Below are 57,671 nucleotides of genomic sequence, written 5' to 3'. Positions count from 1 at the left end.
CCGGCGCCGCCGGGGTGGCCGTCGTAGACGAAGACCGTGGGCAGGAGGGTGTCGGGGTGCAGGGGCACGGACACGCCGCCGATGTCCCAGCGGTCGCAGGTCGCGAAGAGGGGCAGCATGCCGATGGAGGCGTGTTCGGCGGCGTGCAGGGAGCCGCCGAGGATCTCCGGGGTGATGCGGGCCGCGTCCAGCTGGTCCTCGGTGACCGTCCACCACACCGCGCGCGTGCGGAGGGTACGGGGAGGGAGGTCGAGTTTGGTCTCGCCCAGCACTTCGCCGGTGATGAGGCGGCGGCGGAGGTAGGAGACCACCTGGTTGGTGACCTCGACCGAGCCGTAGCACAGGCGGCCGGCGCCCCACGGGATCTCGGTGTCCGTCTCCAGGATGGAGATGGACGTGGTGTCGCGGGCGACCGTCGAGTACGGCGGGTCGGCCTGCTCGACCAGGGCGACGGAGTCCTCCAGGTCCAGGGAGCGCACCAGATAGGTGCGGCCCTGGTGCAGGTGGACGGCGCCCTCGTGGACCGTGGAGTGCGCGGCGCCCGCGTCGACCGTGCCCAGCAGGCGTCCCGTGCCGGCCTCGACGACCTGCACCGGACGGCCGCCGGCGCCGCGGATGTCGGTGAGGTCGGCGGCCCGCTCCCGGCGGGTCCAGTGCCAGGCCTTGGTGCGCCGGCGGAGCAGCTTCGCGGCCTCCAGCTGCGGCAGCACGTCCGCGCAGGCGGGACCGAAGAGGTCCAGGTCCTCCTCGGTCAGCGGCAGCTCCGCGGCGGCGGCGCACAGGTGCGGGGCGAGGACGTAGGGGTTGTCGGGGTCGAGGACCGTGGATTCCACCGGTTGGTCGAACAGGGCCTCGGGGTGGTGGACGAGGAAGGTGTCCAGCGGGTCGTCGCGGGCGACGAGGACCGCGAGGGCGCCCTGGCCGGACCGGCCCGCGCGGCCCGCCTGCTGCCACAGGGACGCGCGCGTGCCCGGGTAGCCGGAGATCACCACCGCGTCCAGGCCGGAGACGTCCACGCCCAGCTCCAGGGCCGTCGTCGCGGCGAGGCCGAGGAGTTCACCGGAGTGCAGGGCGCGTTCCAGGGCGCGGCGCTCCTCGGGGAGGTAGCCGCCGCGGTAGGCCGCGACACGCCGGGCCAGGGAGCGGTCGACCTCGGCGAGTCTCTCCTGGGCGATGACCGAGATGAGCTCGGCGCCGCGCCGGGAGCGGACGAAGGCGACCGAGCGCACGCCCTGGACGGTGAGGTCGGTCAGCAGGTCGGCGGTCTCGGCGGTGGCGGTGCGTCGTACGGGTGCGCCCTTCTCGCCACGCAGTTCGGTGAGCGGGGGCTCCCAGAGGGCGAACACCAGCTCTCCGCGCGGGGAGGCGTCGTCGGCGACCTCCACGACCGGCAGGCCGGTCAGCCGGCGGGCGGCGACCGCGGGTTCGGCGGCGGTCGCCGAGGCCAGCAGGAACACCGGGAAGGCGCCGTAGCGGGCGCACAGGCGGCGCAGCCGGCGCAGCACCTGGGCGACGTGCGAGCCGAAGACGCCCCGGTAGGTGTGGCACTCGTCGATGACGACGTACTTGAGCGATCTCAGGAAGGAGGACCAGCGCGGGTGGGAGGGGAGTATCCCGCGGTGCAGCATGTCCGGGTTGGTGAGGACGTAGTTGGCGTACTGGCGGATCCACTCGCGTTCCTCGAACGGGGTGTCGCCGTCGTACACGGCCGGCCGTACGGAGGTGCCGAGAGGTTGTGAAAGTTCCTTCACCGACCGGCACTGGTCCGCCGCGAGCGCCTTGGTGGGGGACAGGTAGAGAGCGGTGGCACCGCGGCCGTTGGGCTGCTCGGCGCCGCTGAGGAGGGCCGACAGGACGGGCACGAGGTAGGCGAGGGACTTGCCGGAGGCGGTGCCGGTGGCGACCACCACCGAGTCGCCGTCCAGGGCGTGCTCGGCGGCCAGCGCCTGGTGCGCCCAGGGGTGCTCGATGCCGCAGGCCTGGACGGCCGCGATCACCTCGGGCCGAATCCGGTCAGGCCAGACGGCATGGCGGCCCGCGCGCGGGGGCAAGTGCTCCGTATGAGTGATGCGCGCAGCCCGGCTCGGCCCGGAGGCGAGCCGGTCCAGGACCGTGCCCGGAGACGGGCGGGAGGCCGGGCGGGCCTGGGGTCGATCGGATCGGTGATTCTTGGCCATCGGCACCGAGTGTGTCACTGGCGTGACGGACAATGGAGCCAAGGCGTCGTGCACGCCTGCCGGTAAGTGATTGAATGCCATCGCGGCTGGCGAAACGTCCCGGGGGCCGCAAGCTGGGTGCCCGAGGGGCGACCGCTCGATAGCAAGGTGCTGGAGGATCCGTGGACCTGTCCCTGTCGACCCGTACCGTCGGCGATCGTACGGTCGTCGAGGTCGGTGGCGAAATCGACGTATATACCGCGCCCAAGCTGCGCGAGCAGCTGGTCGAGCTGGTGAACGACGGGAATTTCCACCTCGTCGTCGACATGGAAGGTGTGGACTTCCTCGACTCCACCGGGCTCGGCGTGCTGGTCGGCGGCCTGAAGCGGGTTCGTGCCCACGAGGGCTCGCTGCGCCTGGTCTGCAACCAGGAGCGCATTCTCAAGATCTTCCGCATCACCGGCCTCACCAAGGTGTTCCCGATCCACACCACGGTCGAGGAAGCGGTGGCGGCCACCGACTGATCGACGACCGACCGACACCGGACCGGTCACCGGCGCCGGGCTCCTCCCGGGGCCCGGTGGCCGGCCGGTCCTGTCCTGGGCCGAGCCCGTCTCGGTGGCCCGGGACACAGAAGTACACCAGGGGGTGTGGGCGCTCGTCGGCCCCGCCCCCGACCGCACGCCCGTAGTCGCGAGGGGGATGCATGGCCACCGTCGAACTCCGCTTCAGCGCGCTGCCCGAGCACGTCAGGACCGCCCGGCTGGTGGCGGCAGCGGTGGCGCGCAGGGCCGGAGTGGACGAGGCCGTCCTGGACGAGGTGCGGCTCGCCGTGGGCGAGGCCTGCTCCCGCGCTGTCGGACTCCACCAGAGCAGTGGCGTCTCGGCACCGGTGAAGGTGGCGCTGATCGAAGAGGAGAAACAGTTCTCCATCGAGGTCGGTGACGAGGCGCCGCACGCCGCTCCGGGCGGCGGCACGCCCGGTGACGGGCAGGGGGCCGAGGCCGAGGTCGAGGAGGACGAGATGGGCCTCGCGGTCATCAGCGGCCTCGTCGACGACGTGGAGGTCACCACGGGGCAGAACGGCGGCCTGATCCGCATGACCTGGCCGACCGCGCCGCCGGCCGCCGCCCTCGCCTGAGTTCACCGGCCGGTCCGGCCGACCGGTCTCACTCGACTGGCCGTAGCCGCCACAACCACCCGACAAGCCCACAGGGGCCCTGCCTGGCAGGGCCCCTGTCGCGTTTTACCGGGCACCACCGGAATTCGTGAACGAATTCACGATCAAAACCGTGGTAATTTGATCAAGCACCCAGATGGCCGACAATGGCTTTGAGGCATTACGTCGTTTGGGTTTGCTGTATGTACATGCAGACCAATTCCGTTTACCGTCCCCTGTTTAGACTCACTCGGCGGTACCTACAATCCGTCCACATCTTGAGCTCAGCCCAAGCGTCAAGGAGGACGAATGGCGGGGCTTTCCACTCCTCAGTTGGGTCATCCCACGTCCCTCGCAGCCGCGGTCCTGACCGACGACAACCGGATCATCGTGGCCGTCATCGCGGCGGTCGCCCTGGCCGCGCTGGTGGTCGCGGGGATCCTGGTGCGCCAGGTGCTGGCGGCCGGCGAGGGCACCGACAGCATGAAGCGGATCGCGGAGGCGGTCCAGGAAGGTGCCAAGGCGTATCTCGCCCGGCAGTTGCGCACGCTCGGCGTATTCGCCGTCGTCGTCTTCTTCCTGCTCATGCTGCTGCCCGCGGACGACTGGAATCAGCGGGCCGGCCGCTCGGTGTTCTTCCTGATCGGAGCGGCGTTCTCGGCGGCCACCGGCTATATCGGCATGTGGCTCGCCGTGCGCAGCAATGTGCGGGTCGCCGCGGCGGCCCGTGAAGCCACTCCGGCGGAAGGCGAGCCGGAAAAGGATCTCACCACCGTCTCGCACACGGCGATGAAGATCGCATTTCGCACGGGCGGCGTCGTCGGCATGTTCACGGTGGGGCTCGGCCTGCTGGGCGCCTCCTGTGTGGTGCTGGTGTACGCCGCCGACGCGCCGAAGGTGCTGGAGGGCTTCGGCCTCGGTGCCGCCCTGATCGCGATGTTCATGCGGGTGGGCGGTGGCATCTTCACCAAGGCCGCCGACGTCGGCGCCGACCTGGTCGGCAAGGTCGAGCAGGGCATTCCGGAGGACGACCCGCGCAATGCCGCGACCATCGCCGACAACGTGGGCGACAACGTCGGCGACTGTGCGGGCATGGCTGCCGACCTGTTCGAGTCGTACGCCGTGACCCTGGTGGCCGCCCTGATCCTCGGCAAGGCCGCCTTCGGCGACTCCGGGCTGGCGTTCCCGCTGCTGGTGCCCGCCATCGGTGTGATCACGGCGATGATCGGCATCTTCGCGGTCGCTCCGCGCCGCGCCGACCGCAGCGGCATGTCCGCGATCAACCGGGGCTTCTTCATCTCCGCGGTGATCTCGCTGGCACTGGTCGCGATCGCGGTGTTCGTCTATCTGCCGTCGACGTACTCCGCCCTGGACGGCGTCACCGACGCCGCGATCAAGGGCAAGAACGGCGATCCGCGCGTCCTCGCGCTGGTGGCGGTGGCCATCGGCATCCTGCTCGCGGCGGTCATCCAGCAGCTGACCGGCTACTTCACCGAGACCAACCGCCGTCCGGTGCGGGACATCGGCAAGACCTCCCTCACGGGTCCGGCCACCGTCGTCCTGTCCGGCATCTCGGTGGGCCTGGAGTCCGCCGTCTACACCGCGCTGCTCATCGGGCTCGGGGTGTACGGCGCGTTCCTGCTCGGCGGTACGTCGATCATGCTGGCGCTGTTCGCGGTCGCGCTGGCCGGCACCGGGTTGCTCACCACGGTCGGCGTGATCGTCGCCATGGACACCTTCGGGCCGGTCTCCGACAACGCGCAGGGCATCGCGGAGATGTCCGGCGACGTCGAGGGCGCGGGCGCGCAGGTGCTCACCAACCTGGACGCGGTCGGCAACACCACCAAGGCCATCACCAAGGGCATCGCCATCGCCACCGCCGTCCTCGCCGCGTCGGCGCTGTTCGGGTCGTACCGCGACGCGATCACCACCAACGTGCAGGACGTCGGCGCGAAGCTCACCGGGCCGGGGTCGCCGCTCAGCCTGTCCCTGGACATCTCGCAGCCCAACAACCTCGTCGGTCTCGTCGCGGGCGCCGCGGTCGTCTTCCTCTTCTCCGGACTGGCCATCAACGCGGTGTCGCGGTCGGCGGGTTCGGTGGTGTTCGAGGTGCGGCGGCAGTTCCGTGAGAAGCCCGGGATCATGGACTTCAGCGAGAAGCCCGAGTACGGCAAGGTCGTCGACATCTGCACCAAGGACGCCCTGCGTGAGCTGGCCACGCCCGGTCTGCTCGCCGTCATGGCGCCGATCTTCATCGGGTTCACCCTCGGTGTCGGCGCGCTCGGCGCCTACCTCGCCGGCGCGATCGGCGCGGGCACGCTGATGGCGGTGTTCCTCGCCAACTCCGGCAGCGCCTGGGACAACGCCAAGAAGCTGGTGGAGGACGGCCACCACGGTGGCAAGGGCAGCGAGGCCCACGCGGCCACGGTGATCGGGGACACGGTCGGCGACCCGTTCAAGGACACCGCCGGTCCCGCGATCAACCCGCTGCTGAAGGTCATGAACCTGGTCTCGCTGCTCATCGCACCGGCCGTGATCAAGTTCTCCTACGGCGACGACAAGAACCTCGGGGTGCGGATCGGGGTCGCGATCCTCGCGCTGCTGGTGATCGTCGTGGCCGTGTACATCTCCAAGCGGCGCGGGATCGCCGTCGGTGACGACGAGAGCGCCGGACGGGTCGCCAACCCGCCGGACGCCGCGGTGGTTTCGTAGGCCGGGACGGGCTTGGGACCGGACCGAGACGGGAAGGCCCTGCTCGACGAGCGGGCGGGCGGCGTCAGCACACGCCGCCCGCCCGCTCGTCGTCTGTGGGCTCGCCCACGTCGTGAGCCTTCTCTCCCATGGCGCGAAAGATCACAAAACCTGACTTATGCCTCACCCGGCAAGGGGAGGGAGTGCGTCCGCCGTGTAGATTCCGGGGGCCGAGAGCCATGGAAGGGACCAATCCGGTGAACAAGAAGCTCGCGGCCGCACTGTCCGGCGGTGCGGTACTGGTGGTGGCGGTGTCCGGGTGCAGCGGCAGCGGTGACAAGGGGCCCGACCCCAAGCTGGTGTCCTGGGCCAAGACGGTGTGCGACGCGGTGCCCGCACAGGACGCGAAGATCAGGTCGGCCAACGCTTCGATCGCGGCCATCGCCACGGACACCAACCTCCCGCCCAAGGACGCCCAGAAGACGTACGCGCAGGCCTTCCAGGACATGGCCGAGGGCTACAAGGCGCTCGCCGACGCCCTCGACAGCGCCGGAGCGCCCCCCGGGATCGACGGCGGTGCCAGGCTCCAGCAGGACGCGGCCAAGAACCTCGCCGGCCTGTCCACGTCGTACGCCGACCTGAAGAAGAAGGTCGACGGCCTCAACACCAAGGACCAGGGGAAGTTCGCCAAGGGCCTGAAGGAGGTCGCCCTGCAGACCAAGGAGGTCGGCAAGCAGAGCGACAGCGGCACGGAGGCGCTGAAGCGACTGGAGAAGGGCGACGTCAAGGAGGCGATGGCCGAACAGCCCAGCTGCAAGGTCACCGCGTCCGGCTCCGCACAGCCGACGGCGTCGACGACGGCAGGCTGACGTGCGGCGGTGGCCGGCCGACGTGCGGGAGGGCCTGCTGACGCCGCTGAGGCGCGCCGGCTGACCTGCGGATGCAGAGCTGACGTCGGCCTACGACCGGCGCGAGGTCGGCTCTGGCAGTCGCCCCGAGCCGATCGGGGCAGCCTCCGCCAGCCGAACCGGTCAGTCGCCCCGAGCCGATCCGGGGCAGCCCCCGCCAGCCGAACCGCTCAGTCGCCCGAACCGCCGTCGGCAGTCGCCGCGAGTCGGTCCAGGGCGGCTGTCGCGGGCCACAATGGGGGCGTGACTGACTCCGGACCCGCTCCCCTGCCCGCTTCCGACCGGCCCGACATCGCCGCGCGCCTGAGGGACGCGCTGCTGGCCGCCTCCTTCACCGCCGACGGGCTGCTCGACCTGCTCGGCGCGCCCGCCTACGCGGCGCTGGCCCGCAGCGAGACCGTGCCCGCTCTCCGCGCGACCCGTGGCGACACGCCGCTGGAGACGCTCGTACGGCTGTTCCTGCTCCAGCAACCGGTGCCCCACGCGCGTGTGGCGGCCGTTCTGCCGGTCGAGGAGGCGCTGGAGGCCGGCTGGCTCAGGCGCGTGGGCGGCGACGAGGTGGCCGCGACCGTGGACGTGCGGCCGTACGGCGGCCCCGGCGGCGAGGACTGGTTCATCGTCTCCGACCTCGGCTGCGCGGTCGGCGGGGCCGGCGGCATCGGACAGCGTGACGAGGGCGTCGTCCTGGGCGTCGGCGGAGCCTCGACGACCCTCGCCGGCATCACCGTGCGCACCCCCGTCGCCGCCGCCCTGGACCTCGGCACCGGGTCCGGCATCCAGGCGCTGCACGCCGCGCAGCACGCCACGCGCGTGACGGCGACCGACCTCAACCCGCGCGCGCTGCACATCACGGCGCTCACGCTGGCACTCTCCGGGGCGCCCGCCGCGGACCTGCGCGAGGGCTCGCTGTTCGAACCGGTCCGGGACGACGAGACCTTCGACCTGATCGTCTCCAACCCGCCGTTCGTGATCTCCCCGCGCGCCCGGCTGACGTACCGGGACGGTGGCATGGGCGGGGACGATCTGTGCCGCTCGCTCGTTCAGGAGGCGGGGGAACGGCTGAACGAGGGCGGGTTCGCGCAGTTCCTCGCCAACTGGCAGCACGTCGCGGGGGAGGACTGGCAGGACAGACTCAGGTCGTGGGTGCCGCGCGGGTGCGACGCCTGGATCGTGCAGCGCGAGGTGCAGGACGTCACGCAGTACGCCGAGCTGTGGCTGAGGGACGCCGGTGACCACCGCGGTGACCCGGCGGAGTACCAGGCGCGGTACGACGCCTGGCTCGACGAGTTCGAGGCGCGCAAGGTCAGGGCGGTCGGCTTCGGCTGGATCACCCTGCGCAGGACGGGGTCCGCCGAGCCCGTCGTCACCGTGGAGGAGTGGCCGCACCCGGTCGAGCAGCCGCTCGGGGAGACGATCCGGGCGCACTTCGAACGGCTCGACTACCTCCGGCAGCATGACGACGCGGCGCTGCTGGACAGCCGTTTCAAGCTCGTCCCCGAGGTGGTCCAGGAGCAGGTCGGGCTGCCCGGCGCCGAGGACCCGGAGCATGTGGTGCTGCGCCAGCACCGCGGGATGCGCCGGGCGACGAAGGTGGACACGGTGGGCGCCGGGTTCGCGGGGGTGTGCGACGGCACGCTGAGCGCGGGCCGCATCCTGGACGCCATCGCGCAGCTCGTCGGCGAGGACCCGGTGGTGCTCCGCGACCGCACGCCCGCGCAGATCCGCCTGCTGGTGGAGCAGGGCTTCCTGGAGCCGGCGGACTGAGCCGGCGCGTGCGGGGCCGGCGCGTGCGGGGCGAGAGCGGCCCCGGGAGCGGGCCCGCGGCGCCGGGGGAGGGGCCGGGCGAGGAGCGGTGCCGGGCAGGTGCCGTACGCCGGGTGCCCGTGCCGTCGTAGGCGCGGTCGGATCATCTTCACGATCGCCGCGCGCCCATCGACGTATGCCGGGGGCACGGGCCCGGCGAGATTGCCCGCCGGGGCGGGCGGCGAGCCGTTTCCGGAAAAACGGCCGGAAAAATATCGGCGCGGGGTTCGACCGCCTCGAATCGAGTGTGCGTTCGAATGTGTCGAGGCCTTCCGTTCACGCCGATGTCGCCCGCCCGCCTCCCGCGCGTGCCACCCTCCCGGCGCTGGGCACGGCTGATGGCGGGGAAGGGGCGAGCGGGTGATGGAGCGAGGGCCGGCGATCTTCGCGGGAGTGGTGTTCGCCCTGTTCGGAGCCGGTCTGCTGGCGTGGACCGGCGCCCGCGTCCGGCGCCGGGAAGCGGTGGCCCTCGGTGTGAGTCGGGTCGCATCCGCCGCCGTCGCGAGCGTGGCCGGGGCGGCCGCGCTGACCCTCGGCGTGTACTGCCTGACCCGGCTCTGAGACGGGTCCGGACCCTGTCCGCGGCGTAAGGGGAGCGTCACGCTCCGGACAGGGTCGCCGGGGTGACCGGGCAGTCCGGGCGGCAGGAATGGCGGTAGTCGGGTTACCGTTCGAGTGGCCGTTGTGGGCTTTTCCCGTTTGACACGGGGGCGGGATGTAGCGTCACACTCCGCAGCGTCACACGAGCCAGCAGTACGCCGCGACCCCGGGACCAAGGCCTGGGGAGGCCCCAGCGTCGACCGGAGAGAAGAGCGAAGTTGTCCCCGACCAGCGAGACCGCACAGGGCGGTCGCCGACTCGTCATCGTCGAGTCGCCTGCCAAGGCGAAGACGATCAAGGGCTACCTCGGCCCCGGTTACATCGTCGAGGCGAGCGTCGGGCACATCCGCGACCTTCCCAACGGCGCCGCGGAGGTGCCCGAGAAGTACACCGGCGAGGTCCGTCGCCTCGGTGTGGACGTAGACCATGACTTCCAGCCGATCTATGTGATCAACGCGGACAAGAAGGCCCAGGTCAAGAAGCTCAAGGACCTCCTGAAGGAGTCCGACGAGCTGTTCCTCGCCACTGACGAGGACCGGGAGGGCGAGGCGATCGCCTGGCACCTCCAGGAGGTCCTGAAGCCGAAGATCCCGGTCAAGCGCATGGTGTTCCACGAGATCACCAAGGACGCGATCCGCGAGGCCGTCGCCAACCCGCGCCAGCTCAACCAGAAGCTGGTCGACGCCCAGGAGACCCGCCGCATCCTCGACCGCCTCTACGGCTACGAGGTCTCGCCGGTGCTGTGGAAGAAGGTCATGCCCCGGCTGTCGGCCGGCCGCGTGCAGTCCGTCGCCACGCGACTCGTCGTCGAGCGGGAACGCGAGCGCATCGCTTTCCGTTCCGCCGAGTACTGGGACCTGACGGGCACCTTCGCGACCGGCCGCGCGGGGGATCCGTCGGACCCGTCGTCGCTGGTCGCCCGACTCCAGACCGTCGACGGCCGGCGGGTGGCGCAGGGCCGCGACTTCGACTCCCTGGGACAGCTCAAGAGCGAGAACACCCTTCACCTGGACGAGGCGACCGCCCGTGCCCTCGCCGCCGCCCTGGAGAACACCCGCTTCTCCGTGCGGTCCGTCGAGTCCAAGCCGTACCGCCGCTCGCCGTACGCCCCGTTCCGTACGACGACGCTGCAGCAGGAGGCCAGCCGCAAGCTCGGCTTCGGCGCGAAGGCGACCATGCAGATCGCGCAGAAGCTGTACGAGAACGGCTACATCACGTACATGCGTACGGACTCCACGACGCTGAGCGACACGGCGATCAACGCGGCCCGCGCCCAGGTCACGCAGCTGTACGGCGCCGACTACCTGCCGCCGCAGCCGCGCACGTACGCCGCCAAGGTCAAGAACGCCCAGGAGGCGCACGAGGCGATCCGCCCGTCGGGTGATCGTTTCCGCACGCCCGCGGAGACCGGCCTGACCGGCGACCAGTTCAAGCTGTACGAGCTGATCTGGAAGCGGACCGTCGCCTCCCAGATGAAGGACGCGACCGGCAACAGCGTGACCGTGAAGATCGGCGGCACCGCCGCCGACGGGCGGGACGTCGAGTTCAGCGCCTCCGGCAAGACGATCACCTTCCACGGCTTCCTGAAGGCCTACGTCGAGGGTGCCGACGACCCCAACGCCGAGCTGGACGACCGCGAGCGCCGGCTGCCGCAGGTCGCCGAGGGCGACGCGCTGTCCGCCGAGGAGATCACGGTCGATGGGCACGCCACCAAGCCCCCGGCCCGCTACACCGAGGCCTCCCTGGTCAAGGAGCTGGAAGAGCGCGAGATCGGCCGCCCGTCGACGTACGCGTCGATCATCGGCACGATCCTGGACCGCGGCTACGTCTTCAAGAAGGGCACGGCCCTCGTGCCGTCCTTCCTGTCGTTCGCCGTGGTGAACCTGCTGGAGAAGCACTTCGGGCGGCTCGTCGACTACGACTTCACGGCCAAGATGGAGGACGACCTCGACCGCATCGCGGCGGGTGAGGCCAAGGCCGTGCCGTGGCTGAAGCGCTTCTACTTCGGCGAGACCCTGTCCGACAGCGGCTCCGCCGCGGCGGGCCACGGCAGCGCGGCCGACGCCGGCAACGGCGACGGCGACCACCTCGGGGGCCTCAAGGAGCTGGTGACCGACCTGGGCGCCATCGACGCGCGCGAGGTGTCGTCGTTCCCGGTGGGCAACGGCATCGTGCTCCGCGTCGGACGCTACGGCCCGTACATCGAGCGCGGCGAGAAGGACACCGAGCAGCACCAGCGCGCCGACATCCCGGACGACCTGGCACCCGACGAGCTGACCGTCGAGCTGGCCGAGGAGCTGCTGGCCAAGCCCAGCGGCGACTTCGAGCTGGGCACCGACCCGGCCACCGGCCACACGATCGTCGCCAAGGCCGGCCGCTACGGCCCGTACGTCACGGAGGTCCTCCCCGAGGGCACCCCGAAGACCGGCAAGAACGCGGTCAAGCCGCGTACGGCCTCGCTCTTCAAGTCCATGTCACTCGACACGGTGACGCTGGAGGACGCGCTGAAGCTGATGTCGCTGCCGCGCGTCGTCGGCACCGACGCGGACGGCCAGGAGATCACCGCGCAGAACGGCCGCTACGGCCCGTACCTGAAGAAGGGCACGGACTCGCGCTCGCTGCAGTCCGAGGACCAGATCTTCACGATCACGCTGGAGGAGGCGCAGGCGATCTACGCCCAGCCGAAGCAGCGTGGCCGGGCCGCCGCCAAGCCGCCGCTGAAGGAGCTGGGCGAGGACCCGGTCTCCGGCAAGCCGGTCGTGGTCAAGGACGGCCGCTTCGGCCCGTACGTCACCGACGGCGAGACCAACGCGACCCTGCGCTCCGGCGACAGTGTCGAAACGATCACTCCTGAGCGTGGTTTCGAGCTGCTCGCCGAGAAGCGCGCGAAGGGGCCCGCCAAGAAGACCGCGAAGAAGGCGGCGGCGAAGAAGACCGCCCCGGCGAAGAAGACCGCCGCCAAGAAGACGGCCGCGAAGAAGACGACGGCCGCCGCGAAGAAGACGACCGCGAAGAAGGCCACCGCCAAGAAGGCCACGGCCTCCAAGGCGACGGCTTCCGGCGCGGAGGACTGACACCCCGTCGGATCGGCGGCTTCCGCTCCCGGTTCGCGAAACGAACGCCCCGGCACCCCTTCGGTGCCGGGGCGCGCGCGTCCCCGGACACGCGAGGTGTGGTGTCGGCGGCTGCGGATAGGCTGAACGCATGACGCGAGCCGAGCAGCCGACGGCCCACCCCACAGCACCGGACGACGCCCTGGTCGCGGACTCCCGCGAGCGCGCCGTCCGTTCCCTGCTGCGCCGACCGCAGCTGAGGCGCCTGTGGAGCGCGCAGCTGGTGAGCGGTGTCGGCGATACCCTGTCCCTCCTCGTCCTCGTCCTCCTGGTCCTCCAGTCGGCGATCGCCGAGGGAGCCTTCGGCGGCGGCTACCGAGGCGTGGCGTTCGCAGTGGCGACGGTCTTCGCCGCACGCGTCCTCGCCGCGCTGCTCTTCGGCGCCGTGCTCCTCGGTCCGCTGACCTCGCTCACCGCCCAGGAGGGCCCGCTCGACCGCCGCTGGACCATGGTCGGCGCCGACGGCGTGCGTGCGGCGCTGCTGATCGTCGCGCCCCTGTGGATCGACTGGACGCCGGACAACGCGCTGGCCGCCCTGCTGGTCACCGCCTTCGTCACCGGCGTCGCCGAGCGGCTGTGGACGGTGTGCCGGGAGAGCGCCGCCCCCGCCCTGCTGCCGGCCCCGCCGCCGGAGGGCGCGACGGTACGACCGCTGCCGGACCACCTGGACGCCCTGCGCCGCCTGTCGCTGCGGACGACGTTCCTGGGCGTCCCGCTGGCCGCCGCCGCCCTGGTCGTCGCCGCGCTGCTGAACAACCTGCTGGGCACCGGCGTCGCCTGGTTCGACCAGCACCAGGCGGCCCTCGGGTCGTACGTGGCGGCGGGCCTGTTCGCCGCCTCGCTGTCCGTGCTGACCTATCTGGAGCTGTCCGACACGCGCACCCCCCGCGCGCGGTCCCCGCTGGAGGGCCTGCGCCGCCCGCGCACCGGCACCGGCGTCGACAAGGGCCGCACGGGCGCCATTCCGCTGCTCGTCCCGGCCTGTGCCGGAGTCGCCGGCGCCATCGCGGCGGCCGTCGCGGTGTGCGTGCTGCACGCCAAGGACCTCGGCGGCGGCCCCGTGCTGTACGGCCTGCTGGTCCTGGGCCTGACCGGCGGTGTCGCCGTCGGCATCCGCACCGCCCCGGCGCTGCTGCCCTCGCTCTCCCGCCGCCGTCTGCTGGCCCTGGCCATCGCCGTCACCGGCATCGCGCTGCTGGCCGCCGGGCTGGTCCCGGACGTCACCACGGTCCTGCTGATCGTCACGCTGGCCGGCGTCGGCGCGGGCGTGGCCGCCAACACCGGGCACACCCTGCTCGACCAGGAGACCGAGGACTCCCGCCGGGCGCGCACCACCGAGCACCTGCACGCCGTGGTCCGCGTCTTCATAGCGCTCGGCGCCGTGATCGCGCCCCTGGTCGCGGCCCTGATCGGCCCGCACCGGCTGGAGAACGGCAAGTTCGTCTTCGCGCACGGCGGCGCCGCCTTCACCCTGATGCTGGTCGGCGCGCTGCTGCTGCCGGTGGCCGCGCTCGTGCTCGCCAAGGTCGACGACCGCTCCGGTGTGCCGCTGCGCCAGGACCTCAAGGACGCTCTGCTGGGCGGCGACGACCCGGTCACCGCCCCGGCGGCCAACGGCTTCTTCATCGCCCTGGAGGGCGGCGACGGCGCCGGCAAGTCCACCCAGGCCGAGGCGCTCGCCGAGTGGATCCGCGCCAAGGGCCACGAGGTGGTGCTCACCCGCGAGCCCGGTGCCACCCCGGTGGGCAAGCGGCTGCGCTCCATCCTGCTGGACGTCTCCTCGGCGGGCCTGTCCCACCGCGCGGAGGCGCTGCTGTACGCCGCCGACCGCGCCGAGCACGTCGACACGGTCGTGCGTCCCGCCCTGGAGCGTGGCGCGGTGGTGATCACCGACCGCTACATCGACTCCTCCGTCGCCTACCAGGGCGCCGGCCGCGACCTGTCCCCGACCGAGATCGCCCGCATCAACCGCTGGGCCACCAACGGTCTCGTCCCGCACCTCACCGTCCTGCTGGACGTCTCCCCGGAGACCGCCCGCGAGCGGTTCACCGAGGCGCCGGACCGGCTGGAGTCGGAGCCGGCGGAGTTCCACGCGCGCGTGCGGGCCGGATTCCTCACGCTGGCCGCCTCCGACCCCGGCCGCTACCTGGTCGTGGACGCCGGCCAGGAGCCCGAGGCCGTCACCACCGTGATCCGGCACCGGCTGGACATGGTGCTGCCGCTGTCCGAGGCCGAGATCAAGGCCCAGGAGGAGGCCCGCAGGAAGGCCGAGGAGGAAGCCCGCCGCAAGGCCGAGGAAGAGGCCGCCCGCAAGGCCGAGGAGGAGCGCCTGGAGCGCGAGCGCCAGGAGCAGCTGGCCAAGCTGCGCGCCGAGGAGGAGGAGCGCAAGCGGCGCGAGCTGGAGGAGGCGCAGCGGCGCGAGGCCGAACGGCAGGCGGAGGAGGCCCGGCAGCGGGCCGAGGAGGCCCGCCGGCGCGCGGAGGAGGAGCGGCAGCGGCTGCTCGCCGAGGAGAAGGCGCGCGCCGAGGAGGAGGCCCGCCGCAGGGCCGAGGAGGAGCGGCGCCGCAAGCAGGCCGAGGAGGAGGCCCGTCGGCGCGCCGAGGAAGAGGCCCGGCAGGCCCGGCTGCGTGCCGAGGAGGAGGCCCGGCGCCTGGAGGCGCAGCGCAAGGCCGAGGAGGCGCTGCTGCGCGCGGAGGAGGCCCGCCGGCAGGCCGCCGAGGCCGCTGCGGCGGCCGACGCGGCGGCCCGCAGGCCCAGCACTCCCCTGCCCACGGCGCCGGGGGTGGTCCCGGACGCGGCCACGGTCCCGACGCCGGTGGTGCCGTCGTCACCGGCAGCGCCCCGGGGCGTTGAGGAGACCGTCCCCACGCCGGTGGTGTCGCCGGAGGCGGCCGCGCGCGGGACGGACACGCGGGGCACGGACGACGAGACGACGGTGCTGCGTCCGGTGCGTGAGGAGGGTGCCGCCCGCGACAGCCGGGGTGCCCACCCCGACTCCGAGGTGACCGCCGAGCTGCCGCAGCCGCCGGCGGCCACCGGGCCGGCCGACGAGACCGCGGTGCTGCCGCGGGTGACGCCGGGCGCGGCGGACGAGACGGCCGAACTGCCGTCGGTGGCTCCGGGTGCGGCGGACGAGACCGCGGTGCTGCCGCCCGTGCGGGACAGCGACCCGGCGGACCGGGTGCCGCCCGGCTTCTTCCGGGACGAGCGGTCCGTCGCCGGCCCCGACGGCTCCGAGCCGCGCACGCGGGAGATGCCTCGGATCGACGCCGACGCCGACGGCACGCCTCGTCGCCGTCCGCGCCCCGACTGGGCCGAGGAGACCCCGCTGGACGACCTGCCCTCGCTCGCCGACGAGCTGCTGGGTTCGTACGAGGAGGGGCAGTACGGCGACCGGGGCGACGGCGAGGACCAGGGCCGCAAGGGACGCGGCCGGGGCCGGCGCGGCTGACGGCACGCGGGGTCACCCCGCCGTGCCGTCGGCCGGCCCCGGCGGGGCTCCGCCCGCTCCCGTTGTCAGTGCCCACCCGCACAATGGATCCCGGAACGCGGAGTGTGACGGAAGGGCGGCGTGACCCATGACCGTGTGGGACGACCTCGTCGGGCAGGAGAAGGTGAGCGCGGTGCTCGACGCCGCCGCGCGGGACGCCGACGCCCTCGTCACGGCCGCCGCGGCGGACCAGCCGCTGCCCGAGGCGTCGAAGATGACCCACGCCTGGCTCTTCACCGGCCCGCCCGGCGCGGGCCGTAACCAGGTGGCCAGGGCCTTCGCCGCCGCGCTGCAGTGCGTGAGCCCCGACCGCGCGCTCGGCGGCGCCCCCGGCTGCGGCTTCTGCGACGGCTGCCACACCGCGCTGCTCGGCACCCACGCGGACGTCACGACGGTCGCCGCGGTCGGCTCCGAGATCCTGGTGAAGGACATGCGGGACACGGTCCGCAAGTCGTTCACCTCCCCGGCGAACGGCCGCTGGCAGATCATCCTGGTCGAGGACGCCGAGCGGCTGAACGAGAAGTCGGCCAACGCGGTCCTCAAGGCGGTGGAGGAGCCCGCCCCGCGCACCGTCTGGCTGCTGTGCGCCCCCTCCATCGAGGACGTCCTGCCGACCATCCGCTCCCGCTGCCGCCACCTGAACCTGCGCACGCCGTCCGTCGAGGCGGTCGCCGACATGCTCATGCGGCGCGACGGCATCGAGCCCGAGGTCGCCGCGTCCGTCGCCCGCGCCACCCAGGGGCACGTCGACCGGGCCCGCCGCCTGGCCACCGACCCGGCGGCCCGCGAGCGCCGGGCCGCCGTGCTGAAGCTCCCGCTGCGGCTGGACGAGGTCGGCGCCTGCCTCAGGGCCGCCCAGGAACTGGTCGACGCGGCCGCCGAGGACGCCAAGCAGCTCGCCGAGGAGATGGACGGCAAGGAGACCGAGGAGCTGAAGGCGGCCCTCGGCGCGGCCCAGGGCGGCCGGATGCCGCGCGGCACGGCGGGGGTGATGAAGGACCTGGAGGACATGCAGAAGCGCCGCAGAACCCGGACGCAGCGCGACAGCCTCGACGTCGCCCTCGGCGACCTCACCGCCTTCTACCGCGACGTGCTCGCCCTCCAGCTCGGCACGCGCGTGGCGCTCGCCAACGCCGACGCCGAGGACGCCCTGGAGCGGCTGGCCCGGGCCGGCAGCCCGGAGTCCACTCTCCGCCGCATCGAGGCGATCGCCGCGTGCCGCGAGGCGCTGGACCGCAACGTGGCTCCGCTGCTGGCGGTGGAGGCGATGACGATGGCGCTGCGCGCGGGCTGAGGCCGTGGGCCCGTAAGAGCGCCGGGCCGCGCTCGGAAGGAGGCCGTAACCGGCGGCCGGGCAGGGAAGCACGGCGGCCTGCCGGCACAGCAGGACGTCGCTACGGTGAGAAGGCCGCCGTGTCCCTCGTAAGGGCCACAAACGACACGCACCGCACACATCCCGTCGCACACGGTTAGGCTCGCCGGATGTACACCAGGCCATCCCCCCGCACCCGCCGGACCCGGGGCGCCCCCGCCCGGACGACGGCCCGCCTCACAGCCACCCTCCTCACGGCCGCCGCACTGCTCGTGTCCGCCTGTTCCTCCGGTAGCCCGGCCACGTCACCGGCGGGCGGGACGGTTCAGGCGGCGCTGGCCGCGCTGCCGCGTGCGACGCCGTCGGCGCTGACCCCGTACTACGGCCAACGGCTGAGCTGGCGCGACTGCGGTGTGCCCGGATTCCAGTGCGCGACGATGAAGGCCCCGCTGGACTACGCGCGGCCCGACGCGGGCACCGTCCGGCTCGCCGTCGCCCGCAAGAAGGCCACCGGGAAGGGCAGGCCGCTCGGTTCGCTGCTGGTCAACCCGGGAGGGCCGGGCGGTTCGGCGATCGGCTACCTCCAGCAGTACGCGGGCATCGGCTACCCGGCCCAGGTGCGGGCCCGCTACGACATGGTCGCGATGGACCCGCGGGGCGTCGCCCGCAGCGAGCCCGTCGAATGCCTCGACGGGCGCCAGATGGACGCGTACACGCAGACGGACCTCACCCCCGACGACCAGCGGGAACGGGACGCGCTGGTCGCGGCGGACCGGAAGTTCGCGGAGAGCTGCGGGGCCCGCTCGGCACGGCTGCTGCGGCACGTCTCCACCGTCGAGGCGGCCCGGGACATGGACATCCTGCGGGCGGTGCTCGGGGACCGGAAGCTCACCTACGTCGGGGCGTCGTACGGCACGTTCCTCGGGGCGACGTACGCCGGGCTGTTCCCCCGGCGGGTCGGCCGGATGGTCCTGGACGGCGCGATGGACCCGACCCTGAACGCCCGCAGGCTGAACCTGGACCAGACGGCGGGCTTCGAGACGGCGTTCCAGGCGTTCGCGAAGGACTGCGTGCGGCACTCCGACTGCCCGCTCGGCGGGAGGGGCACGACGCCCGCGCGGGTCGGCGCCAACCTCCAGGCGTTCTTCCGCAAGCTGGACGCCCACCCCATCCCGGCGGGCGACGCGGACGGCCGCAAGCTGGGGGAGTCGCTGGCCACGACCGGGGTGATCGCCTCGATGTACGACGAGGCGTCCTGGGAGCAGCTGCGCGAGTCGCTGACCTCGGCGATGAGGGAGAACGACGGCGCCGGACTGCTGTCCCTCGCCGACAGCTACTACGAGCGGGACGCGAACGGCCACTACAGCAACCTGATGATGGCCAACGCCGCCGTGAACTGCCTGGACCTGCCGCCGGCCTTCTCCGGCCCGGGGGACGTCGAGAAGGCGCTGCCCGCGTTCCAGAAGGCGTCCCCGGTCTTCGGCCCCGGCCTGGCCTGGGCCTCGCTGAACTGCGCGTACTGGCCGGTGCGGGCGACGGGTGAGCCGCACCGCATCGAGGCGAAGGGGGCGGCGCCGATCGTGGTGGTCGGCACGGTCCGCGACCCGGCGACGCCGTACCGCTGGGCCCGGTCCCTGGCCGGCCAGCTCTCCTCGGCCCGCCTGCTGACGTACGACGGCGACGGCCACACGGCGTACGGCCGGGGCAGCGCCTGCATCGACACGGCGATCGACACCTACCTCCTCCGGGGCACCCCGCCGACCCCCGGGAAACGCTGCTCGTAGCCCCTGCCACCCACCCCGGAACCACCCCCTCCGGGGTGGGTGCGAAGCACCCCCGGAAACTGTGTAGACTTACCGACGTTGCCGATCGCACCATGGTGCGGGCAGCGCGCCGCTTTAGCTCAGATGGCCAGAGCAACGCACTCGTAATGCGTAGGTCTCGGGTTCGAATCCCGAAAGCGGCTCCGTGAGAGGCCAGGTCATGTACCCCATGACCTGGCCTTTTGGTTGCCGGTGGGGTTCATGGGGCGGAGGCGGGCGGCCAGGAGGGCGATGTCGTCCTCGCAGGTCCCGTTGGTCAGCTGGGTCAAGAGCGTGTCGAGCAGGTGGTCCAGTGAGTCGTCGGGCGACAGGGCCATGGTGGTGAGGCGGCGTACGGAGTCGTCGATGTCCGCGCCGCGCTGTTCCACGAGGCCGTCGGTGTAGAGCAGGAGCACCGAGCCGGGTTCGAATGCGAACGTTGTCATCTCGTAGTCGCCGAGTTCCGTGCCGATGGGCGGACCGGCCGGCAGCCGCATCAGGCCGGTGCTGCCGCCCGGGCGGATCACGAGGGGCGGCAGGTGTCCGGCCGTGGCCGCGGTACAGGTTCCGGCCTCGGTGTCGACGAGGACGAGCAGGCAGGTGGCCGCGCGGTCGAGGCCGATGCGTGCCGCCCTGCGGTCCGCCTCGGTGAGCATGGCGTCCACCGGCAGCCCGGCGGCGGCGACGGTGCGCAGGACGGACCGGTACTGGCTCATGGCCACCGCGGCCTGGAAGCCGTGTCCCATGACGTCGCCCATGACCAGCAGGGTGCGGCAGCCCGGGAGGGCGATGGAGTCGTACCAGTCGCCGCCGACGAGCGCGCTGCGGCCGGAGGGCAGGTAGCGGGTGGCCACCTCGACCGTGGGGTGGGGGCTGTCGGGCTCGGAGAGCAGGGCGCGCTGGAGTTCCAGCGTCATCGTGTGCTCGTGGCTGTACCGGTGGGCGCTGTCGATGGAGACCGCCGCCCGCGCGGCCACGCCCTGCGCGGTCAGGACGTCGTCGTCGCTGAACGGCGGGGACGCTCCCCACCGCATCAGGACGACGATGCCGACGCTGCGGCCGGCCGTGGGAAGGGGGACGACGAGCACCGAGTGGACCCCGGCCGCCCGGAGGATCCGCACGCGCTCGGGGTCCACGACGACCTTCTGGAACAGCTCGTCGGAGGCCAGGTTGCCCAGCCACGGCCGTCCGCTGTCCATGCACCGCCGTGGTGCCGAGCCGCGCGGGAGGTCCACATACGGCTCGCTCCCGCCCGGCTCGCCCAGGTGCCGTTGCAGTTCGGGCGGTGCCGTCAGCTTCATCTTGCGCAGGCGGAGCATGCCGGCGGGCGGCGGGGGCGCGCCGAAGAACTCCTCCTCCACGATCCCGACCGCGGCGATGTCGGCGAGCGAGGGCGCGAGGAAGTCGGCGAGTTCGGCGCAGGTGGCCTCGACGTCGAGGGTCGTGCCGACCCGGGTGGCCGCGGCGTCCAGGAGGGCGAGCCGCTGGTGGGCGTTCTCCAGGTCGTCCAGGTACTGGCGCAGGTTGCTGACCTCGACGGCGATCCCGCACACGCCGACGACCCGCCCCTGCGTCTGAAGCCGGTGGAAGACGGCACGCCAGAGCCTTCGCCCCACGGGTGACGGCACGCGGGTCGTCCCGGTCAGGGTCACCTCCCGGGGCCGGCCGTCGGCGAGCACCTCGATCAGCACGTCGTCGGGTGACTGCACGTCCGGCAGGACCTCGCCGAGGGTCTTGCCGAGGAAGGCGGCGGCGGGCACGCCGGTGACCCGGGACCAGGCCGGGTTGACGTAGAGGTGGCGCAGATGCCGGTCCAGGATGACCACGGGGGCGGAGGTGCCCTCGACGATCCCGCGGAGGAAGCCGCACTCGCAGGACATCCGGGTGCCGTCCACGGACGGCGGGAACGGATCGGTCGCCAGGCTTCTCGGCGCCTGGGCCTGGGCCTGGGCCTGGGCCTCGGGAAAGAGCCATGACGGCGGGAGTCGTTCAGCATTCACCGTCTTCTCCAGCTGTCCGGGCAGTCGGGCCCTTTCCATCGTGTGGGGACGGCCGAGCGGACGCATCTCGGCCGTCGCGCCCGCCGTCTGCTCCGCCGGCCGAAGGAGCGCGCAGGGGAACGAAGGGCCAAAACTGGATCAAAGACGCGGCACAGTGAACCGGCGTCCGCTGAACCCGCGGATCTCAGGCAACATCTTGGTGAACGGCGGGCAGCGCGCGGTCGGGACGCGGTGCCGCTGTCGGCCGGATGGGGTGAGGGACGTGGTGGAGCCGAGGATCGCCGTCGCCGTGGTGACGATGGGCAACCGGCCCGCAGAGGTCGACGCCCTGCTGGAGTCCGTGGCCAAGCAGGACCTCGCCCCCGCCCGCATCGTGATCGTCGGCAACGGCTGCCGGCTGCCCGAGTTCGCCCGTCGGCTCTCCCTGCCCGGCGAGGTCACCACCATCGACGTCGAGGAGAACCTCGGCTGCCCGGGCGGCCGGAACGTCGCCCTCGCCCGGCTGCGGGAGTTCGGGGACGTCGACGTCGTCGTGGAACTGGACGACGACGGGCTGCTCGTCGACCCCGACGTGCTGCGCCGCGTGCGCGACCTCTACGCCGCCGACCCCCGCCTCGGCATCGTCGGCTTCCGCATCGCCGACGAGCGGGGGGAGACCCAGCAGCGGCACGTGCCGAGGATCGGCAGGTCCGACCCGCTGCGCGGCGGCTACGTCACCGGTTTCCTCGGCGGCGGACACGCCCTGCGCATGGCGATGCTGGCGGAGACCGGGGACTGGCCCGCCGAGTTCTTCTTCGCGCACGAGGAGACCGATCTGGCCTGGCGGGCCGCCGACGCGGGCTGGAAGATCCTGTACGCCCCCGAACTGCTCCTCCAGCACCCCAAGACCTCACCGGCCCGGCACGCCATCTACTACCGGGTCAACGCCCGCAACCGCGTCTGGCTCGTCCGGCGCCGGCTGCCGCTGCCGCTCGTCCCGGTGCACCTCGGGGTGTGGACGCTCCTCACCCTCGCCCGTACCCGTTCCCGGGCGGGTCTCAAGGCCTGGTTCGGGGGGTTCGCGGAAGGGCTGCGGGAGCCGGCCGGTGAGCGGCGTCCGATGCGCTGGCGGACGGTGTGGCGGCTGACCCGGCTGGGGCGCCCGCCGGTGATCTGAGCCCGGCAGGCCCGGAAAGAGGAAGCGGGACGGGGCCCCGGTCGTTCACCTCCGCCGGCCGGGGCCCTTGTCGTCCCCGGATTCAGCCTGCGGCGACACTCCCCCGAGTTACGCGTGCTACGCGCGCGCCGTCGGGCCGAATCCGATGGAATGATCACATCAGGATGCGCCAACGGATCGCTAACATGTGGCCAACGGTTCGTCAGCGGACCGCGGAGCGGTTGGCCGGAAGTCGTCCGGCGGCAGCGGGAACTCCCCTTCGGGCGGGCGGGTTCGGCTGCCGGACCGGCGGTGGCCCCGACGGCCGGCCGGTGGTCGGCCGATCGGCAGAAGGTGGCGGGAAACCGCTGGGGACAGGGCGGAATTCCGCCAGGCGACGGTGGGTACACACCCGCAGCGGAGCGCGGTCGGGCCCGACCGCGCGGGAAGGCAGTGGAGCGGCGTGATGCGGCGGTGCGAGCTGCGCTTCGGACTGCTGGGACCGCCGGTCCTGTACGACCGACCGCCGTACGGGATCTCGTACGGCACCTCGAACGCCACCTCTCCCGGAAACTCCGGCACCTCTCCGGAAGCCTCCGGTACCGCTCCCGAAGCCTCCGGTGCCGCTCCCGGAGCCTCCCGTTCCGCCCGGAAGACCGGCCACGACGCACCCGACAACGGCGTCCGGGCGATCGGCAGCCCCAAGGTCCGCGCCCTGCTCGCCGCGCTGCTGCTGGAACCCGGCCGGGTCGTGTCGGTCGAGGCGCTCAAGGACGCGCTGTGGGGCGGCGCGCCGCCCGTCTCCGCACAGGCCTCCCTGCACAACCACGTCACCCGGCTGCGCCGGCTCCTGGACGACCCGGAGCGGCTCAGGGCCGTACCGCCGGGCTATGTGCTGCGGGTCGACCAGGGCGAGCTGGACGTGCACGTCTTCGACGCCCGGGTCGCCGAGGCGCGCGCCGCGCACGCCCGGCGCGACTGGCCGGGCGTCGTACGGGCCTGCGCCGCCGCGCTCACGCTGTGGCGCGGGACGCCGCTCAGCGGGCTGCCCGCCGACATCGGCGGCTACGCCCTCGTCCAGCGCCTGAGCGAGGCGCGGCTGCTCCTGCTGGAGCTGCGCTACGACGCCGAACTCGCCCTCGGCGGCGCCCGCCTGGCCGCACTCGTCCCCGAGCTGGCGGCCCTGGTCGCGGAACATCCGCTGCGCGAGGCGTACCACCGTCAGCTGATGCTCGCCCTGCACCGCACCGGCCGCCAGGCCGAGGCCCTCGCCGTCCACCGTGATCTGCGCGCCCGCCTGGTGGAGGAACTCGGCATCGAACCCGGCCCGGCGGTCCGCGAGGCGCATGTCGAGGTGCTGCGCGGGAGCGGTGAGGAGCGGCGGCGCGGCGCGGAGCACGGCGGCCCCTCGTGGCCGGCCGGACAGGGCGGGCAGCCGCACCGCGAGGGCGACTTGGCCGCCCCAGACGGCGACGGTAACAGCGGCAGCGGCAGCGGCAGCGGCAGCGACGGCGACGGCAGCGGCGACGCCAGGGGTGACGGTAGCGGTGACCGCGCTGGTACCGACGCCTCCAGCGGTACGGGTGCCGGCTCCGGCACCCCTGGCGGGGCCACCGGTGCCGCGTCCCCCGCGACGCCCCGCGCGGGCGGTGCGCCCCCGTCGCCCTCCGCGCCCTCCGCGCCCCCCACGCCCTCCGCGGCCCACACGCCCTCCGCGGCCCCCGCGCCCGCTGGGAACGGCGACGGGCCGGGCGTACGGCAGACGCCTCGTCCCGCCCAGCTGCCCGCCCCGCCGGCCCACTTCACCGGCCGTGCCGAGGTGCGCCGCGAGCTGCGCCGCACGCTGACCGAGCCGTCCGCCCCGGCCCCCGCCGTCGCGGTGATCAGCGGTATGGCCGGCGTCGGCAAGAGCGCGCTGGCCCTGCACGTGGCCCATGAGTTGAGGGAACGTTTCACCGACGGTCAGCTCTACGTCAACCTGCACGGCGCCACCCCCGGCATGACCCCGCTGACCGCCTCGCAGGCGCTCGCCGCGCTGCTGCGCGACCTCGGTGCGGAGCCGCGCAACATCCCGGAACACCCGGACGCTTCCGCCGCGTTGCTCCGCTCGCTGCTCGCGCCCGCCCGCATCCTGCTGGTGCTGGACGACGCGGCGAACGCGGCCCAGGTACGGCCCCTGCTGCCGGCCGGACCCGGCTGCGCGGTGATCGTCACCAGCCGCTCGCCGCTCACGGCGCTCGACGGCGCCCGCCGCTTCCCGCTCTCCCCGCTGACCGGTGAGGACAGCGCGGCCCTGCTGCGTGCGGTGAGCGGGCGCGCGGGGCTGGACGCCGGGCACGCGCTGGTCGAGCTGACCGGCCGGCTCCCGCTGGCCCTGCGCGTGGTCGCCGCCCGGCTCGCGGCCCGCCGCGCCCTGACCCCGGACGTCCTGGCCGGCCAACTCGCCGAGACCGGTGGACGGTTGCACCACCTGGAGTACGACGACCTGAGCGTCCGCCGCTCCCTGGCCGTCGCCCACGACGCGCTCGCCGCCGCCGAGCGCGAGGCCGACCGGGACGCGGCCCTCGCCCTGCGTCACATCGGCGCGCTCGACCTGCCCACCTACGGCGCCCCGCTGATCGCCCGCCTCACCGGCACGGACGAGCGGCGCGCCGAGGCCGCCCTGGACCGCCTGGTCGACGTCGCCCTCCTGGAGGAGACGGCGTACGGCCGCTACGCGCCCCACGACCTGGTCCGGGACTTCGCCCGCGAACTGGCCGACGCCGCTGTGCGGCCCGCCGCGTCCCCGGCCGCCGGCAGGGAAGGGACGGACGGCCCCGGCCGGTCCCCCGCGGCGGCCGGGAACGGGTCCTCCAAGGGGACTCCCGGCACCGCCGGCGACGGCGCGTCCAGCACCGCCGCTGCCACCGACGTCACCGAAGCCGCCGCCGGCAGCGCACCCGCTGCCGGCCCCGCCCCCGCCCCCGGCACCCCCGACCTGGCCGCCCTCCGCTGGTACGCCGCCATGGCCGAGCGGGTGCTGACGGCGGTCGTGGAGCCCGGGCTGGATCAGGACGACCGGCGGCGGCCGACCTCCGCGCAGCCGTCGGAGCACGCGACGGACGTGGCGGCCCTGGCCCCCTTCGAGTCGGCCGAGGAGGCGTTCGCCTGGGCCGAGCTGGAACTGGAGAACGTCGTCACGCTGGTGGCACGCAACGCCGACACCGACGATCCGCGCACGGCCGCCCATCTCTCGGCGCTCGTCCGGCTGCTCTTCCCTTATGCGCAGCGCAGCGGGCGGGTCGCCGAGATGGAGGTGCTGGGGCGGGCCGCGCTCGGTGCCGCGCGGCGGCTCGGGGACCCGGAGGCCGAGGCGTACGCGCTGGGCGACCTCGCGGGCCTGCACTTCCTGACCGGCCGGCAGAACGACGCCCTCGCCCTCACCGATCAGGCCCTGGAGATCTGGGGGCGGCTGGGAGCGGCCTCCCGCATCCGCCGCTGTCTGAACAACCGCGGGCTGCTGCTGGAGGGACTGGGACGGTTCGAGGAGTCGGGGGAGGCGCTGCGGCTGAGCCTCGCCTACTCACGGCTGCTGAACGACCCCTACGGCGAGGCCGTCACCCGCAGCCACCTGGGCAACCTCTACGAGCACACCGATCCGCGCGCCGCCATCGAACAGCACCGGCGCTCGCTGGCCATCGGGGACGAGATCGGCGCCGTCATCGTGCAGCACTCGGCGCACTGCAACATCGGCTACGCCCATCTCACCCTCGGTGAACCGGCCGCCGCCGCCCGGCACTTCGAGGAGAGCCTGCGCATCCTCGGCGGTCACGGCGACTGGCACGGCGAGTCCCAGACCCGGCTCGGCCTGGTGCGCGCGCTGCGGCGGCTGGGGCAGACCGAGCGGGCGGCGGACGAGTGCGCCGAGCTGCTGCGCCGGGCCGACGCCCGCGCCGACCGGTACATGGGCGGGCTGGCCTTGCACCAGCACGGGTTCCTGCTGCGCGAGCGGGGGCGGCGGGCGGAGGCGTACGACGCCTGGCGCGCGGCCCGGGAGGCGCTGGACGGCACGGACGAGCAGGCGGTCCTGGCGGAGCTGCGGGAGCTGTTGAGCGGCGGCTGAGCAGTGGTGTGAACCGCTGTCGGCGCACGCGGCGTGACGGGTGTCACTTGGCGTCGGCGTAGCACTCCACCACCGCCGTCGTGAACGGGAATCGCACCGGTGTGTCGCCGAAGGTCAGCCGGCCGGCGAGGGCGGCGGACTCGCGGATGGCCTGGACGACGGCGTCGGCCTCCTCGGCGGGGCAGTGCATGATCACCTCGTCGTGCTGGAAGAAGACCAGCTCGGCCTTCAGCTGCGCGCAGGCCCGGCGCAGTGCGGCGAGCAGCAGCAGCGCCCAGTCCGCGGCGCTGCCCTGGACGACGAAGTTCCGCGCGAAGCGGCCCCGCGCGCGGGAGGTGGTCGACGCGTGTCCGGGGCCCCAGCCGGCCTGGCCCTCCGGTTCGTCCTCGCCGACGGGGATGCCCGCCTCCTCCGCCGCGTCCTCGCCCGTCCGGGCGGCCGGCGGGCAGGTCCGGCCCAGCCAGGTGCGCACCAGCCGGCCCTCCTCGCCCGCGCGGGCCGCCTCGTCGACGTAGGCGACGGCCTTGGGGAAGCGGCGGCGGAGCGCGGCGAGGTTCTTCAGGCCGTCCCCGGAGGTCTGGCCGTAGATCGCGCCCAGTACGGCGAGCTTGGCCTGGTTCCGGTCGCCGGAGAAGGCGCGGTCGGAGACGGACTGGTAGAGGTCGCTCTCGCGGCCGGCCACCTCCATCAGCCCGGGGTCGCGGGAGATCGCGGCGAGCACGCGCGGCTCCATCTGGTCGGCGTCGGCCACCACCAGCCGCCAGCCGGGGTCGGCGACGACGGCCCGGCGGATCACCTTGGGGATCTGCAGCGCGCCCCCGCCGTTGGTCACCCAGCGCCCGGTGACGGTGCCGCCTGCCAGGAACTCGGGGCGGAAGCGGCCGTCGCGCACCCAGTCCTGGAGCCACGACCAGCCGTGGGCCACCCAGATGCGGTACAGCTTCTTGTACTCCAGCAGGGGTTCGACGGCCGGGTGGTCGACGGACTGGATCTCCCAGCGGCGGGTGGACTTCACCTTGATCCCGGCCTGCGCGAAGGCCTTGATCACATCGGCGGGCAGATCGGGCCGCACCCGGCGGCCGAAGGCGGCGGACACCTCGTCGGCCAGCTCGGCGAGGCGGCGCGGCTCGCCGCCGCCCGCGTAGCGCTCGCCGAGCAGGTCGTGCAGCAGCTCGCGGTGGACCTCGGCGCTCCAGGGCAGACCCGCGTGGTTCATCTCGGCGGCCACCAGCATCCCGGCCGACTCGGCGGCGGTCAGCAGCCGCATGCGGTCGGGGTGGGCGGTCCTCTCGTGCCGCCGCAGCTGGTCGGCGTAGACCGCGAGCAGGTCCGGCAGGGGCAGGTGGCTGCCGGCGGGCTCGAACAGCGAGGACTGGGCGCTCGGATCGGCCGCGCGCTGCGGGGGGTCGGGCGGGACGGGGCCGCCGCGGAGGCGGGCCAGGGCGGCGGCGGCCGAGCGTGGCTCGCCGTACCGCCCCTCGTGGCCCAGCAGGAGGGTCTCGGCGTCCTCGATGTCGTAGCACCGCTCCACTCGCACCCCCGTGGCGAGCAGTCGCGGGTAGACCTCGGGGGTCGACCGCCACACCCAGCGCGTCACCTCCGGGCGGCTCCGCACCGCCGCGGCGAGATCGCTCTCCCGCCGCACCGGTCCGGCGGGCAGCCCGTCCGGGCCGAGGGGGGCGACGTCCACGCCTCCGTCCTCGGCCGGTGCGAGCGCCCACCGGTCGGTCATGGGTGCGAGTCTGGCAGGGGGGTCTGACAATGCGTCCGACCTGCGGTTCTGTGGCGTTGTGCCGGTCTACTCGGGGCCGCCGCCCGCTTCGGCCGTCTTCTCCAGCAGCAGCGCCAGCATCCTGCCGACGTACTCCTCGGTGGCCGGCTTGGTCAGGCCGAGGCCGCTGAGGACGCCCTGGCCGTTCTCGTGCTCCAGCAGGGCCAGCAGGATGTGCTCGGTGCCGATGTAGTTGTGACCCAGCCGCAGCGCCTCGCGGAAGGTGAGTTCCAGGACCTTCTTGGCCTCGGGGCCGTAGGGGACGAGGTCGGGTACGTCGTCCGCGGCGGGCGGCAGCGCCGCGGTCGCGGCCTGGCGTGCGGCGTCCAGCAGGACGCCCTGCGCGGTGATCGCCTTCGCGGCCAGGCCCTCGGGCTCGGCCAGCAGGCCGAGGACCAGGTGCTCGGGCCGGCCCTCGGCGTTGCGGGCGGCCAGGGCCTCGTTGTGCGCGGCCATGACCACGTTCCGCGCGCGCGGGGTGTAGCGGCTGAAGCCCTGGCCGGGGTCGAGGTCGGCGGACTCCTTGGGTACGAACCGCTTCTGCGCCGCCTGCCGGGTCACGCCCATGCTCCGGCCGATGTCGGTCCAGGAGGCCCCCGAGCGGCGGGCCTGGTCGACGAAGTGCCCGATCAGGTGGTCGGCCACGTCGCCGAGGTGATCGGCGGCGATCACCGCGTCCTGGAGCTGAACGAGGGGTTCGCTGTGAACCTTCTTGATCGCCTCGATGAGGTCGTCGAGGCGCACGGATGCCGTGATGTTCGGGTTGGTCGCCATACCGTCAACCGTAGGTTGCACATCTCCGACTGTCAACCGATGGTTGACATCTCATCGCCCCGCTCCTGGCCCACTGTTGTCCACAGCCTGTGGACAACGATCGGGGGCTGTCACCGGGGCGTGGCACGATCGACAGCGTGACCAGCACCGCCAGCACCGTCGAACGGGCCTTCCGGGCCGCCCTCTACGACGACACCGACACCGGCCTCGACACGGGCGCCTCCCTGCTCGCCGCCGACCCGGCCGCCGACACCGAACTCGCCCGCCGCGGCGAGGACTTCGTGGCCGGGGCCTGGCAGCGCGGCTGGCAGCCCGCCGACGTCGTACGGCTGGTGCGGCGCGAGCTGGACGACGCGCACGTCCGCCTGGCCGCCGCGCTGATCCGGGCGCAGGCCGGGAGGGACCGCCCGCGCGGGCGCCGCTGGGCCGACCAGCTCGCGGCGCTGCCCGCGGGGCCCGAGCGCACCGCCGACCGCTTCTCGCACGCCACGGCGGTCCTGGAGCTGTACCGCCTGCTGCTGCGCCTGCCCGCCCTGGAGCCCCTGGAGGAGGAACCCCGGCGCGCCCCCGGCCCGGCCGCCTCCCGCACGCTCACCCGCATCCGCGCGCTGCTCGCCAAGGCCGAGGCCACCGGCTACCCGGAGGAGGCCGAGGCGCTCAGCGCCAAGGCGCAGGAGCTGATGGCCCGGTACAGCGTCGACGAGGCGCTGCTCGCCGCGGGGGCGCCCGCGCCGGACGCGCCCGGCGCCTGCCGTATCGGGGTCGAGCCGCCGTACGAACAGGCCAAGGCGGTCCTGCTGGACGCGGTGGCCACGGCGAACCACTGCCGCGCGGTGTGGAACGAGCCACTCGGCTTCTCGACGGTCGTCGGCTTCGAGGCGGACCTGGAGGCGGTCGAGCTGCTCTACACCTCGCTGCTGGTGCAGGCCACGCACGCGATGACGAAGGCGGAGGCGGCCCAGAGAGCCGGCGGGCGCAAGCGGACCAAGACCTTCCGGCAGTCGTTCCTCGCGGCCTACGCGCACCGCGTGGGTGACCGCCTCGCGGCCGCCGCCGAGACCCAGGTGACCCAGGACCTGCTGCCGGTGCTGGCCACGCGCGAGACAGCCGTCACCGGCCGGCTGGAGCGCATGTTCCCGCAGACCACGACGACCAGGCTGCGGGGGGTCAGCGACGCCGCGGGCTGGACGGAGGGCGCACGCGCGGCGGACCGGGCACAGGTCCGAGCCCGCCCGCGGCTGGGTGACGGTCGGCCGCCCCAGCCGGGGTGACGGTCAGGCACCGCCCGTCTATCGCCGGCCCTGCCGCCCCGCCGGTTCGCCGACCCGCTCCCGCCTCGGCCGCGCTCAGTCGCCCACCTGCTGGAAGGCGCTCACGGACGCGTCCGGACCGCTCCCGTCGGCCTTGCCGGCGACCGGGCCGTACTTCCACGGGAACGTCCGGCCGGAGTCCGAGCCGGGCAGCGTGATCTCCACGGTCCGCGCCGCCAGGACGTTCTTGGCGCCCTCCTTGCCGCGCACGTAACTGATCGAGAAGGACGCGGAGTCGCCCTTGGCGAGCTTCAGTTTCTGGGCCTTCGCGCCCTTGAGCACGGGCACACGGGCCTTGGAGCCGCCGCCGCTCAGCACGGCCTGCGGGAAGTCGTCCAGCGTGCACGGAGCGCTCTGGTTGGTGATGCTGACCGGGATCTCACCGGTGTCACCGGCGGCCGGGGCCACGCTCGCCGCCCCGATCTGCAGCGAGACCCCGCCGATCTCGCAGGCGGATCCGCTCTTGCCGTTCTTGTCCCCGCCGCTGTCGTTGCAGGCGGTCAGCAGCAGAGCGGCGGCGAGGGCGGTGACGGTGAGCGGAATGGCGCGCATGAGCAGGTTCCCATCGAGGTGGTGACGGTCTCCCCCGCATCATGGCCCCTGCGGCCGGGGCTCGATCACGCGCCCCGGCCCGATTCATCACTTCAGATGGCGCGTCAACGGCCGGGAACGCTTCTTCGCGCGCCTCTTTCAACGCCTCGCAACGCCTCGGAGCGTCCTCACCGCGGCACCGGAGCGGTCGGCAGCCCCGACGGCAGCTTCCCGCCCTCCGCCTTGGTGTACGTCTCCTGGCCGGTCCCGCCCGACCAGGTCACCTTCAGCGTCGTGCCGTTCACCGAGTCGACCATGCCGGTGGTGCGGTCCTCGTGCCCGCCCGCACAGGTCAGACGGATCATCCGCATGTCGTCCTCGATACCCGCCGTCCCGCTGCACACGGTCCCGCCGGTCGCGAAGATCCCGGCCTTCTTCCCCGTGATCACGAGGGCCACGATCTTGCCGTGGGCGGTGGTGATCCAGCTGCCCTGGAGCTCGGCGGAGGCGCCGGCGGGGGAGGTCACGTTCGACGACGGGGCCGCGCTCGACGAGGGCGACGCCGAGGTGCCGTCCTCGCCCCCGGAACCGCCGCCGCTGCTGCACGCCGTGAGCGCCAGCGCGCCCGCCAGTCCCACGGCCAGGGCCGCGCCCCGCCCGCGCGCCCTCGCCCGCACCCTCGCAGTCGCAGTAGTCACCGGAAGCTCCCTCAGCGATAGCGGCCGGCCGCCCCCGCCGGACGGCCCGCAGCGCAAGCTACCAGCAGGTACCGGGAGGACTTCCGGACGCCGGGCGGGAAGGCCCGGTGAACGCACTCGCGCGGCCCGAACTGGAGCGGGCCGAAGGGGCGCGGGCAAGCCGCGCGGGGCGGCCGACGCCCCGGTCGCCGTCGTGGAGGCGGGGGGCGCCCGCGTCCCCCGGCTGGTCCAGGTCCGGGTGCCGGCGCAGCAGTTCCCACATGGCCGCGCGGACCCTCCTCGGTGAAGTCGCCCGCGCCACATCCACGTCCAGCGGGCCCGTCACGGTGCCGCCCGCCGGTAGATGCCGGACGGAGAGCACGGTCGGCACGGTTGGCTCCTCCAGCCGGTCGGGCAGTGAGCCCGCTTGGCCCCCGCCGCGCGGCGAGCCGGACCCGCAGCCGGTGCGGCACCCGGGTCACGCCTCAGCGGCGGCGACCGCCGGCGCGGGCGGACGGTCATGAACGCGCCGGTCGGTCATGAACGCGCCGGTCGGTGACGAACCCGCCGCCTCAGGAGACAGGTAGGAATTTTCCTACCCTTGACCAGTAGGTGATTTCCTACCTATCGTCGGCGCCATGAGCATCACGCACGCCTCCTTCGTCACCCTCCCCGTCGCCGACCAGGACCGCGCTCTGCGCTTCTACCGCGACGTCCTCGGCTTCGAGGTCACCGCCGACCGGGAGATGCCCCAGGGCCGCTGGCTCCAGGTGGCCCCCGAGGGCGCCCAGACCGTCTTCACGCTCTCCGGACCCGGCATGGGCGGTTTCGAGCCCGGTTCGGCGCGGGGGATCATGTTGGTCTCGACCGATGTCGACGCCGACTGCGCCCGGCTGGCCGCGGCCGGCGCCCAGGTGCAGGGACCGGACGACGTCCCGTGGGGGCGGATGGCCTCCTTCACCGACCCCGACGGCAACGGTCTGATGCTGCTGACGGAGAAGGAAGGCTTCTGACCGCTCGATGAACGGGACGGGTACCGCCGCCGAGGACCGCGTCTTCGCCGCGCTCGCCAACGCCACCCGCCGCGAGGTGCTGCGGCTGCTGCGCGAGCGCGGGCCGCAGCCCGTCCAGGCCCTGGCCGACCACTTCGACATGCGCCGCCCGAGCCTCTCGGAACACCTGAAGGTGCTCCGGGAGGCCGGCCTCGTCTCCGAGCGGCGCTCCGGGCGGCAGCGCATCTACCGGCTGGAGGCGGCTCCGCTCGCCGATGTGCAGGACTGGCTCCATCCGTACGAGCGGTTCTGGCGCGAGCGGCTGAAGGGCCTCGGGGATCTCCTCGACCGCATGCCCGACGATGAACAGCCATGAGTTCAGCACCCGGATCCGACCCGGACGACCTGACCACGATCCGCGTCGACCAGTTCTTCCCGCACCCGCCCGCCAAGGTCTGGCGCGCCCTGACCGACCCCGGCCTGCTGGCTCGCTGGCAGATGCCCGGCGCGGAGGGCTTCCGGCTCCGGGTCGGCCACCGGTACCGGATGACCTCCGTCCCCCGTCCCAACTCCCGCTTCTCGGGTGTCGTAGAGGTGGAGGTACTGGCCTACGACACAGAGCGGATGCTGTCCCTCCGCTGGGCGGATGCCGATCCGGCCAATCCGGCCGACTGGACGATCACCTGGACCCTGGAACAGGAGGGGCGCGGTACGCGTCTCTTCCTAGTGCACGAGGGGTTCGATCCGGACGACCCCGCGCAGTCGATGGCGCGGAAGATCATGGGCGGGGGCTGGAGAGGACATGTCCTGCCCGCTCTGGGGCAGACGCTGGAACAGCTTCGGTAAAGCGCACGTCAAGGCTGTAACCGCGGCACCACTCCTCGTGCACGTGCATTTGCTCATGCACCTGCACGTGAACAGAGTTATGATCCGAGTCAGTTGACTACAGCATCTATGGCCTCACCAGCCAGTGCACCACTCGGGGAGCGACCTGTGGACCGCGACGTTGACGGCGTGTACGGGGGGTACGACGTGTACAACGGCATGGCTGCCACGCAGCTGGACGGAGTGGCCTGGCAGAAGAGCAGGCACAGCAACTCGCAGGGGTCCTGCGTGGAGTTCGCACGGCTGCCGGGCGGTGAGGTCGCCGTACGCAACTCGCGCTTCCCGGACGGACCGGCGCTCGTCTACACGCGCGCGGAGATCGAGGCGATGCTCCTCGGCGTCAAGGACGGGGAGTTCGACCATCTGGTAGCGAGCTGACGCGGCACTCCGCCCGCGCCGCGCCGCTGGCGACGATGTCGTCGGGGCGGGCCCGTGCGGACCGGTGGACGCGCGTAGAAGCCGCACGGGGAAAGCCGCCCGCGCGTCCGCCGGTGCCGTACGGGATCAGCCGGCCGTGTGCAGCCGGAACATCGCCCAGACCACCTTGCCGTCGAGCGTGCCCGCGAGCGGGTGCCAGCCCCAGCTGTCGGCGAAGGAGTCGACCAGGAACAGCCCGCGGCCCGACTCGGCCGAGAAGTCGTCCGAGTCCCGCGGCACCGGGGTCTCGTGGCTCGGGTCGCGCACCCCGCACACCAGCCGCTCGGTCCAGCGCATCAGGTGCAGCCGCACGGACGGGAGGTGCTCGTCGCCCCGGCACGGCGTGGCCGGCACCGCGTGGCGCAGCGCGTTCGTGACGAGTTCGGAGACGACGAGGCAGATGTCGTCGAAGCGGTCACCGACGTCCCACTGCTCCAGGGTGTGCCGGGTGAAGCGCCGGGCCTCGCGCACCGCCTCCAACCGGGCGGGCAGGGCGCAGGAGGCGGCATCGGACACGGCCGCCGGATCCAGCGGCGGAAGGCCCTGCCGTAACGGCTTGAGCATGGTCGATCCATTCGTCCCCATGCGAGGCACTCCCGGGAATTCGCGGTCGTTGCGATGCAGCGGTGGCGCGGCACCATGGTTTCGGAAGCGCACAGCAGATGCAAGGGCAGATGCACGTGCACGAGACCGAAATGGCACTGCCCGTACCGCTTCTTGGCCATTTTTTCTGCCATCTTCCTGACGTTCCCGTCAGAGGTCCGGACCTCTTCCCGCTCCGCACCCGGTGGAAACGGGCGGCCTCTTTCCGTTTCCGTAACCGCACGAGTACTGCTCGGAGTGTTTTAGTGGCAGACTTCGGCCCCTGAAGACGGTTGGGGAGGCTGGCGAAAGTGAGCGCGGGAGAGCCCGGATCGGTGGTGCGGCGGATGCTGCTCGGCTCGCAACTCAGGCGACTGCGGGAAGCGCGGGGGATCACGCGTGAGGCGGCGGGGTACTCGATCCGCGCATCGGAGTCGAAGATCAGCCGGATGGAGCTGGGCCGGGTGAGCTTCAAGACGAGGGACGTCGAGGACCTGCTGACGCTGTACGGCATCACGGACGAGGCGGAGCGCGAATCCCTGCTGTCCCTCGCCCGGGAGGCCAACGTGGCGGGCTGGTGGCACAGCTACACCGACGTCCTGCCCAGCTGGTTCCCCACCTATGTGGGCCTGGAGGGCGCCGCCTCGCTGATCCGCGCCTACGAGGTGCAGTTCGTGCACGGCCTGCTGCAGACCGAGGAGTACGCCCGCGCGGTGGTCCGGCGCGGCATGAGGGGCGCGAGCGTCGCCGACGTGGAGCGCCGGGTCGCCCTGCGCCTGGAGCGGCAGAAGTACCTGCTCGCCGACAACGCCCCCGAGTTCCACATCGTCCTGGACGAGGCCGCCCTGCGCCGCCCCTACGGGGACCGCGAGGTGATGCGCGGCCAGCTCCAGCACCTGATCGACATCTCCGAGCGGCCCAACGTGCGACTCCAGGTCATGCCGTTCAGCTTCGGCGGGCACTCCGGCGAGAGCGGCGCCTTCACCATCCTCAGCTTCCCCGAGTCCGACCTGTCCGACGTGGTCTACCTGGAGCAGCTGACCAGCGCCCTCTACCTGGACAAGCGCGAGGACGTCGCCCAGTACGAGCAGGCCCTGAAGGAACTCCAGCAGGACAGCCCCGGCCCGGACGAGAGCCGCGACCTCCTGCGCGGTCTGCTGCAGCTCTCCTGACGTGGCCCAACCACGCCCAACTAGGTTGACTCGCAAGTAGGATGACGTCCGATCAGACCTGGCGTGGTTCTGTGGCCGCTAGCGATTGAGGGATCACATGTCGTCCTACTTCACCGACCTGGCCCGGCAGTACATCGACGGCGAGTGGCGGCCGGGCACCGGCTCCTGGGACGTCATCGACTTCAACCCCTACGACGACGAGAAGCTGGCCTCGATCACGGTGGCCACGGTCGACGAGGTGGACGAGGCCTACCAGGCCGCCGCCCGCGCCCAGAAGAAGTGGGCCGAGACCAACCCCTACACCAGGCGCGCGGTCTTCGAGCGGGCCCTGAGGCTGATAGAGGACCGCGAGCAGGAGATAGCCGATCTGATCATCGCGGAGCTGGGCGGCACGCGCGTCAAGGCCGGCTTCGAGCTGCACCTGGCCAAGGAGTTCCTGCGCGAGTCGGTCCACCTCGCGCTGCGCCCCGAGGGCCGGATCCTGCCCTCTCCGGGCGAGGGCAAGGAGAACCGCGTCTACCGGGTGCCGGTCGGCGTCGTGGGTGTCATCAGCCCCTTCAACTTCCCCTTCCTGCTATCGCTGAAGTCGGTCGCGCCGGCCCTCGCGCTGGGCAACGCCGTGGTGCTCAAGCCGCACCAGAACACCCCCATCGCCGGCGGCACCCTGCTCGCGAAGATCTTCGAGGACGCCGGGCTGCCCGGCGGCCTGCTCAACGTCGTCGTCACCGACATCGCCGAGATCGGTGACGCGTTCCTGGAGCACCCCGTCCCGAAGGTCATCTCCTTCACCGGTTCGGACAAGGTCGGCCGGCACGTCGCCACCGTCTGCGCCAGGAACTTCAAGCGCGCGGTCCTCGAACTGGGCGGCAACAGCGCGCTGGTGGTGCTGGACGACGCCGACATCGACTACGCGGTGGACGCGGCGGTCTTCAGCCGGTTCGTGCACCAGGGCCAGGTCTGCATGGCCGCCAACCGGGTCCTCGTGGACGCGTCCGTGGCCGACGAGTTCACCGAGAAGTTCGTCGCCAAGGTCCGCACCCTCAAGGTCGGCGACCCCCGCGACCCGGAGACCGTGATCGGCCCGGTGATCAACTCCGCGCAGGCGAACGCCGTCTCCGGCACCGTGGAGCAGGCGCTCGCGGAGGGCGCCACCGCCCTCGTACGCGGCGGCACGACCAACAACCTGGTCGAGCCGACGGTGCTGACCGGCGTCCCGGCCGGTTCCCCGCTGCTCCGGCAGGAGGTGTTCGGCCCGGTCGTCTTCCTCCTCACCTTCGACGGAGAGGAGGAGGCGGTCCGGATCGTCAACGACACCCCGTACGGCCTCAGCGGCGCCGTCCACACGGCGGACATCGAGCGGGGCGTGGCCTTCGCCAAGCGGATCGACACCGGCATGTTCCACGTGAACGACGGCACCGTGCACGACGAGCCGATCGTGCCCTTCGGCGGCGAGAAGCACTCCGGCCTCGGCCGTCTCAACGGCGAGACCACGCTGGAGGCGTTCACCACGGTCAAGTGGATCTCGGTGCAGCACGGGCGCAGCGCGTTCCCGTTCTAGTCGCGCCCTGTCGTCCCGCGGCCGGATGCCCGGTGTGCCGTTTTCGGTGCGCGGGGCCCTTGCGGACAGTACCTGACCGCAAGGGCCCGTAGCGTCTTCGGTGTCGGGGGGAACGGCCCCCGGCGCACCGGTCCGACGAAAGGCGGCACGCCATGGTCACGCACGTTCCGGCGGAGGCGACGGGCGACGAGCGCGGGGCACTGCTCGCGTTCATCGAGGAACAGCGCGGCGGGATCCGCCGGGCACTGCTCGGGCTGACCGAGGAGCAGGCCCGTACCCGCCCCAGCGCCAGTGAGCTGTCCCTGGGCGGCCTGCTCAAGCACGTCGCCGAGGTGGAGCAGAGCTGGATCGCCCGGGCGAAGCAGGAGCCGCCGGCGGTGCGGCGCGACGAGTCGAACTGGCACGAGACCTTCCAGCTGGCCGGTGACGAGACGGTCGGCTCGCAGCTGGCCTACTGGGAGCAGGTGGCCGCCGAGACGGAGAAGTTCATCCGCTCCGCGCCCAGCCTGGACGACACCTTCCCGCTGCCGCCCGACCCGTGGTTCCCGCCGGAGGGCCGTGTGTCGCTGCGCTGGCTGTGCCTGCACCTGATCCGCGAGACGGCCCGGCACGCCGGCCACGCCGACATCATCCGCGAGTCCCTGGACGGCAAGACCGCGTTCGAGCTGGTCGCACTGGAGCGGGGCGGCTCCTGGGGCTGATCGGGGGGGTCCTAACCTGGACCCCATGTCAGCGATCCGTCTTCTCGTGCTGGGCGCCGTCCGCCAGCACGGGCGGGCCCATGGCTACCAGGTCCGCAACGACCTGGAGTACTGGGGCGCGCACGAGTGGTCCAACGCGAAGCCGGGCTCGGTCTACCACGCCCTGAAGCAGATGGCCAAGCAGGGGCTGCTGCACGCGCACGAGATCGCGCCGTCCACGGCGGGCGGGCCGCCGCGGGTGGAGTACGAGATCACGGACCGGGGCGAGGACGAGTTCTTCCGGCTGCTGCGCGAGTCCCTGCTCGCCTACGACCAGAAGATGGACATCCAGTCCGCGGCCATCGGCTTCCTGGTCGAGCTGCCCCGCGCCGAGGCCCTGGAGCTGCTGCGGGAACGGGTCCGCCGGATCGGGCAGTGGCGGGCCGCCGTCACCGGGCACTACGTGCCCGAGGACGGCCCGGAGCGGCTCGGCCACATCGGGGAGATCATGAACCTCTGGGTTCACACGGCCGACTCCGACGCGGCCTGGACCCAGGGGCTCATCGACCGCCTGGAGGCGGGCGCGTACACCTTCGCGGGGGAGGGCGAGCGGTTCGTGGGCGTGCTCTCCGAGGGGCAGCAGAACCCGTACGCGACAGGGGAGCGGCACCCGGAGGACGACCGCTAATCAAGTTTGACCAATTGCCTTCCCGGCGTTACGTTCCGCACAAGTAGTCAAACTTGACTAACGAGGGAGCGGCATGGCCGACACGGCGATCACCGTCGAGGGCGTACGCAAGACCTACGGCGGCAGACCCGCCCTGGACGGACTCGACCTGCACGTCACGCGCGGCACCGTGCACGCGCTGCTCGGCCCGAACGGCGCGGGCAAGACCACCCTGGTCCGGATCCTGTCCACCCTGCTCAGGCCCGACAGCGGGCGCGTCCGGGTCGCCGGGCACGACGTGCCGGCCGACGCCCGGGCGGTGCGCCGGCGCATCGGTCTGCTGGGCCAGCACGCGGCCCTGGACGAGCAGTTCGACGGCCGGCAGAACCTGGAGATGTTCGCCCGCCTGCACCACCTCGGCGCCCGCCACGCGCGCGTGCGCGCCACGGAACTGCTGGAGCGCTTCGACCTCACCGGCACCGGGCGCACCCCCGTCGCCCGCTACAGCGGCGGCATGCGCCGCCGTCTGGACCTCGCCGCCTCCCTGGTCACCGACCCCGAGGTGCTGTTCCTGGACGAGCCCACCACCGGTCTCGACCCCCGCGGCCGGGCGGAGGTGTGGGCCTCGGTCCGCTCCCTGGTCGACGGCGGTACGACGGTCCTGCTCACCACCCAGTACCTGGAGGAGGCCGACCAGCTCGCCCACCGCGTCGCCTTCGTGGACCGGGGCCGCGTCGTCGCCGACGGCACCCCCGAGGACCTCAAGGGCCTCACCGGCGGGGACCGCGTCGACGTCGTCCTGCGCGACGCCCGCCGGCTGGCCGACGCGGTGGCCGTCCTGCCCGTCGCCGGGGCCACGATCGACGCCGACCGCCGGCTGCTCAGCGCCCCGGTCACCGACCGCACGGCCGCCCTCTTCGGGGTCGTACGGGCGCTGGAGGCCGCCGGTATCGAGGCCGCCGACATCGCGCTGCGCCGCCCCACCCTGGACGAGGTGTTCCTGCACCTCACCGGCGACGCCGGCCGGCGCCCCGGGAGCGACGCGAACCGAGCGGAGGAGGCCGCGTGAGCGGGTACGTCCTGACCGACTGCTGGACCATGACCCGGCGCGAACTGGCCCACTGGGCACGGCAGCCCGGACAGCTGCTGGTCGCGCTGGTCTTCCCGGTGATGCTGCTGCTGATGTTCGGCTATCTGGTCGGCGGCGGCCGGGGCGTGACCGGCGACTACGTCGACTTCCTCGTGCCGGGCATGCTCGTGCTCACCATGGCCTTCGGTCTGGAGGGCACCATGCTCGCCGTCACCCAGGACCTCAACCGGGGCGTGATCGACAGGTTCCGTTCCCTGCCGATGGCGGACGGCGCGGTCCTCGTGGGCCGGTCGGCCGCCGACATGCTCCAGTCGGCGGTCGGGCTCGCCCTGCTGACCGGTGTGTCGTACGCGCTGGGCTGGCGCGCGCACGGCGGCCCCGGTGCCTTCGCGGCCGCCCGGAGATGGTGCAGGCCGTCCAGATCCTCGTCTGGCCGGCCGGCTTCCTCTCCAACGCCTTCGCCGTGCCCGCGTCGATGCCCGACTGGCTGGGCACGGCCGTCGAGTGGAACCCGCTGTCCCAGACCGCGACGGCCGTACGGCAACTGCTGGGCGGCCCCGGCGGCGAACCGGGGCACCTGTGGCCGGCCGTCCTGTGGCCGCTCGCCCTGCTGGCGGTGTTCTTCCCGCTGGCCGTACGGACGTTCGCGCGCCTGGGCCGCTAGGTCCTGTCCTCGAACTCCCGTCGTCCGCCCGGAGGGCGGGGTGCCGGGCCCTGGCCCTCGTACTGGATGTCCTTGGGCCGGGGCCCGGTGCGGCGAGAGTGCGTGCATGGCGTCGCGCGGCAGACGGGAGTTCGACGACAGGGCCTGGGACTGCCGTGTCCTAATGGTGGAAGCCGGTGGCCGCGCCCTTGTCGCGGGTCAGGGGGTGCGGCTGCCGGCGCAGTTCCGGCAGCAGACGGGTCAGGTCGTCCAGGAAGAGGTCGGCCAGGTCGTGCGAGAAGCCGTTGCGGCACACGATCCGCAGCACGGACAGGTCCTCGCGGTTCGCCGGGAAGGTGTAGGCGGGCACCAGCCAGCCGCCCTCGCGCAGCCGCCGGGAGACGTCGAAGACGTCGTACGCCGTGACGTGGTCGGCGGTGGTCAGCGCGAACACGGGAAGCTGGTCCCCGCGCGTGAGGAGCCGGAAGTCGCCGAGCGCCTCGATCCGGGAGGCGAGCGAGGTCGCCACGTCCCGCGTCGACTGCTGCACCGCCCGGTAGCCGTCCCGGCCCAGCCGCAGGAACGTGTAGTACTGCGCCACCACCTGGGCGCCGGGCCGGGAGAAGTTCAGCGCGAAGGTCGGCATGTCCCCGCCCAGGTAGTTCACCCGGAAGACCAGCTCCTCCGGCAGCGCCTCCTTGTCCCGCCACAGCGCCCAGCCGACGCCCGGGTACACCAGCCCGTACTTGTGGCCGGAGGTGTTGATCGACGCCACGCGCGGCAGGCGGAAGTCCCACACCAGGTCCTCGTCCAGGAAGGGCGCCACCATCCCGCCGGACGCGCCGTCCACGTGCACCGGGACGTCGAGCCCGGTGCGCTCCTGGAGGGCGTCCAGGGCCGCGCACAGGTCGGCGATCGGCTCGTAGGAGCCGTCGAAGGTGGAACCGAGGATGCCGACGACCCCGATGGTGTTCTCGTCGCACAGCTCGACGGCGGCCTGCGGGTCCAGGTGGAAGCGGTCGCCCTCCATCGGGACCAGCCGGGCCTCCACCTCCCAGAAGTTGCAGAACTTCTCCCAGCACACCTGGACGTTGACGCCCATCACCAGATTGGGCCGCGCGCCCGGATACCGGTCGGCGTTCCGCTTCGCCCAGCGCCGCTTCAGCGCCATCCCGGCGAGCATGCACGCCTCGCTCGACCCGGTCGTGGAACAGCCGACGGCCGCCGACGGGTCCGGCGCGTTCCACAGATCCGCGAGCATCGCCACGCAGCGCCGCTCCAGTTCGGCCGTGCGCGGGTACTCGTCCTTGTCGATCATGTTCTTGTCCCGGCACTCGCCCATCAGCACCCCGGCCTGCGGCTCCATCCAGGTGGTGACGAAGGTGGCCAGGTTCAGCCGGGAGTTGCCGTCCAGCATCAGCTCGTCGTGCACCAGCTGGTACGCCGTGGACGGCGGCAGCGGGGTGTCCGGGAGCCGGTGCGTGGGCGGGGCCTCGGCCATGCCGCCGACGGGGTTGGCCTCCCCGAAGAACGGGTTGACCGACATCGTGCGCTCCTCGTGCTTCTGGGGACCTTTGTGCAGGGCCATCGGGCTGTGCCTCCAAGGGAACGGGTGCCAGGGGTGAGTGAGGGAACGTCAGGTCGGAAAAGTCATCGGACCGGGGTGCCGTCCTCGCGCAACTGCATCTGCGGTCGGCCCGTCACCAGCAGCCAGGCCGGCAGCGAGGCGATGCACAGCAGGGCGAGGACACCGGGCGAGGAGACCAGGACGGCGGCGGTGAACAGGCTCACCCAGCCCTGCCGGGTGATCGCCAGGAGCATGCCCAGGACGCCCGTCGCCACGCCCAGCGAGGGGTGCACGGCCGGCACCAGCGCGTGGGCGCACAGGCCGAGGGCGGTGCCGACGAAGACGGCCGGGAAGATCCGGCCGCCGCGAAACCCGCAGGCCGCCGCGACGAGCAGCGCGGCCAGCTTCACCACCGTCATCGTGGCGAACTGCCCCGCCGACCAGCCCTCCGGGTCGCGGGTCAGCAGCCCGATCTCCGACAGGCCCTTGAACAGCGTCAGAGGACCGCCCAGGGCCGCGAGCGCCCCCAGCACGACCCCGCCGGCCGGGAGCATGAGCATCGGGTGCCGCAGCCGCCGGAACGCCGTGTGCACGTACGGGAACGCGTGGACGGCGCACATGCCGAGCAGCGCGGCCACCGAGGCGATCACCAGGGCCGCCGGCAGGTCTCCCGCGCGCGGGTGGCCCATGGGCGGCAGGCCCAGGTCGAAGGCCGGACGGGCCACCAGGGTCGTCGTGATCGCCCCGCACGCGCCGGCGGTCAGCGGCGCGAACAGGTTGTCCCACAGCCGGCCCGCCATCGGCCGCCCCGCCAGCGCCTCGGAGATCACCAGCGCCGCCGCGACCGGCGTGCCGAACAGCGCGCCGATCGTCGCCGCCTCCGCCAGCACCGGCCACAGGGTGCCCGGCGTCCGGGGCAGGAAGCGCGTGCCGAGCCAGGCCGCGAGGCCCACGTTCACGGCGATGATCGGGTTCTCCGGGCCGAGGCTCGGACCGCCGGCCAGCATGAGCCCGGTGGCCAGCACCAGGCCCGGCAGCACGGCCGGCGGCAGCACCGGGGCGTCCAGCCCGATGGTGGCCGGGTCGGGACCGGCGTGGCCGGGAATCTTCCACACCACCAGCCCGACCGCGATCCCGGTCGCGACGAGCATGACGAACATCCACAGCACGCTGGAGCGGCCCACGCCGAGCGCGTCCGGCAGCGGCCCCCACAGCACGCGCTGGAGCCTCTCCGCCGCCGTGCTCACCCCGACGAGGACGAGACTCGCGGCCACGCCCACGAGGACGGCGGGCAGGATGAACGGCAGCAGAGCCCGTGCCGGCGCGGTCGGAGAGCTCGGGGATGCCTGCTGCGTCGTCTCCTGGGCCACGGGCTCACCATAAGCGGACGAAACGCGCACAACATCCGGAACCACAGCGTCCGGAACGGCTTCCGGCTTGCACCTCACGTGACGTGAGGCCTCAGCCTGGGGGCGTACCGACGACAAGGAGCGGAAAGTGAGCTACTCCGTGGGACAGGTCGCGGGGTTCGCCGGCGTCACGGTGCGGACCCTGCACCACTACGACGAGATCGGGCTGCTCGCGCCCAGCGAGCGCACGTACGCCGGCCACCGGCGCTACAGCGACACCGACCTCGACCGGCTCCAGCAGATCCTGTTCTACCGGGAGCTCGGCTTCCCGCTCGACGAGGTCGCGGCCCTGCTCGACGACCCGGACGCGGACCCGCGCACGCACCTGCGCCGCCAGCGCGACCTGCTGACCGCCCGGATCGAGAAGCTGCAGAAGATGGCCGCGGCCGTGGAGCACGCCTTGGAGGCACGCACGATGGGCATCAACCTGACGCCGGAGGAGCGGTTCGAGGTCTTCGGGGACAAGGACCCCGAGCAGTACGCCGAGGAGGCCGAGCAGCGCTGGGGCGGCACCGAGGCGTACGCCGAGTCCCAGCGCCGCGCCGCGACCTACACCAAGGAGGACTGGAAGCGCATCCAGGCCGAGGTCGACGACTGGGGCGAGCGGTACGCCGCCCTGGTCGCCGCCGGCGAGCAGCCGGCCGGCGAGGCGGCCATGGACCTGGCCGAGGAACACCGGCAGCACATCAGCCGGTACTACTTCGAGGTCCCGTACGAGATGCACCGCTGCTTCGCGGAGATGTACGTCTCCGACGAGCGCTTCAAGGCGTTCTACGACTCCATGCGCCCCGGTCTCGCCGAACACCTGCGCGACGCGATCCTCGCCAACGCGGACCGGCACACCCCGTCCTGACGTCCTGACGTGCTGGCGTCCCGGCGGCGTGTCCTCATGCCCGGGGCCGGGCCCGGGGCAGGACCCCGGGCCCGGGCACCACCCGGCGACGCGGTGGAACCCGGGGCGGTCCGCTCACGTTGATAGTTTTGTACGGCGCACGATCGACGTTCAGCCGCCGCAGCCGCCTTCACCTCTCAGGAGCCGGACCCGTTATGACACTCGCCCTCGGCCCGAGCTGGCTGGATCCCAACTATCTGCTCTCCACGTACAGCATCTGGGGTCTGCTGCTCATCGTCTTCGCCGAGTCCGGCCTGCTCATCGGCTTCTTCCTGCCGGGTGACTCGCTGCTGTTCACCTGCGGTCTGCTGATCACGTCGGACCAGCTCGACTTCCCGCTGTGGGGCGCGATCGCCCTCATCTGCCTCGCCGCCGTCCTCGGCGACCAGGCGGGCTACATGTTCGGCAAGAAGGTCGGCCCGTCCCTGTTCAACCGACCGGACTCCCGCCTGTTCAAGCAGGAGAACGTCGCCAAGGCGCACGAGTTCTTCGAGAAGTACGGCCCGAAGTCCCTGGTCCTGGCCCGCTTCGTGCCGATCGTGCGCACGTTCACGCCGATCATCGCGGGCGTCAGCGGCATGAAGTACCGCTCGTTCCTGATCTTCAACGTCATCGGCGGCGTCCTGTGGGGCGCGGGCGTCACCCTGCTCGGCTCCTGGCTCGGCAACATCGACTTCGTCAAGAAGAACATCGAGGCGATCCTGATCCTGATCGTCCTCGTCTCGGTCATCCCGATCGCGATCGAGTACCTGCGGGCGCGCGGCAAGAACAAGAAGGCGGCACAGACCCGCCCCGAGCCCCCGTTGCAGCCGGCCCACCAGCAGCCGCAGTACCAGCACCCCCCGGTCATGGACGACGCCACGACCCGCCTGCGGCGCATCGAGCCCGAGCAGCCGTACCCCCCGCAGTACGAGCAGCCGTACCAGCAGCCCCAGCAGCCTCAACCCCAGCAGCAGGACTGGAACCAGGGCTACGACAGCCAGGCCTACGACGGCCAGGGCTACGACAACCAGGGCTACGACGAGCAGTACTACGGCCGGCAGCAGTACCCGCAGCAGCAGTACGACCCGAACCAGTACCCGTACGACCACCGCAACCACTGACCGCGGCGGGGCGCGGGGACGGAGAGACTCAGAACCCGCGCGTCCGCTTGGCGGCCCGGCGCTTCCCGGCGGAGCCGATCCGCAGGAACAGCCGGAAGACCTCCGACCCCAGGTTCACCCCGATCGCGATGGCCATTGCCAGCGACGCGGCCTTGGCCAGCGACACCAGCCCCTTGTCCACCTGGTTCTGCGCCATGGACAGCAGCCCGAAGTACGTCGCCGAACCGGGCAGCAGCGGCCCGATCGCCGCCGTCGTGTACGGCAGCGCCGAGGCGAACCGGTACCGGGACAGCAGCTGCCCGAACAGCCCCACGAGGCCCGCCGCCACGGCCGTGGAGGCCACCGGCGAGATGTCGCCCGCATAGTGCATCGCGCCGTACACGGACCAGGCCACCCCCCCGTTGAGGGTCACCCAGAGCACGGTGGACCGTTCCTGCTGGAGCAGGACCGCGAAGGTCAGCGACAGCAGCATCGAGGCCGCGATCTGGATCAGCGGCCGTTCGGAGATGCCCAGCTGGGCGTCCGGATTCAGCTTGCCGCCGATCTTCACGCCGAAGTACAGGACGGTCAGCACCCCGGTGACGATCCCGACGAAGAAGTACATGACCTCCAGCAGCCGGGCCGACGCGGTGATGTAGAAGCCCGTCAGCCCGTCCTGCACCCCCGCCACCAGCGCCCGTCCGGGCAGCAGCGCGAACAGCCCACCGGTGATCACCGCCGACGCCTTCACGTCCACGTGCGCCAGCGTCAGCGCCACCCCGATCGCGGCGGGCGGCATCGCGGCCACCGTGAACTGGTAGAACTCCGGCAGCCCGCGCCCCGCGCACAGCCACGCCAGCCGGTCGCCGAGCATCGCGCCGACGGCCGCCGCCAGGAACACGATCGGGTCACCGCCGACCAGCACGGAAGCCGCACCGGCCAGCAGCCCGCTCGCCAGGGTCAGCGCCCAGCCGGGGTACGGGTGCCGGTTGCGGCGGATCTCCGCCAGGCGCCGGTAGGCCTCCTCCAGGGAGACATGGGTCTCCGGGTCGGTCAGGTCGTCCACCAGCCGGAAGACGGCCGCCAGCCGCGTGTAGTCGGTGCCGCGCCGCCGTACCGTCCGGGACGCCGTCACCGGGTCCTCCACCAGGGACGGCTGGTGCGAGATGGACAGCAGCGTGAAGGTGACGTTCGGCTCGCACCGGTCCAGGCCGTAGGACCGGCACACCGCGAACATCGCGGCCTCCACGTCCTCGGCGCCCTCACCGCCGGCCAGCAGCAGCTCCCCGATGCGCAGGGTCAGGTCCAGCACACGCGGGACGGCCGGACCGCCCTCCTCCACCCGCTGCACCGGCTCCGGCGCCGGCCGCTCGGCCACCGGCATGCGCAGCATCGTGCGCATCCGGTCCTGCCAGGGCGCGTCCTTGACCAGGCTGACCAGCGGCACCCCGGTGGCCGGGGTGAACTCGGCCGGCGCGGTCTTCGCGCTGTAGGTGCTCGGCGTGCCGAACGCCGAACCCTCCGGCTCGGCACTCGGCGGCTGCGGCGTCTGAAGCCCCTCCGGCACGGCGAACTCGGAGGTCGTCTCCGACTCGCTGCCCCTGGGCACGTCGAGGCCCTCGGGAATGGCGAACTCGGACGTGATCTCCGGGTCGTACCGCGCCTCGTCCGACCGGGGCTTGCGGTCCTCCGCCTCCGTCACCTCGCACCGCTCCCTGAACCACACCTGCCGTAAGCATCAGTATGCGCACACGTACCCCGACCGGCCGCACGTGTGCCGACATGCGAAACGGGCCGCACGCGTGCGCGTGCGGCCCGTTCGCGCGAGAGGGGGCTCAGTGGCCGCCCTGCTCCTTGAAGCGCTTGTACGACCGCTCGATCTCCGCCTCGGCGTCCGTGCGGCCCACCCAGTTGGCGCCCTCGACCGACTTGCCGGGCTCCAGGTCCTTGTAGACCTCGAAGAAGTGCTGGATCTCCAGGCGGTCGAACTCCGACACGTGGTGGATGTCCCGCAGGTGCTCCACGCGCGGGTCGGTGGCCGGGACGCACAGCAGCTTGTCGTCGCCGCCCGCCTCGTCGGTCATGCGGAACATGCCGATCGCGCGGCACCGGATGAGGCAGCCCGGGAAGGTCGGCTCGTCCAGGATGACCAGCGCGTCCAGCGGGTCGCCGTCCTCGCCGAGGGTGTTCTCGACGAAGCCGTAGTCGGTCGGGTAGGCGGTCGAGGTGAAGAGACGACGGTCCAGGCGGATCCGACCGGTCTCGTGGTCCACCTCGTACTTGTTCCGCGAACCCTTCGGGATCTCGATCGTGACGTCGAACTCCACCGGTGGCTCCTCCATGATCAGCACATAGTTCTGGTGGTTAAGTGTCCCTCACGCAGGTGTGTGATCGCGAAAGGGGCTGGTGGTCGTGCCAGAGCTGAGGCCTTGGCGAGCCGCGAGACCGCGCGTGGCGCGGATCGTGGCCGCCGTACGACCGGGTCTTGCGCGCGCCGTGACGGCCGCCCGGCCGCGGATCGCGCGGCTGACGGAGGCCGTGCGCGTCAGGCCTGTGCACCTCCCCCGTCCGCGGACCGTCAGGACCTGGCAGTACACCGCGGGCGCCGCCACCGCCGGCCTGGCACTGGCCGCCGGCGTGGTGACCGCGGCCGGTCCCTGGGACGCCAACGGTCAGCGTACGGCCGAGCGGGACCGCGCCGCCGCACTGGAGCGGTCAGGTGGCGCAGATCACGGCCGCTCCGGTACGGCCGCGAAGGCGCCCCGGCCCGCGCCGAGCGCCGCACCGGTGCTGACGGGCCTCGGCAGCGCCACGGGCGCCGTCGGCACCAAGGAGACCTCCCCGGACGCCAAGGCGCTCTCGGACGTCCTGACACCCCTCCTCGACGCGCCCGCGCTCGGCCGCAGCCACGCGGCGGCCGTCGTCGACGTGACGACCGGCGAACGCCTCTACGGCGCCGACTCCGGCAAGGCCCTCACCCCCGCCTCCACCACGAAGATCGCCACCGCCGTCGCCGCCCTGTCCGCCCTCGGCCCCGACCACCGCCTCACCACCCGGACCGCCCTCGAACCCGACACCCGGGAACTCGTCCTGGTCGGCGGCGGCGACCCCACCCTCACCGCGCACGCCCGGACCGGCGGCTGGGCCGGCCTGCGGACCCTGGCGGCGGACACCGCGAAGGCACTGGACGAGCGCGGCATCCACAAGATCACCCTTTCGTACGACACCACCCTGTTCACCGGCCCCGCCCTGCACCCCATCGGCGTCAACGACAACCTCGCCCCGATCAGCGCCCTGACCGTCGACGAGGGCCGCACCGACGCCTCCACCGCCGGCCCGGCGCCCCGCGTGGGCGACCCGGCGGCGGACGCGGCCGCCCGGTTCGCGGGCTTCCTGAAGGACGCCGGCATCACCACCACGGCCCCCGGCCCCTCCAAGGCCAGCACGCGCGCGGAGACCCTCGCCACCGTCTCCTCGCCGCCGCTGTCGCACCTGGTGGAGCGCATGCTGACCAACAGCGACAACGACATCGCGGAGGCCCTCGCCCGGCACACCGCCCTGGCGAGCGGCCAGCCCGCCGACTTCGGCGGCGGCGCGAAGGCCATCGCCATCCAGCTGCGCAAGCTCGGCCTGCCGATGGCCGGCGCCGCCTTCCACGACGGCAGCGGCCTGAACCGCGACGACCGGCTCACGGCCGACCTCCTCACCGCCCTCCTCGCCAAGGCGGGCGACCCCGGCCGTCCCGGCCTGCGCCCGGTCCTCACCGGCCTGCCCGTGGCCGGCTTCACGGGCACCCTGAGCAACCGCTACGCCGACGGCGCGTCCGGCCTCGTACGCGCCAAGACGGGCACCCTGACCGGCGTGAACACCCTCGCGGGCACGGTCGTCGACAAGGCCGGCCACCTCCTGGCCTTCGCCTTCCTGGCCGCGGACACGACGAACCCCCTGGACGCCCAGTCGGCCCTGGACAAGGCGGCGACAGCCCTGGCGGGCTGACCACCGGGACCCACCGCCCGCCGACACCGCCACGCCGCACCGGCCGTGCCTGCGGTACCGGCGGTGCCTGCCGCCCCCGCCGAGCCGCGCGGCCGGGGTGACCGGAATGCGCGGTCGGCCCTGTCTGCATCCACACGGCCTGCCCGAAATGGGGCCGCTCACGTACGGTTGACAACATGACTGGCTTCGGTGGCACCGCATCTCCCGGGATGGTCGACTGGAACCTCGCGGTGGCGACCGCGACCCGCCTCGTACGCCCCGGCCCCGACGTCAGCCGCGACGAGGCCAGGGCCGTCGTCGCGGAGCTGCGCCGGCACGCCAAGGCCTCGGAGGGGCACGTCCGGGGCTTCACTCGTATGGGCACCGAGGAGACCCACGACACCCCCGTCCTCGTCGTCGACCGCCCCGGCTGGGTCCGCGCCAACGTCGCCGGCTTCCGCGAGATCCTCAGGCCGCTCCTGGAGAAGATGCAGGAACGTCGCGGCAACAACCCGGGCAGCGCGGTCCTCGGCGCCGTCGGCGGCAAGGTCACCGGCGTCGAACTCGGCATGCTCCTGTCGTTCCTCTCCTCCCGCGTCCTCGGCCAGTACGAGACCTTCGCCCCCGCCGGCCGCGACCTCCCGGCCGGCGAGAACGGCGGCGGCCGGCTGCTGCTCGTCGCGCCCAACATCGTCCACGTGGAGCGGGAACTCGACGTCGAGCCGCACGACTTCCGCCTGTGGGTGTGCCTGCACGAGGAGACCCACCGCACGCAGTTCACCGCCGTGCCCTGGCTGCGGGACCACCTGGAGGGCGAAATCCAGTCGTTCTTGGCGGAGACCGACGTCGACCCGATGACCTTCCTGGAGCGCATCCGGGACGCGGCCCAGTCCCTGGTCGGCGGCCGTCCCGAGGGCGAGGAGGAGGACGGCGGACGCTCCTTCGTGGAGCTGGTGCAGACCCCCGCCCAGCGGGAGATCCTCGGCCGCCTCACCGCCGTCATGTCCCTGCTGGAGGGGCACGCCGACTACGTGATGGACGGCGTCGGTCCGAGCGTCGTGCCGACCGTCGCGGAGATCCGCGAGAAGTTCCAGCAGCGCCGGGCGAAGGGCGCCTCCCGCCTGGACATGGCCCTGCGCAAGCTGCTCGGCCTGGACGCCAAGCTGAGGCAGTACCGGGACGGCGAACGGTTCGTACGCGCCGTGGTCGAACAGGTCGGCGTCGACGGGTTCAACCGCGTCTGGACCTCGCCCAACACCCTTCCCACCAAGGCGGAGATCGCCAAACCGGCGGACTGGGTCGCGCGGGTGCACCGCAAGGCCGAGTCGTGAACGGCGCGGGGAGGTCGTGAAAGGAATCCGGCCGACGGCAGGCGAACGCCCCTCCAATCACCCGTCCGAGGGACCGTGGGCCATGCGTAGGCGTGCAATGCTCGGGGAACGGCCCGCTTCTGTCACCATCTACACACTCTGAGTGACCGTCCCGGGCTCACCCCCCGAAAACTTCATGAAGGGAACCGGACATGGGTCCCCATCCTGCGGTCGCGGCGATACGCCTGGCGGTTCGCCGCGTCCTCCACGACATCCTGAACGACCACCAGGCCCTCCCCGCGCACCCGGCCCCGCAGCCGGCCGGCGCGCGCCCGGACCGGACGGCCGAGCGGCCCCCCTCCCCGCTCGTCCTCGTCGCGTGCTCCGGCGGCGCCGACTCCATGGCCCTCGCCTCCGCCCTCGCCTTCGAGGCACCCAAGCTCGGCGTCCGGGCCGGCGGGGTCACCGTCGACCACGGCCTCCAGCCCGGCTCCGACCTCCGCGCCGACGAGGTCGTCCTGCGCCTGCGGGGACTCGGACTCGATCCGGTCGAGTCCGTCGCCGTCACCGTCGGCCGCGAGGGCGGCCCCGAAGCCGCCGCCCGCGACGCCCGCTACGCCGCCCTGGACGCCGCCGCCGAACGCCACGGCGCCGCCGCGGTCCTGCTCGGCCACACCCGGGACGACCAGGCCGAAACCGTCCTGCTGGGCCTCGCCCGCGGCTCCGGCATCCGCTCCCTGTCCGGCATGGCCGCGGTCTCGGGGGCCGGCGGCCGTTACCGGCGGCCCTTCCTGCAGCTCGACCGGCAGACCGCCCGCAAGGCCTGCATGGTCCAGTCGCTGCCCGTCTGGGACGACCCGCACAACGCCGACCCCGCCTACACCCGCTCCCGGCTCCGGCACGAGGGCCTGCCCGCCCTGGAGAAGGCCCTCGGCAAGGGCGTCGTCGAGGCGCTCGCCCGCACCGCCCAGCTCTCCCGCGACGACGCCGACGCCCTGGACGCCTGGGCCCGCCAGGCCGAGGCCTCCGTACGGGACGCCGCCGGCCTGCTGGAGTGCGCCAAGCTGTACGCCCTCCCGCCCGCCGTGCGCCGCCGGATCCTGCGCCGCGCCGCCATCGAGGCCGGTGCCCCGGCCGGTGCGCTGTTCGCCCGCCACATCGAGGAAGTCGACCGCCTGATCACCGGCTGGCGCGGCCAGGGAGCCATCAATCTCCCGGGCAGGGTCGTCGCCCAGCGGCAGGGTGGCAGACTGGTGATTCGGCAAGGCTGAATCCCGACCCTCCTGGAGCGACCCTCCGGCGGGCCGGGCAGCCGGAGGCCGTGCGTGCGGCCGGAGCCGGTGGCCGCGCTCGCGGCCGTAAGTGCGGGACGACCGAAAGTGATGCGGGTGGACGCGAAAGACATGGGTGCCGACCTCCAGCAGGTGCTCATCACCAAGGAAGAGATCGACGCGAAGCTGGCCGAGCTGGCCGCGAAGATCGACGCGGAGTACGCGGGCAAGGACCTGCTCATCGTCGGCGTCCTCAAGGGCGCGGTGATGGTCATGGCGGACCTGGCCCGGGCGCTGTCCACCCCCGTCACCATGGACTGGATGGCCGTGTCCTCGTACGGCGCGGGCACCCAGTCCTCCGGTGTCGTGCGGATCCTCAAGGACCTCGACACCGACATCAAGGGCCGGCACGTCCTGATCGTCGAGGACATCATCGACTCCGGCCTCACCCTGTCCTGGCTGATCAACAACCTCGGCTCCCGGGAGCCCGCCTCCCTGAAGGTGTGCACGCTGCTGCGCAAGCCGGACGCCGCGAAGGTCGCCATCGACGTGGAGTGGGTCGGCTTCGACATCCCGAACGAGTTCGTCGTGGGCTACGGCCTCGACTACGCCGAGAAGTACCGGAACCTGCCGTTCGTCGGTACGCTCGCGCCCCACGTCTACGGCGGCTGAGCCAGTCGGCCCAAGCCCGGTAGGACGATCGGGAACCCCGACGGGTTCCGCGCCGTTGAAGGATGCAGAGACGGGTTTCCCAGCCGTCGAAACGGCTCCGTGCGGCTTCGGGCAACAATGCTGGGGTACCGTCAGAAGAACTGTCTTATCAAACTCACTATGGCAGGAGGGACGGGGCGGCACCGCTCCGTATGGATGGACGTGAAGCGATACTTCCGTGGGCCGGTCATGTGGATCGTGCTGGCCGTCCTTGCCGTGGTCGTGTTGATGCAGGTCGTCGGCTCGTCCGGCGGCTACAAGACGGTGGACACCGGCCAGGTCGTGGCAGCGATCAACGACAACAGGGTCGAGTCGGCCAAGCTCACCACCGGTGACGAGCAGAGCATCAAGGTCACGCTCAAGGACGGTTTCAAGGTCGAGGGCAGCTCGAAGATCCAGGCGAGCTACATCGGCGACCAGGGCGTGACCATCGCCGGCACGCTGCAGACCAAGTACCAGGACAAGCAGATTCCGGACGGCTACACGGTCTCGCCGTCCAAGCAGAACCCGTTCGTCGGCGTCCTGCTCTCCCTGCTGCCCTTCGTTCTGATCGTGGTCGTCTTCCTGTTCCTGATGAATCAGATGCAGGGCGGCGGCTCCCGGGTCATGAACTTCGGCAAGTCCAAGGCGAAGCTCATCACCAAGGACACCCCGAAGACGACCTTCGCCGACGTCGCCGGCTGCGACGAGGCCGTCGAGGAGCTCCAGGAGATCAAGGAGTTCCTCCAGGAACCGGCGAAGTTCCAGGCCGTCGGCGCCAAGATCCCCAAGGGTGTGCTGCTCTACGGCCGCCCGGGTACCGGCAAGACCCTGCTCGCGCGCGCCGTCGCCGGCGAGGCGGGCGTCCCCTTCTACTCGATCTCCGGCTCGGACTTCGTGGAGATGTTCGTCGGTGTCGGTGCCTCCCGGGTCCGTGACCTGTTCGAGCAGGCCAAGGCGAACGCCCCGGCGATCGTCTTCGTGGACGAGATCGACGCGGTCGGCCGTCACCGCGGCGCCGGTCTCGGCGGCGGTCACGACGAGCGCGAGCAGACCCTGAACCAGCTGCTCGTCGAGATGGACGGCTTCGACGTCAAGGGCGGTGTGATCCTGATCGCCGCCACGAACCGCCCGGACATCCTCGACCCGGCGCTGCTGCGCCCCGGCCGCTTCGACCGGCAGATCGCGGTCGACCCGCCGGACCTGCAGGGCCGCCTGGAGATCCTCAAGGTCCATCAGAAGGGCAAGCCGGTCGCGCCCGACGTCGACCTGTCCGCCGTGGCCCGCCGCACCCCGGGCATGACCGGTGCCGACCTCGCCAACGTGCTGAACGAGGCCGCGCTGCTCACCGCCCGCGGCGACCAGAAGCTGATCGACAACAAGGCGCTGGACGAGGCGATCGACCGCGTGGTCGCGGGCCCGCAGAAGCGGACCCGGATCATGTCGGACAAGGAGAAGAAGATCACCGCGTACCACGAGGGCGGTCACGCCCTGGTCGCGGCGGCCTCGCCGAACTCCGACCCGGTCCACAAGATCACGATCCTGTCCCGTGGCCGTGCCCTCGGTTACACGATGGTGCTGCCGGACGAGGACAAGTACTCGACCACGCGCAACGAGATGCTCGACCAGCTCGCCTACATGCTGGGCGGCCGGGCGGCCGAGGAACTGGTCTTCCACGACCCGACCACGGGCGCCGCGAACGACATCGAGAAGGCCACCAACCTGGCCCGCGCGATGGTCACCCAGTACGGCATGACCGAGCGCCTCGGCGCGATCAAGTTCGGAGGCGACAACTCCGAGCCGTTCCTGGGGCGTGAGATGGCTCACCAGCGCGACTACTCGGAAGAGGTCGCCGCACTGGTGGACGAAGAGGTCAAGAAGCTCATCGAGACCGCGCACAACGAGGCCTGGGAGATCCTGGTCGAGAACCGCGACGTGCTCGACAACCTCGTCCTCCAGCTGCTGGAGAAGGAGACCCTGGGCAAGGAGGAGATCGCCGAGATCTTCGCCCCGGTCGTCAAGCGCCCGCCGCGGCCCGCCTGGACCGGCTCCTCCCGCCGTACCCCGTCCACCCGCCCGCCGGTGCTCTCCCCGAAGGAGCTGGCGCTGACCAACGGTGCGAACGGCGCGACGGCGGCGATCAGCACGGCGAAGTCCACCGCCGCGGAGTCCGCCCCGGTGACGGAGCAGACCCCGGAGGACCGCTCCGAGAGCTGACCCCCTTCCGGCCGTGAGGGCCGGAATGGATGCCGCGTCCCCCAGGTTCTAGCCTGGGGGCGCGGCATTTCGCATGTCCGCGGACGGAACGCGAGGCACACCCGCGTGCAAGGCACAGGAACGAGGAACCAGATGACCGACCCGGTGACGCTGGACGGCGAGGGGCCCATCGGCGAGTTCGACGAGAAGCGCGCCGAGAACGCCGTACGGGAGCTGCTGATCGCGGTCGGCGAGGACCCGGACCGCGAGGGCCTGCGGGAGACACCGGCCCGGGTCGCGCGTGCCTACAAGGAGATCTTCGCCGGTCTGTGGCAGCAGCCGGAGGACGTCCTGACGACGACGTTCGACCTGGGGCACGACGAGATGGTCCTGGTGAAGGACATCGAGGTCTACTCGACCTGCGAGCATCATCTGGTGCCGTTCCGGGGCGTCGCCCACGTCGGCTACATCCCGTCCGAGACCGGCAAGATCACCGGCCTGTCCAAGCTGGCCCGCCTGGTGGACGTCTACGCCCGCCGGCCGCAGGTGCAGGAACGTCTCACCACGCAGATCGCGGACTCCCTGATGGAGATCCTGGAGCCGCGGGGCGTCATCGTGGTCGTCGAGTGCGAGCACATGTGCATGTCCATGCGCGGTATCCGCAAGCCGGGCGCGAAGACCATAACGTCCGCCGTGCGCGGTCAGCTGCGGGACGCCGCCACCCGCAACGAGGCGATGAGCCTCATCATGGCGCGCTGAACGAGCCGCTGACGAGCCGCTGAGCGCGCCGGGCGGGGCCCGGCGGTCAGGCCACCGGCTCCGCGCCCGTGTGGTCCTGGTCGTCGTCCTCGGGGAGCTTGCAGACCCGCTCCAGGAAGATGGCGGCGGCTATCACGGCGAGGCCGGTCAGGACCGAGAAACCGGCGTAGATCGCCTGGTCGCGGCGGGCCGGGATGTCCAGCAGCTCCAGCAGGAAGACGCCCGTGCCGCCGTACATGCCGGCGACCAGCGCGGCCACCAGGGCGCTGGCCTGGCCGAAGACGACCGCCCGGGCGGCCATCAGCGGGTCGACGCCCTTCGCGCCGGGCCGGCGCTCGCGCTGGGCCCGGAGACGGGCGCGCAGCGACAGCGCCGTCGAGAGCAGCACCACCGCGATCAGCGCGAGGACGACGGGGGCGGCCAGGGGGACGCTGGGAAGGGTCCCGATCGAGTTCCAGAGGCGGGCGCCCGCCCAGGACAGGATGCCGGCCATGACGAACACGCCCGCCAGCACCCTGATGCGCAGCTCTCTCACGGTGTCCCTTCAGTTCCCCCGGACCATCCCGGACGGTGGTCGTGTTGGTCTTGACCCGTCTCGACCTTAACGACTACTCGGGCAGCCGGAGTTCCAGGTCCGCGCGGGGCGCGACACCCTCACGGGTGACGGCGGACAGCAGGTCGGCCACCGTGCCGCGGCCGGGGAGCTGCGCCTGCGGGTCGACGTCGTGCCAGGGCGCGAGCACGAAGGCGCGCTCGTGGGCGCGCGGGTGGGGGAGGGTGAGCCGCGGGTCGTCCGAGGTGACGCCGGCGTAGGCGACGATGTCGACGTCGAGCGTGCGCGGGCCCCAGCGCTCGTCACGGACGCGGTGGAAGGCCTCCTCGACGGCGTGCGCCCGCTCCAGCAGGGACGACGGGGGCAGGGTCGTCTTGAGGACCACGACCGCGTTGAAGTACGACGGCTGGCTGCCGGGCTCCACGCCCCACGGCTCGGTCTCGTACACCGGGGAGACGGCCTTGACCCGGACACCCGGGGTGTCCTCCAGGGCGTCGACGGCCCCCTGGAGGGTCTCCAGGCGGTTGCCCAGGTTGGAGCCGATGGAGAGCACGGCCCACTTGGGGTTGCTCAGCGTCGTGTCGGCGGCGTCGACCTGCTCGACGACCGAGGCGGGCACCGGCTGGACGGTCGGGTCGCTGTGACCCTGGTGGAACGGGCGGGTCATACTCGGCTCCGGGTGATGGTGACGGTCACGTCGTCGAACGGGACGGTGATCGGGGCGTCCGGCTTGTGGACGCAGACCTCGACCTCCTCGACCCCTTCGTGCTTCAGGCAGGTCCGGGCGATCCGTTCGGCGAGGGTCTCGATGAGGTTCACCGGCTCGCCCTCGACCACGGCCACGACCTCCTCGGCCACGATGCCGTAGTGCACGGTCTTCGTCAGGTCGTCGTCGGCCGCGGCCGGCCGGGTGTCCAGGCCGAGGACGAGGTCCACGATGAAGGTCTGGCCCTCCTCGCGCTCCTTGGGGAACACACCGTGGTGCCCGCGGGCCTTGAGGCCGCGCAGCGCGACACGATCCACGCGAATCACTCCTGCAATCGTCGGGAACGACCGGCCCGTGTCGCGTGCGGGCGGCACACCGGCCTCAGACGAATCTACCTGCGAGCTCTGACAGAGCCGGGCCACCGGGGCGTGGGCACGGGCCGGTGCCCGGAGGGTTCACCGGCCGTTTCCCCTGGGGAACCCGGCCCTGTCATGGGCTGGTAGCCGCTCCTACCCCGGGGTAGGTGATTCCAACCACTTCTCCGGGTCAGGCCAGGGGCTCGTCGTCGGGGTTCACGCCGTTGGCGTGGGTGTCGTCGTCGTCCTCGTCCGTCTCGGCCAGCACGGGGGAGGCGTGGTGCGACCAGAGCTTCCAGCCCGAGGGGGTGCGCCGGAACACGTTGGTGGCGACGACGAGCTGGCCGACGAGCGGGCCCAGTTCCGCGCCCTCCTCGGGCGCGGGACCGCCGCTGAGGATGTTCTCCGTGCAGGTCACGAGCGCGGTGTCGCCGGTCACGGAGACGTGCACATCGGTGAGGAAGAACTGGATGTAGTCGGTGTTGGCCATGATCAGCGCGTACGACCTGAGGACCTCGCCGCGGCCGGTGAGCACCGGCCAGCCGGGGTGGACGCAGGAGATGACGCCGCTGTCCGCGGGGTCGTGGTAGGTCTCGTCGACGCCCAGGTCGGCGGGGGTCAGCCAGAGGGAGGAGACCTCCTCGAAGTCCCCGCGTTCGAGTGCCTCGTAGAAGGCGGTGTTGGCGGCCTCCACCTGCTCGACGTCCGTGTGGGGGGCGCTCACCGCTCTCCTTCCGAGCCGCGCTCGCCGTCGGTGCCGGGCGCGCTCGCCGCGCCGCGCGCCTCCTCCACGGCCCGTGCCACCCGGACCGCGTCCGCCGTGGCGCGTACCTCGTGCACGCGCACCGCCCACGCGCCGGCGTGCGCGGCGAGCGCGGAGACGGG

Annotated in this window: 45 protein-coding genes, 1 tRNA gene and 1 pseudogene (1 of these 47 running past the window's edge); 32 read left to right on the top strand and 15 right to left on the bottom strand. The window is 72.5% G+C overall.

From position 1 onward, the window contains the following. A protein-coding gene (locus tag ABZV94_RS02450; RefSeq protein ID WP_356336331.1) for a DEAD/DEAH box helicase crosses the window boundary here: on the bottom strand, positions 1 to 2,258 show its 5' portion. Its footprint begins 223 nt before the window's first position; only the first 2,258 of its 2,481 coding nucleotides appear in the window; its start codon is at positions 2,256 to 2,258; the stop codon falls past the left edge of the window. Positions 2,259 to 2,338: 80 nt separating this feature from the next. Here ABZV94_RS02450 and bldG point away from each other — a divergent pair, with 80 nt between their 5' ends. The 11 genes from bldG to ABZV94_RS02395 all read left to right on the top strand — a co-directional run bounded on the left by bldG (position 2,339) and on the right by ABZV94_RS02395 (position 19,198). Beyond that, the gene (bldG, locus tag ABZV94_RS02445) at positions 2,339 to 2,680 is read left to right on the top strand and encodes an anti-sigma factor antagonist BldG (protein ID WP_014674042.1); all 342 of its coding nucleotides are present in this window, start codon (positions 2,339 to 2,341) and stop codon (positions 2,678 to 2,680) included. Positions 2,681 to 2,862: 182 nt separating this feature from the next. Further along, a complete protein-coding gene (locus ABZV94_RS02440) occupies positions 2,863 to 3,297 on the top strand; it encodes an ATP-binding protein (RefSeq protein WP_356336329.1) in 435 nt (144 codons plus the stop codon). A 327-nt stretch (positions 3,298 to 3,624) separates the two neighbouring features. Continuing rightward, positions 3,625 to 6,027: a sodium-translocating pyrophosphatase gene (locus tag ABZV94_RS02435; RefSeq protein ID WP_356336327.1), complete on the top strand. Its 2,403-nt coding sequence runs from the start codon at positions 3,625 to 3,627 to the stop codon at positions 6,025 to 6,027. 236 nt (positions 6,028 to 6,263) lie between these two features. Beyond that, positions 6,264 to 6,875: a small secreted protein gene (locus ABZV94_RS02430; protein WP_356336325.1), complete on the top strand. Its 612-nt coding sequence runs from the start codon at positions 6,264 to 6,266 to the stop codon at positions 6,873 to 6,875. A gap of 282 nt (positions 6,876 to 7,157) precedes the next feature. Further along, positions 7,158 to 8,678, top strand: a complete 1,521-nt coding sequence (locus ABZV94_RS02425; protein ID WP_356336323.1) for a class I SAM-dependent methyltransferase — start codon at positions 7,158 to 7,160, stop codon at positions 8,676 to 8,678. Positions 8,679 to 9,080: 402 nt separating this feature from the next. Further along, positions 9,081 to 9,278, top strand: a complete 198-nt coding sequence (locus ABZV94_RS02420) for a hypothetical protein (RefSeq protein ID WP_356336321.1) — start codon at positions 9,081 to 9,083, stop codon at positions 9,276 to 9,278. A 257-nt stretch (positions 9,279 to 9,535) separates the two neighbouring features. Beyond that, complete coding sequence (gene topA, locus ABZV94_RS02415; RefSeq protein WP_356336319.1) at positions 9,536 to 12,391, top strand: type I DNA topoisomerase; 2,856 nt, start codon at positions 9,536 to 9,538, stop codon at positions 12,389 to 12,391. Between the two features lie 130 nt (positions 12,392 to 12,521). After that, a complete protein-coding gene (gene tmk / locus ABZV94_RS02410; protein ID WP_356336317.1) occupies positions 12,522 to 15,881 on the top strand; it encodes a dTMP kinase in 3,360 nt (1,119 codons plus the stop codon). A gap of 127 nt (positions 15,882 to 16,008) precedes the next feature. Then, the gene (locus ABZV94_RS02405; protein WP_356336315.1) at positions 16,009 to 17,214 is read left to right on the top strand and encodes a DNA polymerase III subunit delta'; all 1,206 of its coding nucleotides are present in this window, start codon (positions 16,009 to 16,011) and stop codon (positions 17,212 to 17,214) included. 188 nt (positions 17,215 to 17,402) lie between these two features. Continuing rightward, positions 17,403 to 19,016: an alpha/beta hydrolase gene (locus ABZV94_RS02400; protein ID WP_356336313.1), complete on the top strand. Its 1,614-nt coding sequence runs from the start codon at positions 17,403 to 17,405 to the stop codon at positions 19,014 to 19,016. Between the two features lie 108 nt (positions 19,017 to 19,124). After that, positions 19,125 to 19,198, top strand: a tRNA-Thr gene (locus tag ABZV94_RS02395). 15 nt (positions 19,199 to 19,213) lie between these two features. Here the strand turns inward: ABZV94_RS02395 and ABZV94_RS02390 are convergent. Next, positions 19,214 to 21,034, bottom strand: a complete 1,821-nt coding sequence (locus tag ABZV94_RS02390) for a SpoIIE family protein phosphatase (RefSeq protein WP_356336311.1) — start codon at positions 21,032 to 21,034, stop codon at positions 19,214 to 19,216. A gap of 262 nt (positions 21,035 to 21,296) precedes the next feature. On the opposite strand from ABZV94_RS02390, the gene ABZV94_RS02385 reads away from it, so the two are divergent. Together ABZV94_RS02385 and ABZV94_RS02380 are read left to right on the top strand one after the other, a co-directional pair. Further along, on the top strand, positions 21,297 to 22,190 hold the full coding sequence (locus tag ABZV94_RS02385; protein ID WP_356336309.1) for a glycosyltransferase: 894 nt from the start codon (positions 21,297 to 21,299) through the stop codon (positions 22,188 to 22,190). Between the two features lie 445 nt (positions 22,191 to 22,635). Continuing rightward, positions 22,636 to 26,271, top strand: coding sequence for a BTAD domain-containing putative transcriptional regulator (locus tag ABZV94_RS02380; RefSeq protein ID WP_356336307.1), 3,636 nt, complete (start codon positions 22,636 to 22,638; stop codon positions 26,269 to 26,271). Between the two features lie 43 nt (positions 26,272 to 26,314). On the opposite strand, the gene ABZV94_RS02375 is transcribed toward ABZV94_RS02380, so the two are convergent. Next, positions 26,315 to 28,003: a bifunctional 3'-5' exonuclease/DNA polymerase gene (locus ABZV94_RS02375; RefSeq protein WP_356336305.1), complete on the bottom strand. Its 1,689-nt coding sequence runs from the start codon at positions 28,001 to 28,003 to the stop codon at positions 26,315 to 26,317. A 66-nt stretch (positions 28,004 to 28,069) separates the two neighbouring features. After that, complete coding sequence (locus ABZV94_RS02370; RefSeq protein WP_356336303.1) at positions 28,070 to 28,816, bottom strand: Clp protease N-terminal domain-containing protein; 747 nt, start codon at positions 28,814 to 28,816, stop codon at positions 28,070 to 28,072. Between the two features lie 137 nt (positions 28,817 to 28,953). Between ABZV94_RS02370 and ABZV94_RS02365 the strand changes: the two genes are divergently transcribed. Then, positions 28,954 to 30,087 (top strand): DUF2786 domain-containing protein, encoded by a 1,134-nt coding sequence (locus tag ABZV94_RS02365; protein ID WP_356336301.1) that lies wholly within the window; start codon positions 28,954 to 28,956, stop codon positions 30,085 to 30,087. A 75-nt stretch (positions 30,088 to 30,162) separates the two neighbouring features. On the opposite strand, the gene ABZV94_RS02360 is transcribed toward ABZV94_RS02365, so the two are convergent. Both ABZV94_RS02360 and ABZV94_RS02355 read right to left on the bottom strand, forming a co-directional pair. Continuing rightward, positions 30,163 to 30,678, bottom strand: a complete 516-nt coding sequence (locus ABZV94_RS02360; protein WP_356336299.1) for a DUF4232 domain-containing protein — start codon at positions 30,676 to 30,678, stop codon at positions 30,163 to 30,165. Positions 30,679 to 30,845: 167 nt separating this feature from the next. Further along, a complete protein-coding gene (locus ABZV94_RS02355; RefSeq protein ID WP_356336297.1) occupies positions 30,846 to 31,355 on the bottom strand; it encodes a hypothetical protein in 510 nt (169 codons plus the stop codon). 617 nt (positions 31,356 to 31,972) lie between these two features. Between ABZV94_RS02355 and ABZV94_RS02350 the strand changes: the two genes are divergently transcribed. The 4 genes from ABZV94_RS02350 to ABZV94_RS02335 all read left to right on the top strand — a co-directional run bounded on the left by ABZV94_RS02350 (position 31,973) and on the right by ABZV94_RS02335 (position 33,589). Then, complete coding sequence (locus ABZV94_RS02350) at positions 31,973 to 32,347, top strand: VOC family protein (RefSeq protein ID WP_356336295.1); 375 nt, start codon at positions 31,973 to 31,975, stop codon at positions 32,345 to 32,347. A 7-nt stretch (positions 32,348 to 32,354) separates the two neighbouring features. Beyond that, positions 32,355 to 32,702 (top strand): metalloregulator ArsR/SmtB family transcription factor, encoded by a 348-nt coding sequence (locus tag ABZV94_RS02345; protein ID WP_356336293.1) that lies wholly within the window; start codon positions 32,355 to 32,357, stop codon positions 32,700 to 32,702. Further along, the gene (locus ABZV94_RS02340) at positions 32,699 to 33,172 is read left to right on the top strand and encodes an SRPBCC domain-containing protein (RefSeq protein WP_356336291.1); all 474 of its coding nucleotides are present in this window, start codon (positions 32,699 to 32,701) and stop codon (positions 33,170 to 33,172) included. The genes ABZV94_RS02345 and ABZV94_RS02340 overlap by 4 nt, the downstream gene beginning before the upstream one ends. A 198-nt stretch (positions 33,173 to 33,370) precedes the next feature. Then, positions 33,371 to 33,589 (top strand): DUF397 domain-containing protein, encoded by a 219-nt coding sequence (locus ABZV94_RS02335; RefSeq protein WP_356336548.1) that lies wholly within the window; start codon positions 33,371 to 33,373, stop codon positions 33,587 to 33,589. Positions 33,590 to 33,715: 126 nt separating this feature from the next. Here the strand turns inward: ABZV94_RS02335 and ABZV94_RS02330 are convergent, their stop codons facing one another. Further along, the gene (locus tag ABZV94_RS02330) at positions 33,716 to 34,213 is read right to left on the bottom strand and encodes an ATP-binding protein (RefSeq protein WP_356336289.1); all 498 of its coding nucleotides are present in this window, start codon (positions 34,211 to 34,213) and stop codon (positions 33,716 to 33,718) included. A gap of 344 nt (positions 34,214 to 34,557) precedes the next feature. Here ABZV94_RS02330 and ABZV94_RS02325 point away from each other — a divergent pair, with 344 nt between their 5' ends. The 6 genes and pseudogenes from ABZV94_RS02325 to ABZV94_RS02300 all read left to right on the top strand — a co-directional run bounded on the left by ABZV94_RS02325 (position 34,558) and on the right by ABZV94_RS02300 (position 40,041). Next, positions 34,558 to 35,382 (top strand): helix-turn-helix transcriptional regulator, encoded by an 825-nt coding sequence (locus tag ABZV94_RS02325; RefSeq protein ID WP_356336546.1) that lies wholly within the window; start codon positions 34,558 to 34,560, stop codon positions 35,380 to 35,382. A gap of 97 nt (positions 35,383 to 35,479) precedes the next feature. Beyond that, positions 35,480 to 36,940 (top strand): aldehyde dehydrogenase family protein, encoded by a 1,461-nt coding sequence (locus ABZV94_RS02320; RefSeq protein WP_356336287.1) that lies wholly within the window; start codon positions 35,480 to 35,482, stop codon positions 36,938 to 36,940. Between the two features lie 152 nt (positions 36,941 to 37,092). Next, a complete protein-coding gene (locus ABZV94_RS02315) occupies positions 37,093 to 37,641 on the top strand; it encodes a DinB family protein (protein ID WP_356336286.1) in 549 nt (182 codons plus the stop codon). A 25-nt stretch (positions 37,642 to 37,666) separates the two neighbouring features. Then, positions 37,667 to 38,308, top strand: coding sequence for a PadR family transcriptional regulator (locus ABZV94_RS02310; RefSeq protein ID WP_356336284.1), 642 nt, complete (start codon positions 37,667 to 37,669; stop codon positions 38,306 to 38,308). Between the two features lie 73 nt (positions 38,309 to 38,381). Further along, positions 38,382 to 39,356 (top strand): ATP-binding cassette domain-containing protein, encoded by a 975-nt coding sequence (locus ABZV94_RS02305; RefSeq protein WP_356336282.1) that lies wholly within the window; start codon positions 38,382 to 38,384, stop codon positions 39,354 to 39,356. After that, positions 39,353 to 40,041: pseudogene (locus ABZV94_RS02300) on the top strand (ABC transporter permease). Before ABZV94_RS02305 ends, ABZV94_RS02300 begins: the two are co-directional and overlap by 4 nt. A 160-nt stretch (positions 40,042 to 40,201) precedes the next feature. On the opposite strand, the gene ABZV94_RS02295 reads toward ABZV94_RS02300, so the two are convergent. Further along, the gene (locus ABZV94_RS02295; protein ID WP_356336280.1) at positions 40,202 to 41,608 is read right to left on the bottom strand and encodes a glutamate decarboxylase; all 1,407 of its coding nucleotides are present in this window, start codon (positions 41,606 to 41,608) and stop codon (positions 40,202 to 40,204) included. A 62-nt stretch (positions 41,609 to 41,670) separates the two neighbouring features. After that, entirely contained in the window at positions 41,671 to 42,957 is a 1,287-nt protein-coding gene (locus tag ABZV94_RS02290) for an ion channel protein (RefSeq protein ID WP_356336278.1), read from the bottom strand. Positions 42,958 to 43,084: 127 nt separating this feature from the next. Between ABZV94_RS02290 and ABZV94_RS02285 the strand changes: the two genes are divergently transcribed. Both ABZV94_RS02285 and ABZV94_RS02280 read left to right on the top strand, forming a co-directional pair. Further along, positions 43,085 to 43,849: a MerR family transcriptional regulator gene (locus ABZV94_RS02285; RefSeq protein ID WP_356336276.1), complete on the top strand. Its 765-nt coding sequence runs from the start codon at positions 43,085 to 43,087 to the stop codon at positions 43,847 to 43,849. Positions 43,850 to 44,043: 194 nt separating this feature from the next. Further along, positions 44,044 to 44,991 (top strand): VTT domain-containing protein, encoded by a 948-nt coding sequence (locus tag ABZV94_RS02280; protein ID WP_356336274.1) that lies wholly within the window; start codon positions 44,044 to 44,046, stop codon positions 44,989 to 44,991. 28 nt (positions 44,992 to 45,019) lie between these two features. Here the strand turns inward: ABZV94_RS02280 and ABZV94_RS02275 are convergent, their stop codons facing one another. Then, on the bottom strand, positions 45,020 to 46,672 hold the full coding sequence (locus tag ABZV94_RS02275) for a threonine/serine exporter family protein (protein WP_356336272.1): 1,653 nt from the start codon (positions 46,670 to 46,672) through the stop codon (positions 45,020 to 45,022). A 133-nt stretch (positions 46,673 to 46,805) separates the two neighbouring features. Further along, a complete protein-coding gene (locus tag ABZV94_RS02270; protein ID WP_029381130.1) occupies positions 46,806 to 47,297 on the bottom strand; it encodes an inorganic diphosphatase in 492 nt (163 codons plus the stop codon). 124 nt (positions 47,298 to 47,421) lie between these two features. On the opposite strand from ABZV94_RS02270, the gene dacB reads away from it, so the two are divergent. The 6 genes from dacB to folE all read left to right on the top strand — a co-directional run bounded on the left by dacB (position 47,422) and on the right by folE (position 55,171). Further along, entirely contained in the window at positions 47,422 to 48,966 is a 1,545-nt protein-coding gene (dacB, locus tag ABZV94_RS02265; protein ID WP_356336270.1) for a D-alanyl-D-alanine carboxypeptidase/D-alanyl-D-alanine-endopeptidase, read from the top strand. 209 nt (positions 48,967 to 49,175) lie between these two features. Continuing rightward, positions 49,176 to 50,276: a zinc-dependent metalloprotease gene (locus tag ABZV94_RS02260; protein WP_356336543.1), complete on the top strand. Its 1,101-nt coding sequence runs from the start codon at positions 49,176 to 49,178 to the stop codon at positions 50,274 to 50,276. Positions 50,277 to 50,467: 191 nt separating this feature from the next. Next, positions 50,468 to 51,526, top strand: coding sequence for a tRNA lysidine(34) synthetase TilS (gene tilS / locus ABZV94_RS02255; RefSeq protein WP_356336268.1), 1,059 nt, complete (start codon positions 50,468 to 50,470; stop codon positions 51,524 to 51,526). Positions 51,527 to 51,637: 111 nt separating this feature from the next. Next, on the top strand, positions 51,638 to 52,198 hold the full coding sequence (gene hpt, locus ABZV94_RS02250; protein WP_030342680.1) for a hypoxanthine phosphoribosyltransferase: 561 nt from the start codon (positions 51,638 to 51,640) through the stop codon (positions 52,196 to 52,198). Positions 52,199 to 52,393: 195 nt separating this feature from the next. Continuing rightward, the gene (ftsH, locus tag ABZV94_RS02245; protein WP_356336541.1) at positions 52,394 to 54,433 is read left to right on the top strand and encodes an ATP-dependent zinc metalloprotease FtsH; all 2,040 of its coding nucleotides are present in this window, start codon (positions 52,394 to 52,396) and stop codon (positions 54,431 to 54,433) included. A 132-nt stretch (positions 54,434 to 54,565) separates the two neighbouring features. Beyond that, on the top strand, positions 54,566 to 55,171 hold the full coding sequence (folE, locus tag ABZV94_RS02240; RefSeq protein WP_356336266.1) for a GTP cyclohydrolase I FolE: 606 nt from the start codon (positions 54,566 to 54,568) through the stop codon (positions 55,169 to 55,171). A gap of 46 nt (positions 55,172 to 55,217) precedes the next feature. Here folE and ABZV94_RS02235 read toward each other — a convergent pair whose 3' ends face one another. The 4 genes from ABZV94_RS02235 to ABZV94_RS02220 all read right to left on the bottom strand — a co-directional run bounded on the left by ABZV94_RS02235 (position 55,218) and on the right by ABZV94_RS02220 (position 57,510). Next, positions 55,218 to 55,706 carry a DUF3180 domain-containing protein gene (locus ABZV94_RS02235; RefSeq protein ID WP_356336264.1) on the bottom strand — a complete coding sequence of 163 codons (489 nt, stop codon included), beginning with the start codon at positions 55,704 to 55,706 and terminating at the stop codon, positions 55,218 to 55,220. A gap of 73 nt (positions 55,707 to 55,779) precedes the next feature. Beyond that, a complete protein-coding gene (folK, locus tag ABZV94_RS02230) occupies positions 55,780 to 56,391 on the bottom strand; it encodes a 2-amino-4-hydroxy-6-hydroxymethyldihydropteridine diphosphokinase (protein WP_356336262.1) in 612 nt (203 codons plus the stop codon). After that, positions 56,388 to 56,747 carry a dihydroneopterin aldolase gene (folB, locus tag ABZV94_RS02225; RefSeq protein WP_030651455.1) on the bottom strand — a complete coding sequence of 120 codons (360 nt, stop codon included), beginning with the start codon at positions 56,745 to 56,747 and terminating at the stop codon, positions 56,388 to 56,390. The genes folK and folB overlap by 4 nt, the downstream gene beginning before the upstream one ends. A 229-nt stretch (positions 56,748 to 56,976) precedes the next feature. Continuing rightward, positions 56,977 to 57,510, bottom strand: coding sequence for a nuclear transport factor 2 family protein (locus ABZV94_RS02220; RefSeq protein ID WP_356336260.1), 534 nt, complete (start codon positions 57,508 to 57,510; stop codon positions 56,977 to 56,979). Positions 57,511 to 57,671 lie beyond the last annotated feature (161 nt).

The organism is Streptomyces sp. NPDC004658 (genome assembly GCF_040609555.1).
In the GTDB taxonomy this organism is placed as follows: domain Bacteria; phylum Actinomycetota; class Actinomycetes; order Streptomycetales; family Streptomycetaceae; genus Streptomyces.
The sequence above is the reverse complement of the archived record's forward strand: the minus strand, read 5'-3'. Positions and strand labels throughout refer to the sequence as shown.

Coding starts and splice junctions, on each gene's coding strand:
- ABZV94_RS02370 (WP_356336303.1), bottom strand. CDS start 28,816: ATGGCGACCAACCCGAACATCACGGCATCCGTGCGCCTCGACGACCTC.
- ABZV94_RS02345 (WP_356336293.1), top strand. CDS start 32,355: ATGAACGGGACGGGTACCGCCGCCGAGGACCGCGTCTTCGCCGCGCTC.
- ABZV94_RS02280 (WP_356336274.1), top strand. CDS start 44,044: ATGACACTCGCCCTCGGCCCGAGCTGGCTGGATCCCAACTATCTGCTC.
- ABZV94_RS02295 (WP_356336280.1), bottom strand. CDS start 41,608: ATGGCCCTGCACAAAGGTCCCCAGAAGCACGAGGAGCGCACGATGTCG.
- ABZV94_RS02440 (WP_356336329.1), top strand. CDS start 2,863: ATGGCCACCGTCGAACTCCGCTTCAGCGCGCTGCCCGAGCACGTCAGG.
- ABZV94_RS02305 (WP_356336282.1), top strand. CDS start 38,382: ATGGCCGACACGGCGATCACCGTCGAGGGCGTACGCAAGACCTACGGC.
- folE (WP_356336266.1), top strand. CDS start 54,566: ATGACCGACCCGGTGACGCTGGACGGCGAGGGGCCCATCGGCGAGTTC.
- ABZV94_RS02310 (WP_356336284.1), top strand. CDS start 37,667: ATGTCAGCGATCCGTCTTCTCGTGCTGGGCGCCGTCCGCCAGCACGGG.
- ABZV94_RS02380 (WP_356336307.1), top strand. CDS start 22,636: ATGCGGCGGTGCGAGCTGCGCTTCGGACTGCTGGGACCGCCGGTCCTG.
- ABZV94_RS02335 (WP_356336548.1), top strand. CDS start 33,371: ATGGCTGCCACGCAGCTGGACGGAGTGGCCTGGCAGAAGAGCAGGCAC.
- ABZV94_RS02325 (WP_356336546.1), top strand. CDS start 34,558: ATGCTGCTCGGCTCGCAACTCAGGCGACTGCGGGAAGCGCGGGGGATC.
- ABZV94_RS02375 (WP_356336305.1), bottom strand. CDS start 28,003: ATGACCGACCGGTGGGCGCTCGCACCGGCCGAGGACGGAGGCGTGGAC.
- tilS (WP_356336268.1), top strand. CDS start 50,468: ATGGGTCCCCATCCTGCGGTCGCGGCGATACGCCTGGCGGTTCGCCGC.
- ABZV94_RS02340 (WP_356336291.1), top strand. CDS start 32,699: ATGAGTTCAGCACCCGGATCCGACCCGGACGACCTGACCACGATCCGC.
- ABZV94_RS02350 (WP_356336295.1), top strand. CDS start 31,973: ATGAGCATCACGCACGCCTCCTTCGTCACCCTCCCCGTCGCCGACCAG.
- ABZV94_RS02420 (WP_356336321.1), top strand. CDS start 9,081: ATGGAGCGAGGGCCGGCGATCTTCGCGGGAGTGGTGTTCGCCCTGTTC.
- ABZV94_RS02315 (WP_356336286.1), top strand. CDS start 37,093: ATGGTCACGCACGTTCCGGCGGAGGCGACGGGCGACGAGCGCGGGGCA.
- ABZV94_RS02405 (WP_356336315.1), top strand. CDS start 16,009: ATGACCGTGTGGGACGACCTCGTCGGGCAGGAGAAGGTGAGCGCGGTG.
- ABZV94_RS02435 (WP_356336327.1), top strand. CDS start 3,625: ATGGCGGGGCTTTCCACTCCTCAGTTGGGTCATCCCACGTCCCTCGCA.
- ABZV94_RS02260 (WP_356336543.1), top strand. CDS start 49,176: ATGGTCGACTGGAACCTCGCGGTGGCGACCGCGACCCGCCTCGTACGC.
- ABZV94_RS02360 (WP_356336299.1), bottom strand. CDS start 30,678: ATGCGCGCCATTCCGCTCACCGTCACCGCCCTCGCCGCCGCTCTGCTG.
- hpt (WP_030342680.1), top strand. CDS start 51,638: ATGCGGGTGGACGCGAAAGACATGGGTGCCGACCTCCAGCAGGTGCTC.
- ABZV94_RS02320 (WP_356336287.1), top strand. CDS start 35,480: ATGTCGTCCTACTTCACCGACCTGGCCCGGCAGTACATCGACGGCGAG.
- ABZV94_RS02400 (WP_356336313.1), top strand. CDS start 17,403: ATGTACACCAGGCCATCCCCCCGCACCCGCCGGACCCGGGGCGCCCCC.
- folK (WP_356336262.1), bottom strand. CDS start 56,391: ATGACCCGCCCGTTCCACCAGGGTCACAGCGACCCGACCGTCCAGCCG.
- ftsH (WP_356336541.1), top strand. CDS start 52,394: ATGGACGTGAAGCGATACTTCCGTGGGCCGGTCATGTGGATCGTGCTG.
- ABZV94_RS02330 (WP_356336289.1), bottom strand. CDS start 34,213: ATGGGGACGAATGGATCGACCATGCTCAAGCCGTTACGGCAGGGCCTT.
- tmk (WP_356336317.1), top strand. CDS start 12,522: ATGACGCGAGCCGAGCAGCCGACGGCCCACCCCACAGCACCGGACGAC.